At 60.8% G+C, this 55,548-nt stretch carries 61 protein-coding genes (2 of these 61 cut by a window edge); 7 read left to right on the plus strand and 54 right to left on the minus strand.

Translation table 11 applies throughout. The features are described 5' to 3' along the window. The 9 genes from dgoD to AC1UK9_RS20190 form a co-directional block, all read right to left on the minus strand. Positions 1-214 carry the 5' portion of a galactonate dehydratase gene (gene dgoD, locus AC1UK9_RS20150; protein WP_007903915.1) on the minus strand. The gene continues 935 nt to the left of window position 1, outside the view, so only the first 214 of its 1,149 coding nucleotides appear in the window; it begins with the start codon at positions 212-214; the stop codon falls past the left edge of the window. A gap of 46 nt (positions 215-260) precedes the next feature. Next, positions 261-881: a 2-dehydro-3-deoxy-6-phosphogalactonate aldolase gene (locus tag AC1UK9_RS20155; RefSeq protein ID WP_473013232.1), complete on the minus strand. Its 621-nt coding sequence runs from the start codon at positions 879-881 to the stop codon at positions 261-263. Between the two features lie 19 nt (positions 882-900). Further along, on the minus strand, positions 901-1,890 hold the full coding sequence (locus AC1UK9_RS20160; protein WP_473013233.1) for a 2-dehydro-3-deoxygalactonokinase: 990 nt from the start codon (positions 1,888-1,890) through the stop codon (positions 901-903). Between the two features lie 77 nt (positions 1,891-1,967). After that, positions 1,968-2,894, minus strand: a complete 927-nt coding sequence (locus AC1UK9_RS20165) for a hypothetical protein (RefSeq protein ID WP_025113044.1) — start codon at positions 2,892-2,894, stop codon at positions 1,968-1,970. 30 nt (positions 2,895-2,924) lie between these two features. Further along, positions 2,925-3,458 (minus strand): hypothetical protein, encoded by a 534-nt coding sequence (locus AC1UK9_RS20170; protein ID WP_482578356.1) that lies wholly within the window; start codon positions 3,456-3,458, stop codon positions 2,925-2,927. Continuing rightward, entirely contained in the window at positions 3,455-4,183 is a 729-nt protein-coding gene (locus AC1UK9_RS20175) for an alpha/beta fold hydrolase (RefSeq protein WP_473013235.1), read from the minus strand. The genes AC1UK9_RS20170 and AC1UK9_RS20175 overlap by 4 nt, the downstream gene beginning before the upstream one ends. 5 nt (positions 4,184-4,188) lie before the next feature. Next, positions 4,189-4,683 (minus strand): PAAR domain-containing protein, encoded by a 495-nt coding sequence (locus tag AC1UK9_RS20180; RefSeq protein ID WP_473013236.1) that lies wholly within the window; start codon positions 4,681-4,683, stop codon positions 4,189-4,191. After that, positions 4,680-5,342, minus strand: coding sequence for a hypothetical protein (locus AC1UK9_RS20185; protein ID WP_482578357.1), 663 nt, complete (start codon positions 5,340-5,342; stop codon positions 4,680-4,682). Before AC1UK9_RS20185 ends, AC1UK9_RS20180 begins: the two co-directional genes overlap by 4 nt. Positions 5,343-5,501: 159 nt before the next feature. Continuing rightward, positions 5,502-5,981 carry a GNAT family N-acetyltransferase gene (locus tag AC1UK9_RS20190; protein ID WP_025113039.1) on the minus strand — a complete coding sequence of 160 codons (480 nt, stop codon included), beginning with the start codon at positions 5,979-5,981 and terminating at the stop codon, positions 5,502-5,504. 207 nt (positions 5,982-6,188) lie between these two features. Here AC1UK9_RS20190 and AC1UK9_RS20195 point away from each other — a divergent pair, with 207 nt between their 5' ends. The 4 genes from AC1UK9_RS20195 to AC1UK9_RS20210 all read left to right on the plus strand — a co-directional run bounded on the left by AC1UK9_RS20195 (position 6,189) and on the right by AC1UK9_RS20210 (position 8,864). Then, positions 6,189-6,842 carry an HD domain-containing protein gene (locus AC1UK9_RS20195; protein ID WP_482578358.1) on the plus strand — a complete coding sequence of 218 codons (654 nt, stop codon included), beginning with the start codon at positions 6,189-6,191 and terminating at the stop codon, positions 6,840-6,842. A gap of 111 nt (positions 6,843-6,953) precedes the next feature. Further along, the gene (locus AC1UK9_RS20200) at positions 6,954-8,150 is read left to right on the plus strand and encodes an MFS transporter (RefSeq protein WP_025113037.1); all 1,197 of its coding nucleotides are present in this window, start codon (positions 6,954-6,956) and stop codon (positions 8,148-8,150) included. An 82-nt stretch (positions 8,151-8,232) separates the two neighbouring features. Continuing rightward, positions 8,233-8,562 (plus strand): hypothetical protein, encoded by a 330-nt coding sequence (locus tag AC1UK9_RS20205; RefSeq protein WP_025113036.1) that lies wholly within the window; start codon positions 8,233-8,235, stop codon positions 8,560-8,562. A gap of 44 nt (positions 8,563-8,606) precedes the next feature. Further along, positions 8,607-8,864: a hypothetical protein gene (locus tag AC1UK9_RS20210; RefSeq protein ID WP_016986009.1), complete on the plus strand. Its 258-nt coding sequence runs from the start codon at positions 8,607-8,609 to the stop codon at positions 8,862-8,864. Positions 8,865-9,003: 139 nt separating this feature from the next. Here AC1UK9_RS20210 and AC1UK9_RS20215 read toward each other — a convergent pair whose 3' ends face one another. The 27 genes from AC1UK9_RS20215 to AC1UK9_RS20345 form a co-directional block, all read right to left on the minus strand. Further along, the gene (locus AC1UK9_RS20215; protein ID WP_482578359.1) at positions 9,004-9,933 is read right to left on the minus strand and encodes a PfkB family carbohydrate kinase; all 930 of its coding nucleotides are present in this window, start codon (positions 9,931-9,933) and stop codon (positions 9,004-9,006) included. After that, on the minus strand, positions 9,926-11,392 hold the full coding sequence (locus tag AC1UK9_RS20220; protein WP_025113033.1) for a purine-cytosine permease family protein: 1,467 nt from the start codon (positions 11,390-11,392) through the stop codon (positions 9,926-9,928). The genes AC1UK9_RS20215 and AC1UK9_RS20220 overlap by 8 nt, the downstream gene beginning before the upstream one ends. A 189-nt stretch (positions 11,393-11,581) precedes the next feature. Beyond that, the gene (locus tag AC1UK9_RS20225) at positions 11,582-12,580 is read right to left on the minus strand and encodes an ADP-ribosylglycohydrolase family protein (RefSeq protein ID WP_482578360.1); all 999 of its coding nucleotides are present in this window, start codon (positions 12,578-12,580) and stop codon (positions 11,582-11,584) included. Continuing rightward, the gene (locus AC1UK9_RS20230; protein ID WP_482578361.1) at positions 12,577-13,290 is read right to left on the minus strand and encodes a GntR family transcriptional regulator; all 714 of its coding nucleotides are present in this window, start codon (positions 13,288-13,290) and stop codon (positions 12,577-12,579) included. Before AC1UK9_RS20230 ends, AC1UK9_RS20225 begins: the two co-directional genes overlap by 4 nt. Positions 13,291-13,476: 186 nt before the next feature. Then, complete coding sequence (gene araH / locus AC1UK9_RS20235) at positions 13,477-14,445, minus strand: L-arabinose ABC transporter permease AraH (RefSeq protein WP_045122821.1); 969 nt, start codon at positions 14,443-14,445, stop codon at positions 13,477-13,479. A 12-nt stretch (positions 14,446-14,457) separates the two neighbouring features. Then, positions 14,458-16,002, minus strand: coding sequence for an L-arabinose ABC transporter ATP-binding protein AraG (gene araG / locus AC1UK9_RS20240; protein ID WP_025113029.1), 1,545 nt, complete (start codon positions 16,000-16,002; stop codon positions 14,458-14,460). A 33-nt stretch (positions 16,003-16,035) separates the two neighbouring features. Beyond that, positions 16,036-17,040 (minus strand): substrate-binding domain-containing protein, encoded by a 1,005-nt coding sequence (locus AC1UK9_RS20245; RefSeq protein ID WP_025113028.1) that lies wholly within the window; start codon positions 17,038-17,040, stop codon positions 16,036-16,038. A gap of 146 nt (positions 17,041-17,186) precedes the next feature. After that, positions 17,187-18,005 carry an SDR family oxidoreductase gene (locus AC1UK9_RS20250; protein WP_473013245.1) on the minus strand — a complete coding sequence of 273 codons (819 nt, stop codon included), beginning with the start codon at positions 18,003-18,005 and terminating at the stop codon, positions 17,187-17,189. Positions 18,006-18,275: 270 nt separating this feature from the next. Further along, positions 18,276-19,151 (minus strand): SMP-30/gluconolactonase/LRE family protein, encoded by an 876-nt coding sequence (locus tag AC1UK9_RS20255; protein ID WP_482578362.1) that lies wholly within the window; start codon positions 19,149-19,151, stop codon positions 18,276-18,278. Positions 19,152-19,279: 128 nt separating this feature from the next. Further along, entirely contained in the window at positions 19,280-19,996 is a 717-nt protein-coding gene (locus tag AC1UK9_RS20260; RefSeq protein ID WP_482578363.1) for a FadR/GntR family transcriptional regulator, read from the minus strand. 190 nt (positions 19,997-20,186) lie between these two features. Continuing rightward, positions 20,187-20,747 carry a DUF1285 domain-containing protein gene (locus AC1UK9_RS20265; RefSeq protein WP_482578364.1) on the minus strand — a complete coding sequence of 187 codons (561 nt, stop codon included), beginning with the start codon at positions 20,745-20,747 and terminating at the stop codon, positions 20,187-20,189. A gap of 15 nt (positions 20,748-20,762) precedes the next feature. Next, complete coding sequence (locus AC1UK9_RS20270) at positions 20,763-21,368, minus strand: DUF4823 domain-containing protein (RefSeq protein ID WP_025113023.1); 606 nt, start codon at positions 21,366-21,368, stop codon at positions 20,763-20,765. Positions 21,369-21,537: 169 nt separating this feature from the next. Beyond that, the gene (locus AC1UK9_RS20275) at positions 21,538-22,506 is read right to left on the minus strand and encodes a GTP 3',8-cyclase MoaA (RefSeq protein ID WP_025113022.1); all 969 of its coding nucleotides are present in this window, start codon (positions 22,504-22,506) and stop codon (positions 21,538-21,540) included. 137 nt (positions 22,507-22,643) lie between these two features. Next, the gene (locus AC1UK9_RS20280; protein WP_007950805.1) at positions 22,644-23,282 is read right to left on the minus strand and encodes a TetR/AcrR family transcriptional regulator; all 639 of its coding nucleotides are present in this window, start codon (positions 23,280-23,282) and stop codon (positions 22,644-22,646) included. 387 nt (positions 23,283-23,669) lie between these two features. Beyond that, positions 23,670-24,458, minus strand: coding sequence for a TatD family hydrolase (locus AC1UK9_RS20285; RefSeq protein ID WP_473013248.1), 789 nt, complete (start codon positions 24,456-24,458; stop codon positions 23,670-23,672). A 14-nt stretch (positions 24,459-24,472) separates the two neighbouring features. Beyond that, entirely contained in the window at positions 24,473-24,829 is a 357-nt protein-coding gene (locus AC1UK9_RS20290) for a PilZ domain-containing protein (RefSeq protein WP_025113020.1), read from the minus strand. A 57-nt stretch (positions 24,830-24,886) separates the two neighbouring features. Next, positions 24,887-25,870 (minus strand): DNA polymerase III subunit delta', encoded by a 984-nt coding sequence (locus AC1UK9_RS20295; RefSeq protein WP_482578365.1) that lies wholly within the window; start codon positions 25,868-25,870, stop codon positions 24,887-24,889. Then, complete coding sequence (gene tmk / locus AC1UK9_RS20300) at positions 25,863-26,495, minus strand: dTMP kinase (RefSeq protein WP_473013250.1); 633 nt, start codon at positions 26,493-26,495, stop codon at positions 25,863-25,865. The genes AC1UK9_RS20295 and tmk overlap by 8 nt, the downstream gene beginning before the upstream one ends. A 19-nt stretch (positions 26,496-26,514) precedes the next feature. After that, positions 26,515-27,711 (minus strand): endolytic transglycosylase MltG, encoded by a 1,197-nt coding sequence (gene mltG / locus AC1UK9_RS20305; protein WP_482578366.1) that lies wholly within the window; start codon positions 27,709-27,711, stop codon positions 26,515-26,517. A 3-nt stretch (positions 27,712-27,714) separates the two neighbouring features. Continuing rightward, the gene (gene pabC, locus AC1UK9_RS20310) at positions 27,715-28,530 is read right to left on the minus strand and encodes an aminodeoxychorismate lyase (protein WP_482578367.1); all 816 of its coding nucleotides are present in this window, start codon (positions 28,528-28,530) and stop codon (positions 27,715-27,717) included. After that, complete coding sequence (gene fabF, locus AC1UK9_RS20315) at positions 28,530-29,774, minus strand: beta-ketoacyl-ACP synthase II (protein ID WP_025113015.1); 1,245 nt, start codon at positions 29,772-29,774, stop codon at positions 28,530-28,532. Before fabF ends, pabC begins: the two co-directional genes overlap by 1 nt. Before the next feature lie 108 nt (positions 29,775-29,882). After that, positions 29,883-30,119 carry an acyl carrier protein gene (gene acpP, locus AC1UK9_RS20320; RefSeq protein WP_003175607.1) on the minus strand — a complete coding sequence of 79 codons (237 nt, stop codon included), beginning with the start codon at positions 30,117-30,119 and terminating at the stop codon, positions 29,883-29,885. A 196-nt stretch (positions 30,120-30,315) separates the two neighbouring features. Then, positions 30,316-31,056, minus strand: a complete 741-nt coding sequence (gene fabG / locus AC1UK9_RS20325) for a 3-oxoacyl-ACP reductase FabG (RefSeq protein WP_025113014.1) — start codon at positions 31,054-31,056, stop codon at positions 30,316-30,318. Positions 31,057-31,072: 16 nt separating this feature from the next. Next, a complete protein-coding gene (fabD, locus tag AC1UK9_RS20330) occupies positions 31,073-32,011 on the minus strand; it encodes an ACP S-malonyltransferase (RefSeq protein WP_025113013.1) in 939 nt (312 codons plus the stop codon). Positions 32,012-32,134: 123 nt separating this feature from the next. After that, a complete protein-coding gene (gene plsX, locus AC1UK9_RS20335) occupies positions 32,135-33,145 on the minus strand; it encodes a phosphate acyltransferase PlsX (RefSeq protein ID WP_482578368.1) in 1,011 nt (336 codons plus the stop codon). A gap of 4 nt (positions 33,146-33,149) precedes the next feature. Continuing rightward, the gene (gene rpmF, locus AC1UK9_RS20340; RefSeq protein ID WP_003179396.1) at positions 33,150-33,332 is read right to left on the minus strand and encodes a 50S ribosomal protein L32; all 183 of its coding nucleotides are present in this window, start codon (positions 33,330-33,332) and stop codon (positions 33,150-33,152) included. 13 nt (positions 33,333-33,345) lie between these two features. After that, positions 33,346-33,873, minus strand: coding sequence for a YceD family protein (locus tag AC1UK9_RS20345; protein ID WP_003204262.1), 528 nt, complete (start codon positions 33,871-33,873; stop codon positions 33,346-33,348). A gap of 105 nt (positions 33,874-33,978) precedes the next feature. Here AC1UK9_RS20345 and AC1UK9_RS20350 point away from each other — a divergent pair, with 105 nt between their 5' ends. Next, entirely contained in the window at positions 33,979-34,557 is a 579-nt protein-coding gene (locus AC1UK9_RS20350) for a Maf family protein (protein ID WP_482578369.1), read from the plus strand. 50 nt (positions 34,558-34,607) lie between these two features. Here AC1UK9_RS20350 and sppA read toward each other — a convergent pair whose 3' ends face one another. The 3 genes from sppA to rluC are packed head-to-tail and all read right to left on the minus strand — an operon-like array spanning position 34,608 to position 37,233. After that, entirely contained in the window at positions 34,608-35,597 is a 990-nt protein-coding gene (gene sppA, locus AC1UK9_RS20355; protein ID WP_482578370.1) for a signal peptide peptidase SppA, read from the minus strand. 21 nt (positions 35,598-35,618) lie between these two features. Beyond that, positions 35,619-36,284, minus strand: a complete 666-nt coding sequence (locus tag AC1UK9_RS20360; RefSeq protein WP_482578371.1) for an HAD-IA family hydrolase — start codon at positions 36,282-36,284, stop codon at positions 35,619-35,621. Next, on the minus strand, positions 36,271-37,233 hold the full coding sequence (rluC, locus tag AC1UK9_RS20365; RefSeq protein ID WP_025113008.1) for a 23S rRNA pseudouridine(955/2504/2580) synthase RluC: 963 nt from the start codon (positions 37,231-37,233) through the stop codon (positions 36,271-36,273). Before rluC ends, AC1UK9_RS20360 begins: the two co-directional genes overlap by 14 nt. A gap of 699 nt (positions 37,234-37,932) precedes the next feature. On the opposite strand from rluC, the gene rne reads away from it, so the two are divergent. Further along, positions 37,933-41,166 carry a ribonuclease E gene (rne, locus tag AC1UK9_RS20370; protein WP_482578372.1) on the plus strand — a complete coding sequence of 1,078 codons (3,234 nt, stop codon included), beginning with the start codon at positions 37,933-37,935 and terminating at the stop codon, positions 41,164-41,166. A gap of 175 nt (positions 41,167-41,341) precedes the next feature. Here rne and AC1UK9_RS20375 read toward each other — a convergent pair whose 3' ends face one another. The 12 genes from AC1UK9_RS20375 to AC1UK9_RS20430 all read right to left on the minus strand — a co-directional run bounded on the left by AC1UK9_RS20375 (position 41,342) and on the right by AC1UK9_RS20430 (position 52,772). Then, positions 41,342-41,938, minus strand: coding sequence for a nucleotidyltransferase family protein (locus AC1UK9_RS20375; RefSeq protein ID WP_482578373.1), 597 nt, complete (start codon positions 41,936-41,938; stop codon positions 41,342-41,344). After that, complete coding sequence (locus AC1UK9_RS20380) at positions 41,935-42,915, minus strand: XdhC family protein (protein ID WP_025113005.1); 981 nt, start codon at positions 42,913-42,915, stop codon at positions 41,935-41,937. Before AC1UK9_RS20380 ends, AC1UK9_RS20375 begins: the two co-directional genes overlap by 4 nt. Then, positions 42,915-45,236, minus strand: a complete 2,322-nt coding sequence (locus AC1UK9_RS20385; protein ID WP_482578374.1) for a xanthine dehydrogenase family protein molybdopterin-binding subunit — start codon at positions 45,234-45,236, stop codon at positions 42,915-42,917. The genes AC1UK9_RS20380 and AC1UK9_RS20385 overlap by 1 nt, the downstream gene beginning before the upstream one ends. Continuing rightward, entirely contained in the window at positions 45,233-45,703 is a 471-nt protein-coding gene (locus AC1UK9_RS20390) for a (2Fe-2S)-binding protein (protein ID WP_482578375.1), read from the minus strand. The genes AC1UK9_RS20385 and AC1UK9_RS20390 overlap by 4 nt, the downstream gene beginning before the upstream one ends. 214 nt (positions 45,704-45,917) lie before the next feature. Continuing rightward, positions 45,918-46,937: a UDP-N-acetylmuramate dehydrogenase gene (gene murB, locus AC1UK9_RS20395; RefSeq protein WP_025113002.1), complete on the minus strand. Its 1,020-nt coding sequence runs from the start codon at positions 46,935-46,937 to the stop codon at positions 45,918-45,920. Then, positions 46,934-47,398: a low molecular weight protein-tyrosine-phosphatase gene (locus AC1UK9_RS20400; protein WP_473013260.1), complete on the minus strand. Its 465-nt coding sequence runs from the start codon at positions 47,396-47,398 to the stop codon at positions 46,934-46,936. The genes murB and AC1UK9_RS20400 overlap by 4 nt, the downstream gene beginning before the upstream one ends. Beyond that, positions 47,398-48,162: a 3-deoxy-manno-octulosonate cytidylyltransferase gene (kdsB, locus tag AC1UK9_RS20405; protein ID WP_025113000.1), complete on the minus strand. Its 765-nt coding sequence runs from the start codon at positions 48,160-48,162 to the stop codon at positions 47,398-47,400. The genes AC1UK9_RS20400 and kdsB overlap by 1 nt, the downstream gene beginning before the upstream one ends. Continuing rightward, positions 48,159-48,344 carry a Trm112 family protein gene (locus tag AC1UK9_RS20410; protein ID WP_003174668.1) on the minus strand — a complete coding sequence of 62 codons (186 nt, stop codon included), beginning with the start codon at positions 48,342-48,344 and terminating at the stop codon, positions 48,159-48,161. Before AC1UK9_RS20410 ends, kdsB begins: the two co-directional genes overlap by 4 nt. A gap of 21 nt (positions 48,345-48,365) precedes the next feature. Continuing rightward, the gene (gene lpxK / locus AC1UK9_RS20415; RefSeq protein ID WP_482578376.1) at positions 48,366-49,376 is read right to left on the minus strand and encodes a tetraacyldisaccharide 4'-kinase; all 1,011 of its coding nucleotides are present in this window, start codon (positions 49,374-49,376) and stop codon (positions 48,366-48,368) included. Continuing rightward, complete coding sequence (locus tag AC1UK9_RS20420; protein ID WP_025112998.1) at positions 49,376-49,804, minus strand: ExbD/TolR family protein; 429 nt, start codon at positions 49,802-49,804, stop codon at positions 49,376-49,378. Before AC1UK9_RS20420 ends, lpxK begins: the two co-directional genes overlap by 1 nt. Next, entirely contained in the window at positions 49,801-50,436 is a 636-nt protein-coding gene (locus tag AC1UK9_RS20425) for a MotA/TolQ/ExbB proton channel family protein (RefSeq protein ID WP_025112997.1), read from the minus strand. Before AC1UK9_RS20425 ends, AC1UK9_RS20420 begins: the two co-directional genes overlap by 4 nt. 101 nt (positions 50,437-50,537) lie before the next feature. Beyond that, positions 50,538-52,772: a DNA internalization-related competence protein ComEC/Rec2 gene (locus tag AC1UK9_RS20430; protein WP_482578377.1), complete on the minus strand. Its 2,235-nt coding sequence runs from the start codon at positions 52,770-52,772 to the stop codon at positions 50,538-50,540. A 135-nt stretch (positions 52,773-52,907) separates the two neighbouring features. Between AC1UK9_RS20430 and AC1UK9_RS20435 the strand changes: the two genes are divergently transcribed. Continuing rightward, complete coding sequence (locus AC1UK9_RS20435; RefSeq protein ID WP_025112995.1) at positions 52,908-53,426, plus strand: DUF2062 domain-containing protein; 519 nt, start codon at positions 52,908-52,910, stop codon at positions 53,424-53,426. A 140-nt stretch (positions 53,427-53,566) separates the two neighbouring features. On the opposite strand, the gene AC1UK9_RS20440 is transcribed toward AC1UK9_RS20435, so the two are convergent. The 3 genes from AC1UK9_RS20440 to AC1UK9_RS20450 form a co-directional block, all read right to left on the minus strand. Further along, positions 53,567-54,346, minus strand: a complete 780-nt coding sequence (locus tag AC1UK9_RS20440) for an ABC transporter permease (protein ID WP_482578378.1) — start codon at positions 54,344-54,346, stop codon at positions 53,567-53,569. Further along, entirely contained in the window at positions 54,343-55,275 is a 933-nt protein-coding gene (locus AC1UK9_RS20445) for an ABC transporter ATP-binding protein (RefSeq protein ID WP_025112993.1), read from the minus strand. Before AC1UK9_RS20445 ends, AC1UK9_RS20440 begins: the two co-directional genes overlap by 4 nt. Before the next feature lie 133 nt (positions 55,276-55,408). Continuing rightward, positions 55,409-55,548 carry the end of a glutathione S-transferase family protein gene (locus AC1UK9_RS20450; RefSeq protein WP_482578379.1) on the minus strand. Its footprint extends 484 nt past the window's final position, so the window shows 140 of its 624 coding nt (coding positions 485-624); its start codon lies beyond the right edge, outside the window — the gene reads right to left on this strand; it ends in the stop codon at positions 55,409-55,411.

A 55,548-nucleotide genomic window follows, 5' to 3' on the forward strand; every position in this document is an offset into this window, starting at 1 on the left:
AGCCGCCGCGGTACAGGACGGTCCAGATGTCTTCGATGTTGCGTGGGTCTTTGCCGATCAGGTAGTCGGACAATTCCTCGACGGCAGCAGCGACGGTGTGGGCGCGACCTTCGACCACGGGTTCGCCCCAACCGGTCACGCCCTCGTCGGTTTCAACTTTGAGGAAGCACCAGCGCGGCGGCACGATGAAGGTGGTGAGTTTGGTGATTTTCATCTTTTTGTCTCTCTTATAGATGCAGCGCACGCGGCGCCAAAAAGTCTTAGCGAAGCGCTTTCCAGGCGGCCACGTAGGCCTTGGCATTTTCCGCCACTTGCTGCGGCGTCATGCCCGGTTTGAACAGGCCGGAACCCAGCCCGAAACCTTTGACCCCGGCATCGATGAATGCCTGCATGTTGTCCGGCGTGATCCCGCCAACCGGTGCCAGCACCGTCCCCGAGGGCAACACCGCGAGCCAGGCCTTGACCACCGCCGGCCCCATCTGCTCGGCCGGGAACAGCTTGAGAATGTCCGCGCCCTCCTCCAGCGCCGCGAAGGCTTCGGTCGGCGTAGCGACACCCGGCGACAGGTACAGCCCAGCCGCTTTCGCTGCGCGCAGTACCTTGGCGTCGCTGTGCGGCATGACGATCACCTGGCCGCCAGCGGCTTTCACCTGCTCGACCTGTTCTGCGGTCAGCACCGTGCCGGCACCGATCAGGCAATCGGCGGGCAAGGTCTGACGCAAGATGCGGATACTTTCATACGGCGAAGGGGAATTGAGCGGTACTTCGATGACGCGAAATCCAGCCGCATACAGGACTTCTCCGACAGCGGCAGCTTCCTGCGGATGCAGGCCACGCAGAATCGCGATCAGACCGTTTTGTGCCAGTGTTTGCTTGAGCATGTCAGGCCTCCAGTCAGGGTTAACGGGATGAGGAATCGAGCAGTCCGGCGGCGAGCGCCAATTGCCACAGGCCACGCTCGGTGGCTTGTTCGGCGAGGGTCACGCGGTCGAAACCGCAGGCGTCGAGCGCACGGCTGTAGCGGGCGCAGAGTTGCGCGTTGCCAATGAGGATGATCGAGGGAAGATCGGGATTGTTACGGCGACGGCGTTGCGCGTCAGCCAGTGCCGCCAGTTCATGGCCGATCATCAGCCCGGACAGGTAATCCGCTTGCACCGTCGGGGCCAGTTCGCCGGTCAGGCCCAGGGTGCGCGCACTGAACAGCGTGGAAAGCACACCCAGTTCGCCGTCCGCCGACAGCGCCACCTGCACGCCACGGTCAAACGCCAGACCATCGAACGTCGCCCCCTGTTGCTGGGTACGCCCGAGAATGCTGTGCTCACTGAGCACAGCGAACACTTCGCCGGTCATGAAGGTATCGAAATGCGTGATGCAACCATCGACCACCTCCACCCACTTGGAATGGCTGCCCGGCAGGCCGATCAACAGATCACCGCCCGCCTCGGCCGGCAGGTTCTGCAACACGCCGAGGACCTGGGTTTCTTCACCGCGCATCACGTTCGGCAGACGCGAACGCTGGATCACGCCCGGCACGATATGCACCCGCGTGCCACGCAGACTGACCAGTGTCTGTAGGGAATTTCCGAGATTGGCGACATTCGCCGGTGTTTCGCAGTAAGCCGCTTCGCGCCAGCCTTGGGCGCTGCCGACCATGCCGCAGGCGATTACCGGGAGCTCCGGTTGCGCCTCGAGCCAGTCGCCACACGCGTCTTCGAAGGCCAGTTCAAAACCGTCGGCGCATTCACGACCGTTGATGACTCGCGGCGTCTTGGGCAACTGCATGATCCCGGACGACAGCGCACGCTGCTCCAGCACCACACCGCCCGCCGCGAGTTTGTAAGCACGTAATGAGGTCGTCCCCCAATCGAGCGCGATCAATTGCGCCTGCATCGCTTCACCTGTTTTGTTTTTGGCAGTGAGTGCGACGGACTATAGACCTCTCAGACTTAAAATCTCAATATGTAATTTTACATCCCATATTGTGGGACTGTATCAGCCCATTTTGTCCAGCGCTGAACGACATCCAGATTGTTGTTGATCAGGATCCTCACTGTTTCGTACTCGCTGAATCCCACCTCATGTGTACGGCCCTTGTCGTCAGTTACTCCGGGCTCCCGGCGTCCGTCAGCGCGAATAATGGTGTACGCCGCGAAGGGCGCCGGGTTTTCCTCTGAACCTGAAACAACCTTCAGTTTCGTGTTGTTCGGCGCAAACGAGGCCAGCATGCCGGCATAGGGCACGTCACTACAGAGTCCAAGGCTGTCGATCTGGTCATATCCCAGCGCCAGGTCATAACGCCAGCGCACGATGCACACTGAGGCAAAAGGCAGCAACGACTTTGGTTGGTCGGGCTGTTTGAGCGAAATACGCGCAGGTGCCACGCGCGGATGTTCTATTGCGGCAATGAACCGCAATGTGGGCATGTACATGACTTTCGAGTAATACGCCACGAACGGGAACGCGGTTATGACCACCTTGCACGGAATGTATTCCTGCGGTTTGAGGATCTGCACCAACTCAACCGGTCGGATGTGGTTACGTCCGTCATTGACGGCGTGATTCTCGACACTGATGTTCGCGAACATCTCATAGCGACGATCGCCCTCGATCAAGCGCATGCCGCTGACGATTCCCGAGGCTTCCAGGACGATTTTATGTTCGATGGAAAAATCCGGATCGCCATTCAACGAACAATGGATCCAAGTACCAATCTGCCCTCGTCGCCCATGATCCTCATACAGGTCAATGAGGTTTCGGTCTGAGGTGAAACGCAGGTCGTAAGAGGAAGATATCTCGTGATTGATCGAGACAAATTCAAGCCTCGCAGGGGGCACATCCAAGTGCATGCAGGAGGAACACAACGCAAACAAACAAATCAAAAGCAACCTTGCCATTACCACTCCAAAAGCCAACTGCTGGGCGCGTCATCGAAAACTTTCGTAGTCCGACAAGGCAGAAAAAACATCTGCAACGGGGATGAACAGTGATTTGGTGTAATACGCTTCATAACCCGTTGCCGTAACCACCACTTTGCACGGAATCATTTGTTTATCTTTCAACAAGCCTTTTATGGCGTCACGACTCAAGTAATGTGAGGTCCTTTTCTTTTCACCAACGTCCTTGAAAGCAATGCTCGCGGTGTATCCGAATCCGGCTGTATGCAAACGCTGCTTATTTTCCCTGACCAAACCCATTGCTGCTTTCGATATCGTATGTTCAATGGAAAAGTCAGTGTCATCACCCAGGGCGCAAATGAATACCTGGTCAAAGCTGTTCGCTTTCTTTTCCCGCCAGAAAATCTCCAGCAGTTCCACATCCGAATTGAAATTGACCTCAAAAAAAACGCTTTTCGAGCGCGGTGTGATCGATTCATAGCCCAAAGTCGCGGGCGTGATGTCATGAGACTTTGCGCAGGCAGCGCAAAATAAAGAAACAGCGATCAGCAGTACCCATCTCATGCACCTTCCCTCAAATAACCAGCAATTGAATTCGCCGACAAATCCAATGCCGACTGCCCGCACTCCAGGCGGGACTCATACAATCTCAACGCCGAGTAGTGGTTAAATTTGACGATCCCCATGACATCGGGGCCCGATTCAATATCCCACTTGCCCCCTACCCAAGCGACAACGTCAGTTCGATCCATCTCGTCAGGCTCGGCTCGAACGTTGATCCAGGTCTGCGCCTTGGGGGTTGGCTCCGACCAGTAAATATCGGAAATCAACGCCACCATCACACCTTCTCCCACAGGATCCAGAGTGACTAGCATTTTCACGATATAACCTTTATCGGTCAGAATCTGCGACAAATGTGCGCCGTTCCACCCGCCCAGACTATGACCAACGATGTAGACATGCGCAGACTTGTGAGGCAGCTTCGAGAATACAAACTCCTCCAGATCGGCATCCCCTTTTACATCGTTGTATCCCATGTAATAGGGTTGGAATTTTCCGCCATAGCTCGTACCCAAACGACTCTGCAAAGCTTCCATGGCCCGCAACGTGTAGTTGCTCGGCCCGTCTCCGTAGTAACTTTCCGAATCGCCAGCACCGCCAATGAAAAAGGCTACAACCTCTCTGGCAAGCGTCACGGGTTTGACCGTCTTATCCTCTTTTGTCGTCAACTCATGACTGGCGACCAGTCTCCCGATGCATCCTTGAACGGCTCCGGATTGAGCACCCATCGGTATTACTCCACGTACAGTTTGATAGTTTCTTTGAGGTGCGAACTGACGGTGTGGGTATGCCCCCCGGCATCAGTGACGCCTCGTTCCAGCGATCCATCCGCCCGCTCGATGACGTAGGCAATATAGGAGAGTGGTTCACCGCTGTTTTCATCAACAATCTGCATTCGATCATTGAAATGCACAGGCATCGGCAACAACCCGCTAAACGCCGCCCCACCGCCGCTCTGCCCAATAATCACCGTCCCCGAGCCACCGACCACGACATTGCCGTGCCCTCCGGTGCTATCGAGCGTGGCCGCGTTCAGGCCGTTGATGAATACGGTGCCGGAAACGGCGCCGGTGATCGGGCTACCACATGCCGATTTATCGGTCATGCGCGCGGCGGCGAGGCCGTCGAAGAAGACGTCGGAGGAGCCGGAAACAATCGGGTTGGTGCCATGGCCTGGCAGTGGGCAGGCGGTCGGGTCGGTGACGCGTGCAGCGGGTTTACCACTCAATTCAAAGCTCCTTGCTTCAGGGGTTCCGGGGACGGTTGGTGGAGATCGACGTCGGTCGCGGCGAAGCGCCAGCGGTTGTCGACGGGGTCGAACAGGGCGTGGCAATGCTCACGGCTGTCGGGGGATGCGGCGGTTTGCAAGTGTCGCCAGGCTTCGTCGGTGTGCCAGGCCAGTTCGGCCGGCGAGGCGTCGTCGAGTTCGTTGAGCCAGGCGTTGTAGTGGCGCAGGTGATTGCGCTCGTAGGTCGATTGCAGCAGATCGGCCATTTGCACGCCGAGGTCCAGATGATGCTCGGCAGTCCACTGGCCGATCTTGGAATAGACGTACCAGCCCATCGGCACCAGCGCGTCGTCCTTGAGCAACGAGTCGCCGGCCGGGGCGACGAAACCGCAGCTGATGTGCAACGTCAGCCAGCCTTGCTGCGCGTCGATAAACGCATGCGGCTCAAACTGGCGCAACGGGATCACGCGGTAGTCATCAAGGCCGGCGCTGCGCGTCATGAGTTCGGCATCGAGCCGCGACACAAACGCGCGAATGGCTTTGCCACCCGTGCGGTTGACGATGCACAGGATGTCTACCGGTTGACGCTGAGGGTTGTCAGAGCAGCCTGAGTTTTTCACCAGGCCGTACAGACGCATTGACGCTCGCAGTCCGCTCATCGCCGGTCACTCATTGACGCAGCGAAGGCTCCACGGGCGTGGAGAAATTGTGCCAGAGGCATTGCAGATGTCGTCCGTGAGCGCGCAAAAATGGCGCGTAGAATGCCGGACTAGAGCGGTGACGGCAATCGATTCAACATTGGATTGCCATCATTTACCTCAGCCCTCGGCAAACTCGCGCAACACCTTGCCATCCATGCGATAGCGCACCCACTCTTCCTGCGGTTGCGCGCCCAGGGATTTGTAGAATTCGATGGCCGGGGTGTTCCAGTCCAGCACGCTCCATTCGAAGCGCCCGCAATCATTGTCGCAGGCGATTTTCGCCAGATGCCGAAGCAGGGTTTTGCCGGCACCGCCGCCGCGTTGTTCGGGGGTGATGTAGAGGTCTTCGAGGTACAGGCAGTTGCTGCCGAGCCACGTCGAATAGCTGAAGAAGAACACCGCAAAACCGATCGGCACAGCGTCGCGCAGGCAGATCAGGCCATGCGCCGTGGCGCCTTCGCTGAACAGGCTGCGTTCGATGTCGGTGACGCTGGCGATGACTTCGTGGCGGGCCTTTTCGAAATCTGCCAGTTCGGTGATGAAGGCGAGGATTTGCGGAGCGTCGCTGGGGGTCGCCGGGCGGATTTCGATCGTCATGGACGGGCCTTGTCGGAAAAGGGAAAGCGCCATACTAAGGCCGGACGCGGCGCTCGTCACATGCCAATACACAACCTGTCTAGTACAGTGGCGAGGGGATTTATCCCCGATGGGGCGCGAAGCGGCCCTGACCAAGGGACTGCTGCGCAGTACATCGGGGATAAATCGCCTCGCCACAGAAGCGCAACTCAACTTGAAAGGACACTTATGTCTGCCAGCGTTTTTGCCCCTCTGATCACCCTCGCCAGCGAACTGCTGCCCCACGCCCTCGAACCCTCCGACGACGGCGCCCACGACCTCGCTCACCTGCAACGGGTCTGGCACAACGTGCGCACCTTGCAGGCCGAGGAAGGTGGTGACGTTGAAGTGCTGCTCGCCGCGGTGTTGCTGCACGATTGCGTGGCTGTCGAGAAGAACTCGCCGCTGCGCTCGCAGGCTTCGCGTCTCGCCGCCGAGAAAGCCGCAAAGGTGCTGGCTGAACTGGATTGGCCCAAAAGCAAAATCGCCGCCGTCGTCCACGCCATCGAAGCCCACAGTTTCTCCGCCGATATCACCCCGCTCACCCTTGAAGCGAAGCTTGTCCAGGACGCTGACCGGCTCGATTCATTAGGCATGCTCGGCGTCGCCCGTACCTTCTACGTCGCCGGGCGCATGGGCAGTGCGCTGTACGACCCGCTCGACCCCGAAGCCAAAGCACGCGACTACGACGACAAACGTTTTTGTCTCGATCATTTCCAGACCAAACTGCTGCACCTCGCCAAGGGTTTCCAGACCAGAGCCGGCCAGCGGCTGGCACAGATCCGTCATCAGCGTCTGCAGTGTTTCATGGAGCAGCTCAAGGAAGAAATCGGCATCGCCTGAGGCGGTTACTCCGGTGCGCAGCGATCCTGACATCAGCAAGCTCGAACCTAACCCGCGCGCCTGCTGTGATAGATAGAGGAGGCTCAATTCTCCCGGTCAAGGAACCGCGTCATGCCTCAAGCGACACCCCAGGTCTCGGGCCGACTGTTCGGCCTGTTCTGCCTCGCCAGTTATCTGTTGTCACTGTCTTACGGCTCGACGTTTCTGCTGTCGTTGCTGATCGGCTCGCGCGGTGGCAACGAGCACGATGCCGGCAGCGTGATCAGTGCAGCGATGCTCAGTACATTCGTCGCGGTGCTGGTGTCCGGGCACTTGTCCGATCTGCTCGGAGCGGCGCGTTCGATTGCCTTGTTCGGCCTGTTGCTGGTAGCGGCGAGTCTGGGTTTTGCGCTGACGCCGGGGTTCGGTGATCTGCTGCTGTTTTTCGGTTTGCTGCTGGGGTTGGGCTGGGGTGTTTTCTATACGCTGGGGCCGATCATCGTCGCCAGTCTGGTGAGTCCGGCGCAGCGGGCGAAATACTTTGCCTTGCTGTCCGGCAGCATGATGACCGGCATCGGCAGCGGCCCGTTGCTCGGGCGAGCAGCCAGTGCGTTGGGTCTGCCGCTGACCTCGGCGTTTTATCTGGCCGCGCTGGCGAGCCTGATCGGCGTGCTGTTGTTCTGGCAACTCGGCGCAAAGCTGAAAAGCGCGCAGACCACAACGGCTGCAAAAATCACTTGGCAAGCGACCATTCAAGTGCTCGGATCGCGCGCCCTGTTTCCGATCATCATGGTCGGTTTGGGCGGCTGCGTGTTCGGCGGGCTGTCGAGCTTCCAGACCAGCTACGCCGCCGCCCACTCACTGGATTACTCGTTGTTCTTTGTTGGCTTCATGAGCGCGGCGATCGGCAGCCGAATGTTGATCGCAGGCTTTGTGGTCAAACGTGATCCGCTGTGGGCCTCGTGCCTGCTGTCGGGGCTGATGCCGGGTTCGATCATGCTGTTCGCATTCGGCGTGCACAGCGGCTTCAGCTACCTGCTGGCGGCGGTGCTGCTGGGTGTCGGTTATGGACTGACGTATTCGGTGATCAATGGCCTCGCCGCCAACGAGGCACCCCACGGCACCACGTCCCAGGCCCTGCTGCTGTTCAGTCTGTCGTACTTCATTGGGGTGTTCGGTTTCCCGTTATTGGCCGGGAAAATCATCGTCGACCAAGGCATGTCGACGCTGTTGCTCACCGTGCTTGGCGTGGCGCTGACGAACTGGCTGATCACGGTTGGCCGTTTGCTCTGGCGGCGCCCCCCTTTCAACTCTGTACGGGCAAGCTAGACCGTTCGTCGTTCATCAGGCACCAATCCAGTTCAAGGGCAGACCAACGACAGGTAAGGATTCCAATCACTGGAGATGCCCTATGATCCCGTCAAGGTTGACTGCCCTCGTTTTCACCGTCCTGCTCTGCCCCGCGGCCTTCGCCGCCACCGCAGCAGGCACCGGCCCGACCGATCCGGTCGAACGGCCCAAAGCCCCCGCCATTCAAAGTGCCCCCGGTATGAATACCGACGGTTCGGGTGTCGAGAACGCCCTGCCACCGGCTACCGGCACCGACCCACGTACCCAGGGCAACGACCCGGGACGTCAGGGCGGCACCTCCGGCAACCCTGTTCCACCTGACAATTCAGGTGCCGGCATGGGCTCGAAAACCACCACCGGTGGTTCGGGCTCCGAAGGCACCGGTCAGTAGTTCGCCGACGCGAGCGTCCTATTCACATCCATGAAGAGGTAACCATGAACGTCGATAAAAACCTGGAAAAAGAAGTCCTCACCCGCCTGCTGCACGCCCATCCGAGCGGACTCGGCAAAGAGGTGCTGGACAACTATCGCGGTGAGAAAGTCGTGGCCAGCGCCCTCGCCGCCCTGCAGGATCGCGGGCTGATTCACCATGGTCATGTGACCTGCAACGAGGCTGGCGAACACTCGTTGAACCTGCCGATCAAGCTCAGTGCGGCCGGTGTTGAAGCGGCGCGCAAACTGGATCTGCAGTAACGTTCCGGCCGTTCGCTGCCTGCGCGGTGAACGGCCATATCTGCCAGCAGCAATTCCATGCAGCATAGAATCTCCCACAGGCGATTTGCGTCGTTCACACACCCCATGTGGGAGCGAGCCTGCTCGCGAAAGCGCTGGATCAATCGCCGCAGGACTCGCGGATAAACGCATCCACTTCGCCAGCCCCTGGCGCAGTCGCCGGCCCCCAGCGCGTCACTGCCAAAGCCGCCGCCGCATTCGCCCTTCGCGCCGCCTCAGGCGCCGTCAATCCCTGCGCCAATCCGGCGACGAACACCCCGGCATGCGCGTCACCCGCGCCGTTGCTGTCCAGTGCTTTCACCGCAAACCCCGGTACATGTTGACGCTCGCCACGCTGATGGATCCAGCAACCCTGCGGCCCGTCGCGCACCACCATCAGCACGTCGTCGGGCAGGTGTTCGGCAAGGCGATCCAGGGCATCACTGATGTCCGCAGCGCCGGTAAATCGCAGCGCCTCGACGCTGTTGCTGGTCCACACATCAATGCGCGGCAACAACGCCTGCATCAGCGGCGAATTCGGCGATTCCACCAACGGCCCCGGATCGAACACCACATGGATTGTCGCCGGCAGCGCCAGCGTCCAGTCCAGCAGCGGCTGCGCCTTGCCCTCATGCAGCAAGCTGTAACCGCTGAGATAAACATAATCGCCCGCCTCGGCCGCGACGCTGTTCAAGTCCTCTTGCGTGACCTCGCCTTCGGCGCCGATGTAGGAAATGAAACTGCGCTCGGCCGATGCATCGGTCAGCGCCACGCACAGACCAGTGTCGCGCTGCGCCGGCTGTTCGATGCCGATGTGAATGCCTTCAGCGTTCATCGCCTGGCGCGCCAGATCGCCGAAGCGCCCGCTGCCGTGGCGACCGAGATAGACCACTGGCAAGCCATTGCGCACGGCAGCGGCCATGACGTTGAAACCGCCGCCGGCTTCGAAAGCGGCCGATTGCGCGAGCACATCACCGCCGACTTGCGGCAGCTGATCCACGGCCATGACCAGGTCGATGATGACCTGGCCGGTGTGCAACATCTTAGGCATGAGCATTCTCGACTTGCGCAGCGCGACGGTCCTTCGCACCGCCGAGGACCCAGTAAATGCCACCGGCAACCACGAAGGTCACGATCCAGCCCAGACCGTTGTGGCCCAGCCACGAGTCGGACAAAAAGCCCTTGAACCAGACGTTCTCGGCGGTGGTGCCGATGGTGGTGAAACTGAAGCCAAGTACGATGGCAATCGCCCACGCACCGAATGCGCGCCACTCGATGCCGCCGTGATACCAGTAGGCGCTGCTCGGGCTGACGTCGAGCAGGTCTTTGGGGCTGTAGTAGTGGCGGTGAATCAAGTCGACCACAAAGATCCCGACCCACGCAGTAATCGGCACCGCCAGCAGGGATATGAAGGTGATGAACGGGCCGTAGAAGCTGTCGGCGATGAGCATGAAGTAGATCGAACCGGCGAAGATCGCGACGATATCCACCACCACCGCGTAAACGCGTTTGACCTTCAGGCCGAGGGTCAGCGTGGTCAGGCCAGCGGAGTACACCGAGAGATTGTTCGACAGCAGCAGCCCGCCGAATGCGGTGATCAGGTACGGCACCGCCATCCACGTCGGCAGCATGTCGCGGATCGCCACGATCGGGTCAGTCGCCGACGCCAGGTCATTGTTACCCACCGACAGCAGGCCGCCGAGGGTGATCAGCAGCACCAGCGGAATCCCCGCACCGAACGCGGCGGACGCCACCAGGCGCACGGCCTTGACGCTGCGGTGCTGATAGCGCGACATGTCGGCACCGGCGTTGGCCCAGCCGATCCCGGTGCCGGCGGCCATGGTGCCGATGCCGATGATCATGGCGCTCATCGGCGCTGGCGTGGCGTTGAACACCGCGCTCCAATCGATGGTGGCGCAGAGGAAGCCGCCGACCAGAAGGTTCAGCGCGCCGAACACGTACGTCGCCCACTTCTGGATCACCAGCAAAGTTGCGTGGCCGAGGCCGGAAACCGACAGGGTCAGCAGGACGAAAATCGCAATGAAGATCAGCGTCAGCACCGGCGCACTCTTCGCCTCAACCGGTGAGCCGAACAGGATCGAGCACAGCGACAGCAACACGAACGCTGCCGTGGTGGTATTGACGGTTTCCCAGCCCAGACGCGACATCAGCGAGACCAGCGTCGGGCCGATATTGCCGCGTACGCCGAAGATCGCGCGCGACAACGTCAGGCTCGGCGCACGGCCACGACGGCCGGCAATCGAGATGATCCCCACCACCGCGAATGAACCGGCAGCACCGATGATCGCGACGATGATTGCCTGCCAGATCGCCAGCCCGCGAAACGCGACCAGCGTTGCGCCCAGCGGCAGACCGAGAATGGAAATATTGGCGGCGAACCAGACCCAGAACAGTTGCAGCGGATGACCGTTGCACTCGGCTTCCGGCACCGGTTCGATACCCCGGGTTTCCAGCTGCCCGGCGCTTTGCCCGGCGTTTGATGAACTCATGAACAGTGCTCCTGTTTGCCTTTATTGTGGTTGTGGCAATGACGCAAAACGACAAGACATCCCGGCCGTCCTGGGCCTGTCTGTGCGATCCATTGCGGGTGAGTATTCAAGATGTACAGTGCGGCCTTCGCGAGCAAGCCCGCTCCCACACCTGTGGGAGCGGGCTTGCTCGCGAAGGCGTCAGCCCGATCAACGCAGGGTCAAAAGCCCCTGCACCAACGGCTCAAGCTCCAGATGATTGACCGCCTTGACCGTGGCGATCATCGGCGCCGGCCAGCTCTCAAGGCCGAGGCAGGCCCCGAGCATGGCGCCGAGAATCGCCGCGATGGTGTCGGTGTCACCGCCCAGGCTTGCCGCCATGCACAGCGCATCGAACGCGCTCATCTCGCCCACCGCCACTTGCTGTGCCAGGGCGAACGAGACCACCACCGATTCCTGCGATGCCACCGACGTGCCGATCACGTCGTACAGCAAATCCGCCAGCAGCGCCTTGTCGCTGTCGACGCTGATGCTGCGCGCCCAACTGATGCGCGAAGCGATGCGCCCACCGGCGACCCAGTGCCCGTGCGCTTCTGCCTGTTGCGCAATCTGCTGGCCGAGGTTCAGCGCCTCGCCCAGGTCCATGCCGTTGATCCCGGCCGAGACCACTGCCGCGACAGCCGCCGCGCTGGAAATCCCCAGCGTGGTGTTGTGGGTGACCTGACAGGCCTGCACCACGGCCACGATGAAACGCTGTGGATCGGCCACGTCCGCGGCGATGCCCACCGGGGTGATGCGCATCGCCGCGCCGTTGGTGGTGCCGTAACGCCCGGCCTCCTCCGGCGAGTGGCCGGCGAGGATCATTTCAATGGCGCGTTTGGTCGATGGGCCAAGCAGGTCCTGCGAACCCTTGGCCTGCATCTCGGCCTCCCACTCGATCAGCCGTTGGGCGAGCACTGCCGGCTCGATCCGACCTTTGCCTTCAATCAGCAACTGGCCGACCAGAATCGCCTGTTCGGTGTCGTCAGTGATCGAGCCTTTGGGCATGTTGGCGGCGATCGGTTGCAGGGGACCGGCGTCCTGCAGATCGGTGATGCGGCCGAAGCGGGTCTTGATCGTTTCGCGGTTCAGCGATTGCGTCGGCATGCCCAGCGCGTCACCGAGGGCCAGGCCATAGAACGCACCGAGGGCACGGTTGAGCGCGGTCATTTCGATTCTCCAAATTGCAGGTGCAGGCGAAAATGCACCGGGTCGAGCAGGCTTTCGACCTGCTCCATGAACCGGTTCTGCCGGTCGTAAGTGGTGCGCAGGGCCTTGAGGAACACCGTGCCTTGCGGGCGTCCGAGCAGTTCGGCGTCTTCGGCATTCAGCGGTTCGGCGCCGATCCACTGATCGCCGCGCTCGCCGATGTAGCCGTAGGCGGCCAGGGTGATGGTCAGCGAGTTGTCGATCAGACCGACGCGCGGCAGGCTCTCCAGGCCGCCGCTGGCCGGCATCAACGAGCGTTCGAGAGAGACCAGCGTGCCGTCGTTGGAGCGCCGGCGGCGGTCGAGGGTGATGAATCGCTCGGTACCCAAGCGCGAGAGCAGGTCGGGCCGGGTTACGGCTTCCAGACGCAGCACTTCAGTGTTGATCAACACCCCGCTGTCGGCCAGCGCCTGCGCCCAGCCGCTGCGCTGGTCGAGCACCACACCGTCGAACGTGACAATCGAGCCGACACCGCTTTGCGTAGCGATGTAGTTGCGCCGCTTCAGTTCGGCCAGCGCTTCGCGCAACGTGCCACGGCTGACGTTGAATTCCTGAGCCAACTGATGCTCGCCGGGCAACAGAAAGCCGTCCTCCATGAGGCCGCTTTCGATGCGCCGGACGAGTTCGTCGACCACCCGTTGTTTCTTGTCAAATCGTACCTGTCTAATCATGTACAAAGTGATAACCGAAACGGACGCGGTCGAGCAAGGAATATTTGGGGAAGGTGACCAGAGGCGGGAGACTGCGCGATCTCCTGTGGGAGCGGGCTTGCTCGCGAATGCGGTGTGTCAGTCGGCGAAGATGTTGTCTGACACAGCGCTTTCGCGAGCAAGCCCGCTTCCACAGGGGAGTAGTGATTACCGTTGTTTGAGACGGTCGATGACCACAGCCAACAGCAGAATCGAACCGCGAATCACATACTGGTAAAACGTGTCGATGTTCTTCAGGTTCATCGCATTCTCGATAATCGCCAGTATCAGCACCCCGGCAATCACGTGCCGGATCATGCCGATCCCGCCACTGAGCGACACCCCGCCCAGCACACACGCCGAGATCACGGTCAGCTCGAAACCCTGGCCGATCATCGGCTGCCCGGAGGTCATGCGCGATGCCAGGATCACCCCGGCCAGCGCACCGATCACGCCGTGCACGGCGAAGATGATGATCTTGGTGCGGTCAACGTTCACGCCGGCAAGCAACGCCGCTTCCTGGTTGCCGCCGATGGCCATGGTGTTGCGTCCGTAGGTGGTGTAGTTCAGCAACCAGCCAAAAAACAGGAAGCAAACGATGGTGATGAGGATCGGCACCGGCACGCCGAACAATTGGCCGTTGCCAAAGACGAAGAACGATTCCTGCGACACGCCTACCGCTTTGCCGTTGGCAAAGATGTAGGCCAGACCACGGACAATCTGCATCGTCGCCAGCGTGGTGATCAGCGCATTGACCCGCAGCTTGGCAATCACGATGCCGTTGATCAGCCCGACAATCAGGCCCATCACCAGCGCCGCGCTGACGCCGAGGAATACGCTGTTGGTGTCGCGCATCACCACCGCCGCGACCACCCCGGCGCAGGCGATCACCGAGCCCACCGACAAGTCGAAATGCCCCGACGCCAGGCAGTACAACATGGTGCACGCGGCGATGCCGGTGGTGGAAATCGCCAGGCCCAGCCCGCGCATGTTCAGTGGCGAAAGGAAGTTGTCGATCAGCAGAGTGCAGGCGAGGAAGATGCCGATGGCCGCCAGCAGCATCACCCAGTCGTCGAGGAAGCGCCGCAGGTCCAGCGGTTTGCGGGGAGTCGGCAGCGCCTTGTTTTGGATGGTCATCATGTTCACCTCTCAGTTCGCCACGCCGTCAGCGCGATGGCGCGGCAAAGCCAGTTGCAGCAGGTTGGATTCATTGGCCTGGTCGCGGCTGACTTCGCCGCGCAACGCGCCTTCACAGAGCACCAGAATGCGATCGGAAATGCCCATCACTTCCATGAGGTCGCTGGACACCACAATCACCGAAATACCGTCGGCGGCAAGGTTATGGATGATCTGGTAGATCTCGGCCTTGGCGCCGATGTCGATGCCGCGTGTGGGTTCGTCGAGCAGCAGGACTTTCATCGGCATCGACAGCCAGCGGCCAAGAATGGCTTTCTGCTGATTGCCGCCGGACAGGAATTTGATCTGCTGGCCGGCATGCGGTGTTTTGACTTTCAGCGCCTTGATCTGTTTGTCGGCGTTGCCCTTCTCCCACAGCCCGCGCAGCAGACAGCCGAGGCTGGCATTGGCACCGCGAGCACTGATGTTGATGTTCTCGGCGACGCTGGCCAGCGGGATGATCCCCTCTTTTTTGCGGTCCTCGGGGCACAGCAGGATCCCGGCGGCGATTGCATCACGCGGTGACCGCAACTTCAGTTCATGGCCGCGCAATTGGAGGCGTCCAGCCGTGTTGCGCTCAAGCCCGCTGAGCAGCCGGAACAGTTCGGTGCGCCCCGCTCCGACCAGGCCGAACAAGCCGAGAATCTCGCCCTTGTGCGCCTCGAAACTCACCGGCTCGCGCAGCCCCGGGCCGAGCAGACCGTCGACCTTCAGCGCCACCGCGCCACGCGGGCGGCTGCGGTAATCGTAGATGTCCTGAATGTCGCGCCCGACCATGCAGGTGACCAGTTGATCGTGGGTCAGCAGGCCCATGTCGTCGAAGGTGCGCACATAACGGCCGTCCTTGAACACCGTCACCGCGTCGCAGATGCGAAACACCTCTTCCATGCGATGCGAGACATAGAGCACCACTTTGCCCTCGTCGCGCAAACGGCTGATGATCGCCATCAAGCGATCGATCTCGCGGGCCGAGAGGCTGCTGGTCGGTTCGTCGAAAGCGATCACATGCGCGCCACGGGACAACGCCTTGGCAATTTCCACCAGTTGCCGCTGGCCGAGCGACAGGCGCCCGACCTTGGTCTGCGGGTCGATTTCATCGGCCAGGCCCTTGAGGCAGGCCAGGGCGTTCTGGCGCAGGGCGCCACGATTGATCAGGCCGAAACTGGCCGGCAGATGGCCGAGAAACAGGTTCTCGGCCACGGTCATTTCCGGCACCAGATGCAGCTCCTGGTGAATCACCGCGACGCCGCTGCCGATGCTGTCGGCCGTCGACTTGAAGGCCATCGTCTGCTCGCCGATCTGCAACTCGCCGCTGCTGGGGATGTAGGCTCCGCCGAGGATTTTCAGCAGGGTCGATTTGCCGGCGCCGTTCTCGCCCATCAAGGCGTGGACCTGCCCCGGATGGGCGACGAAGCTGATGGCGTCCAGCGCCTTCACCCCGGGAAAGGTCTTGCCGATCCCGTTGAAGCGCAGGCTGCCGCCGGCGCTGCTTGCATGTGTCTGTACTTGCGCGTGCATCTGAGTCACCTCTTCACACCGATCGAGCAGCCATCAATTCCACAGGCCGATTTTTTCCAGCTCTTGCTTGAAGTTCTCGCGGGTGATCAGGGTGACGTCGTCCATTGCCGTGTATTTCGGCGGCTCTTTGCCGGTGGTGACCCACTCGTACATCATCTCGGCAGTCTTGTAGCCTTCGATATGCGGACTCGGCAGCATCGAACCAAAGAAGCCGCTGTTGGGCTTTTTCAGTTCGCCGATAGCGTCGGTGCCGTTGATGCCGATCCCGATCACGTTGGCCGCAGCGAACCCGGCAGCTTCGGTGGCGCGCACCCCGCCGAGCACAGTGTTGTCGTTCATACCGCCGATGATCAGGTTCTTCGCCGCACTCGGCAGCTTGACCAGCGCCGAGTTGGTGGCGTCCATGCTGCCCGGCACATCAAGGGTCTTGAGCGCCGCGAACAGGATGTGATCCTTCGGCAGGCCGGCGTCTTCGAGGGATTTGACCGAGCCGTCGGTGCGCTTCTTGCCAGTGTCGAGTTCGTTGTAGGTGTTGACCACCGCGTAGGTGTCTTTCCAGTCCCAGTTGCGTTTCTTCGCTTCGGCAACCATCGCGTTACCCTGCTTCTGGCCGACCTCGAACGCGGCCATGCCGAGGTATGGCACGTCTTCCATGAACTTGCCGTTGGCGTCGACAAAACGGTCGTCCACGGCAATCACTTTGAGGTCATTGAGCTTGGCCTTGGCCATGATCGCCGGGCCGAGCGACACATCCGGCGGGCAGATCACAAAGCCCTTGGCACCGTTGGCGGCGAGGCTGTCGATGGCCGAGAGGGTTTTCTCCCCGTCCGGCACGGCGATCTTGATCAGCTCGAAGCCTTTATCCTTAGCAGCCTTTTCCGCGAAAGCCCATTCGGTCTGGAACCACGGCTCTTCAGCCTGTTTGACCAGGAAACCGATTTTCACGGTGTCGGCAGCCAGCAGCGAACTGCTCAGGCTGAACGCGGTGACCGCCAGCGCGGCACTGCACAGGGTACGAATCCCGAAACGACGTTTCATAAGCTGACTCCTTGTTATTTTTCTTGAGCGTTATTTGAAAAGCGTGGTGTGGCGTTATCGCGTTTCCCTGCAAAGCATTTCGAAAATAGTCATATCGTATGATGATTGGATTTCAAGCGGATTCATCCGCCACTCACCCGATCAGGTCAGTCGTGGTACATCACCGAGCGCCCACCATCGATGGTGATACACGAGGCGTTGATGAACGGTGCTTCATCACTGGCCAGAAACACCGCCGTCATCGCCACTTCGATGGGCTGGCCGATGCGTTTTGGTGGGTGCAGGTCAAATGCGCGCTGACGCTCGGCGTGGGGGTCGGCAAAGCCGTTCCAGTAATCGACGTTCAGTTGCGTCTCGATGTAGCCCGGAGCGATGGCGTTGACCCGAATGCCCTTCGGCGCGTACTCGATGCCCAGCGCCCGGGTCAGCCCGAGCAGGCCGTGCTTGGCCACCGGATACGGGAAGCAGCCGGGAATGATGTGGGTGGAATGGGTCGAAGCGATGTTGATGATGCTGCCGACACCTTGCTCGATCATCTGCGGCAGCACGGCTTTGCAGCCATACCAGGCGCCGTCCAGGTCAATGGCGAAGCAACGACGCCAGTCTTCTTCGGTCATTTTCAGCGGATCGCGGAACACGTTGACCCCGGCGCAGTTGACCAGCACGTCGATGCGCCCGTGCAACTCGATCGCCAGTTTGGCCATGGCGTGCAGGTCTTGCTGGCGCGAGACGTCGGCTTTGATCGCCTGCACGTCGGCACCCTGCTCGCGCCAGTGGGCGGCGACCTTCTCGACTTTCTCCGCCTGAATATCGCTGATCACCAATTTGGCCTGCTGCGAAGCGAAGGTGGCGACGATCGCTTCGCCGATGCCCTGGGCCGCGCCGGTCAGCAGCACCACTTTGTTTTTCAGACGCTCGCCCTTCGGCGGTGCGGGCACTGGCGGCAAGGAAAGAGGTTCAGCCATGGATCAGGACTCCTGTTCGTAAGCACAAAAAAACCGGGCATCTGACGATGTCCGGTCTGAAAGACTGTGAAAACAAAACAGGCAGGCGCGGCGGGCGACGCCGGGCCGTTGCGAGACGCTGACTCCGCTGGGGAGTGCGATAGAGATTCGCTGCATCACTTCACCTGTTTTGTTCTTTTTAAGTGTGAGTGCGTGTTACTGCTGGAGCCGACTATAAACCCGACCGCCGAATAATCTCAATATATAATTTTGCATCCCATATTTTGGGATTTATCCCGTAAACCGCGTACAGGGTTGGCCCGGCACATCGACCCGCATCGACAACACCGCGCCATCCAGTGAATGGTTTTGCGGACTCTGGGCGCTGGTGATGTACAGGGTTTTCAGGTCTTCGCCACCGAACACACAACTGGTCGGGCGGCTGACCGGCAGTTCGATCTTGCGCTCGACCTCGCCTTGCGGCGTCAGGCGCAGCAGGCATCTGCCATCCCAACGGGCGTTCCACACGTAGCCTTCGGCATCCATCGCCGAACCGTCGGGGCCGCCCTGCCCGTCTGGGCCGTACCAGACATCAGGGCTGCCGAGATTGCCGTCGGTGTGTATGAAATAGCGGTTGAGCGTCCCGTCGAAGCTGTCGCCGAACAGCAGCGTGGTGCCGTCGTCGCTCCACAACAGCGTGTTGGGAATCCCCAGACCGCGCAGCAGTGGCGTGACACGCTGGTCTGGATCAATGCGGAACAAGCCACCGGAGCGGCGCACGATCGGCAGATCTTCGCCCTGTTCGCCGATGTTGTTCTGCATGGTGCCAAGCCACAGCCGACCCTGAGCGTCGCAGCGCGCTTCGTTGGGCCGATTGCCCGGTTGCGGGTCGGCAATGCAGAACAGTGTCAAACGTGGCTCAAGGCCCGGAGAGTCGAGGTCCAGTCGATACACGCCACTGCTCAGGGTCACCAGCGCATCGCCACTGGCGCACGGAATGAACGCGGAAACGTGTTCGGGCATCTGCCAGATCTGCACGTTGTTGCCGATCAGCCGCAGCGCCTGCCGGCCGGCGATATCGACCCAGTACAGCGCCTGGGTGGGGGCGTCCCAGAATGGGCCTTCACCGAGTTTGGCGCGGTGTTGGGTTACGGCGGTCCACGTCATGGCAACTCCTTGAGTCTTGTTTTTACTGTAGGAGTAAGCCTGCTCGCGATGGCGGTGGCTCAGTGAGGTTGATTGCGACTGATACACCGCTTCGCGAGCAGGCTCACTCCTACAGGGGATTTGTGTTTTCAACTGGCTTTCTTGTCGGCCATCACCTTTGGGTAAAAGCGTTTGATCGCCAGGTCGGCGTTATCGATCAGGGTCATGCAGGCCCACACCCCGCGTGCAGAATCGCGCGCGGCGATGGCGTCGGCCATGTCTTTGTGGATCGGCAAGGTGCGGCGCAATTCGTCGGGGTCGGCGGCGGAGACTTCAAACGACACAGCGAGCAAGGCGCCAAGGGCCGGGACCATTTGCTCGATGAACTGATTGTGACTGGCCGCCAGAATGCATTCGTGGAAGACCTGATCGGCACGGTTGTAATCGACGCCGCTGTCGACAGCGCGCTCCAGCGCGTTGTACGCCAGTTGCACGGCCTGAATCTGCTCCAGACTGGCACGCTCGCAGGCCCAGCGCACGGCCATCGGTTCGATGGTGCGCCGCAGGTCGAGCAGGTCGTCGACGAAATTTTCAGGCAGGCCATTGCGCGACAGCCAACCGACGACTTGCGGATCGAACAGGTTCCAGCGCCGCACCGGCAGTACCCGGGTGCCAACTTTCGGCCCGACTTCGAGCATGCCTTTGGCGACGAGGGTCTTGATCGCTTCGCGGATCACCGTGCGGCTGACACCCAGTTGCAGACCCAGATCCGCCTCGACCTTGATCGCCTGCCCCGGTTTGACCTGGCCGGCGGCGATCCAGCTGCCCAGCCAATCAACCGTTGATGCATGAAAGCTGCTGGACATGGAAACCTCAAAGCGGTTCGCGATGAGTGTTCACGCTAATGATCATATGATTGAGAGTCAACCTGGATTTTCTGCTCAAACACAAACCCCTGTAGGAGTGAGCCTGCTCGCGATAGCGGAGTGTCAGTCGACATTAATGCCACTGAACCAACGCTATCGCGAGCAGGCTCACTCCTACAGGGGGTTGTGTTTAAGGTTCGAGGCCGATGCGGAAGAACTCGCCGCCACTCCACACACCCAGCCAGCGCTGCCCGTCGATTTCGCGGCTGACCGCCAGTTCCACCAGTTGGTAGAACACGTTGCGGTGAATCAGCGCTTCAAGGTTAGTGCGCACATGCACGTAGGGCGCGGGTTCCTGGGTCGCCGGGTCGATCTCGACGCGGATCGGGTGCTCAGGCCCGGCCTCGGTCGTTTCCTCGACATTGGTGGTGAAACGCAGCAACTGCGCTTCGCCCTCGCCTTCGACTTCCACGGCAATCGCCACGAACGGCGCGTCGTCGACCTTGATCCCGACCTTTTCGACCGGGGTAATCAGGAAATAATCATCGCCGTCGCGGCGGATGATGGTGGAGAACAGCTTGACCATCGGCTTGCGCCCGATCGGCGTGCCCAGGTAATACCAGGTGCCGTCGCGGGCGATGCGCATGTCGATGTCGCCGCAGAAGTCCGGGTTCCACAAGTGCACCGGCGGCAGGCCTTTGGTTTTGGGGATCTGTCCCAACAGGTCATTGGCTTTTTGCGGGCCACTCATGGCGTACTCCTTGGTTTATTGGTCGCCGATCCCCAGCAGGCTGCGCGCGTATTGCGCCAGTGGCGGGCCGATCAGGTCTTCAGGCTTGTTGTCGTGGAACGTCAGTAAACCGCCACGACTCTTGATCCGTGCAGTATCAATCAAATACTGGGTGCTGGTCTCGATCAACATGATCTGAATCACCCCGCCGTCGATGCCCAGACGATCCACGGCTTCCTGATCGAGCCACTCATCGGAGTTGCCGATGCGGTCATCAGCCTTGGCAAAACGGGTGTACAGCAGATAGTGGGCGCCCGCGTCACGAGCTTCGCCCATCGCCTGATCGAGGCCTTCAGGAGCCCGGGCGCGACGAACCATCGGGAAATACTCGACGAAACCTTTGAAGGCTTCTTCGGCGACCACGTTCGGGCGCGGGTAGGAACCACCCGGCGGCGCGAACGCACCCTGGGCGATGTAGATGAACGAGTCCGGCTGAATGCGGAAGTTGTTCACGCGACGGCTGTCGCTGTGATCCAGCAGCCCCGCGTCGCTCATCTGATAGCGAGTGCCTTCGGCCATATCGCTGACAGTCATACAGCCGCCAAGCGCCAAAACGGCCAGCAGCAAAACCAGGCTACGCATCCTCATCCTCCAGAAGCCGGTGACGGAAAACCGGCGAATGGCCGTTGGATGCAGCTTTTGCGCCAGCTCTGATTCTTCGTTGATTTATACAATGCATTCGCGAGCAGGCTCGCTCCCACAGGAGAACGCATTCCAAGGTGGGAGCGAGCCTGCTCACGAAAGTGGCTGATCAGCCGCCGATGATTTTCATGATGGTTGCGCCGCCGGAGAACGCCACTTCCTGCTTGTCGCCCAACGCCTTGACCAGCAAACGCTGCAACGCCGGCAATGCCTGATGGCGCGGTTTGTCGAGCAGGTCGCCGACATAGTGGCGGTTGCTCGACGACAGGCAGCCATGCAGCCAGCCGGTCGACGACAGGCGCAAACGCGAGCAGGTTCTGCAGAACGGCACGCTTTCGTTGGCGATCACGCCGAAATGACCAACGCCCGGGATCGCATAACGCACGGCCGTGGCGTCCACCGGCGCATCTGCCTGCGCGTATTCGTAGCGCTCACCAATCAGGCTCAGCAATTGCTGCAGGCTGACGAACTGTTGCAGGAAGGCATTGGAGTCGGTCGCCAGATGGCCCATCCGCATCAACTCGATGAAGCGCAACTCGTAGCCACGCTCAAGGCAGTAATCGAGCAGCGGCATTACCTGATCCAGGTTCTGCCCGCGCAATGGCACCATGTTGACCTTGATCTTCAGCCCCGCCGCCTTCGCCTGATCCATGCCATCGAGCACGGTCGCCAGATCGCCGCCACGGGCGATGCTGCGAAACGCACCGGCGTCGAGGGTATCGAGGGACACATTGATCCGGCGCAGACCGGCGTCCACCAGCAGCGGTAGCTTCTTCGCCAGGAGTTGACCGTTGGTGGTCAGGCTGATGTCTTCCAGGCCCATCTTGCCGACGGCGCTCATGAAAGATTCGAGTTTGGGGCTGACCAGCGGCTCACCGCCGGTGATGCGCAAGCGCTCGATACCGGCAGCTTCGATCAGATAGGCTACGCCGCGTGCCATGGCCTCGGCCGACAGTTCGTCCTGCGCAGCCACCAGCCGCTTGCCGTTGGGCACGCAGTAGGTACAGGCGTAATTGCAGGCTGAAGTCAGGCTGATGCGCAAATTGCGAAAACGCCTGCCTTGACGGTCAACGATCATGATCACTCCGGCGATAGAATTTCGAGCCGCTAAAACTTGACTCACAAATCAAGTTTTAGCAAGCCCTATGCCTGAGTATATTCCTGCGGTACTGCGTCATGTAGCGAAATCATGGCGCAATAAGGCAGCTGAATGGTTCAGCTGCTTGGGGTTTCCGGATCACGCTTGCGCTTGTTGCCCATGCGCACGCCGATGTCCATCAGGAACTGGAAGAAACCTTCCTGATCTTCCAGCACATTGCTCCAGAACGGCGAGTGATACAGCGCCACCGCGCCGTGCACCAGCGCCCAGGACGCGCAGTAGTGGAAGTACGGCGGCACGTCTTCGAGCTTGCCTTCGCTGATCCGGCCCTTGATGAGCAAGGTCAGGCGTTCGAAGTTCGAAGCACGGATCTTGTGCAGCTCCTCGACCATTTCCGGCACCTGATTGCCTTTTACGACCTTCTCTTCGAGGCGGTCGAACAGGCGATAGCGCTGTGGGTCGCGCATGCGGAATTCGAAGTAGGCACGGGACAGCGCTTCCTTGTCCTTGTCGACATCGGCCGAATGCAGCAGCTCGTTCAAATCGCGCTCGTAATCGAGCATCAGGCGCAGATAGATCTCGGCCTTGGATTTGAAGTGCTTGTAGATCGTGCCTTTGCCGATACCCACGGCATCAGCAATCATCTCGACGGTGACACTGTCTTCACCTTGTTCGAGGAACAGCTTGAGCGCGGTATCGAGAATTTCTTGCTCGCGGCGACGAAACTCACGGACCTTACGAGGTTCTTTGTGCATAAGAAAAGGTCTGAAGGGTCAAAATTCGAAGCCGCGTATTATGCCTAACTTGCGCAAAAATGCACGGATCATCCGACCATATCTGTGTTTCTTGTTCATTTTGCGAACGCCGGGGGTGCAATGAGAACTCAACTGAAGCGCACGTATTCCAAATTTGTTTAAAAACCCCGACCGCTCAACTGGACTCAACGCCAGACTGATCAATACTTGAACTGTCGGTCGGCATCTCCCCCAAGTGCCGTGCCGATAAAGGTACCAAGGGACCGCGTGCCTTTGTTTTACTCCTAATGGTCTTAACCCGGATTCACCCCCCAGAACCCGGGTTTTTTTTGCCTGCGATTTGGTTTTCCTGCGGCAATGAGCCTGCCCGCAATGGCCATTTCGCACTCAAGCAGATTTAACACTCGCCAGCGGGAACAACCGCTTGAAGTTCTCGGTGGTCTGCTCGGCAAATCGCTCGTAGTTTTCCCCGCGCAACATCGCCAGAAACTCCGCCACTTCACGTACATACTGCGGCAGGTTCGGCTTGCCGCGATAAGGGATCGGCGCCAGGTATGGCGAATCGGTCTCCACCAGCAACCGGTCGGCCGGGACTTTGCTTGCCACATCGCGCAAGGCATCGGCATTGCGGAAAGTCACGATACCCGACAGGGAAATGTAATAGCCCATGTCCAGCGCGGCCTTGGCCATGTCCCAGTCTTCGGTAAAGCAATGCAGCACACCGGCCTGAGGCAACGCAGCATCGCGCAGTAATTCAAGGGTGTCGGCGCGAGCGCCACGGGTATGGATGATCACCGGTTTGCCGGTATGCTGCGCCGCTTGCAGGTGCAGACGGAAGGACTCCTGCTGCAATTCGGCGGCTTCCGGCTCGTAATGGTAATCCAGACCGGTTTCGCCGATCGCCACCACTTTCGGGTGATTGAGTTCGTGCAGCAGCCAGTCCAGCGCAGGCGCGGCGCCCGGTTGCACATCGAGCGGATGCACGCCGACCGAGCAATCGACGTCGGCATAGCGTTCGGCAAGGGCTTTGACGTCGGCGGCGTTGTCGGCACTGACGCCGATGCACAGGAAGTGCCCTACCCCACGCTGGCGGGCCGCATCGAGTGCGGCATCCAGCGAGCCGTCATGGGCGGCAAGGTCGAGGCGATCAAGGTGACAATGGGAATCTACGAGCATAAAAGGACTGCAACTTACATCGTATGAGTGGGACGGTCGGACTTCAGGGCTCCGGCCAGATGGGTTTCGATGCGACTGCGGGCGGTGTTGTCGCCTTCATTGAATTGCACGCCGACACCGGCGGCACGATTGCCCTGGGCGCCTTTGGGGGTAATCCAGGCGACCTTGCCGGCCACCGGAATCTTCTCCGCCTCGTCCATCAGGTTGAGCAGCATGAACACCTCATCGCCCAACTTGTAGCTCTTGTTGGTCGGGATGAACAGGCCACCGTTCTTGATGAACGGCATGTAGGCGGCGTACAGCACCGACTTGTCCTTGATGGTCAGGGACAGGATGCCGTTGCGCGGCCCCGGGCTCATGGGTTCATTCATGTTGACCTCCACTGCTGATGTTCAGAGTCTAGGCGCACAAAGTCGTTTTGGGGGCGATTACCGGTGACCCGGCAAACTCACCCACTGCACCAACAAGGCTTCCAGCAGCAACGCTGGATTGAGGTTGGCTTTGCTCAGGACTTTCTGCCGCTGGGCGAGAATCCAGTCCTGAATGTCGAGGACTTTGCCCTGCGCGCTTTTCTGCGCCAGATACTGCACCACTTTGCGCATGTCGGTCAGACCGAGGCCGTTTTCATCCTGGGTCAATTGATAACGCAGGATCAGGCTCGACCAGTCGCAGAACCAGTCGAACAGACGCAGCATCGGAATGTTTTTCCATTCTTCGGCCAGTTGTGTCGGCGACTGCTGTTGCTTGAGCAACTTCTTCACGCCTTCGACCACCTGCGCGCGCTGTTCGCGCACGCCCTGGGCCTGCAGGCTGACCGCCGCCAGTGGCGAACCGGCCGCCAGCGTTAGCAATTCGACGCGCTCCTCGGTAGAACACTCCGGCAGCGCCTGCGACAGCCACTGCAGGCTTGCGGCCTCACTCGGCAATGGACACGCCTGCTGCACGCAACGACTCTTGATCGTCGGCAGCAACCGGCTCGGCTGGTGGCTGACCAGTAACAGCACCGTATTGCCGGATGGCTCTTCAAGGCTTTTGAGCAAGGCGTTGGCGGCGTTGATATTCATCGACTCCACCGGTTCAATCAGCACCACCTTGCGCCCGCCCAATTGCGCGGTCTGCACCACGAAACTGACCAGATCACGGACTTGATCGACCTTGATCGCCTTGTCGGCTTCTTCCGGCTCAAGGATGTAGTTGTCCGGGTGACTGCCGGCCTTGAGCAGCAGGCAGGACTTGCACTCGCCGCAAGCCTCGGGCGTCGGACGCTGACACAGCAGGCTGGCCATCAGCCGCTCGGCCAGCGCGCGCTTGCCGATCCCGGCCGGGCCGTGCAGCAGATACGCGTGAGCATGCTGACTACGCCCGGCCAACTGCTGCCAGAGGCTGTCTTGCCATGGATAGGCGTCAGCCACGGGTCAGCTCCAGCAGACGCGGCAACAGCGTGTCCAGCGAGCGCTGAACGTCTGCCAGCGGCTGACCGGCATCGATCCGCACATAACGCGCAGGTTCGGCTTCGGCACGCTTGAGAAACGCACCGCGCACCGCCTCGAAGAACGCCCGGCCTTCCAGTTCGAAACGATCCAGGCGCCCGCGAGCGCTGGCGCGGGCCAGGCCGATTTCCACCGGCAGATCGAAAATCAGCGTCAGGTCCGGGCGCAGGTCACCCTGAACGAACGTCTCCAGTGCCGCAATACGCTCCAGCGACAAACCGCGACCACCGCCCTGATAGGCGTACGTCGAGTCAGTGAACCGATCGCACAGCACCACGGCGCCACGGGCCAGTGCCGGACGAATGACCTCGGCCAGATGCTGGGCACGGGCGGCGAACACCAGCAACAGCTCGGTGTCGGGGTTCATGACTTCATCGGCCGGGGCCAGCAGCACATCGCGAATGCGTTCTGCCAGCGGCGTGCCGCCGGGTTCGCGGGTCAGCACCACTTCAATACCTTGCGTGCGCAGACGCTCGGCGAGGTACTCGCGGTTGGTGCTCTTGCCGGCGCCTTCCGGGCCTTCCAGGGTAATAAACAAGCCAGTCACAGGCAGTCCTTAATCAAAGTCATTGCGCGTTTTGCGGTGCTGCCGCGCCGGGCTCGGCAGCAGGCGCCGGGGCTGGCGCAGGTTCCTGAGGCGGAACCTGCGGCAGCGATTCCGGCGCGGTATCGGGGGACGCCGCGGGGATCGCTTCTTCGGTGGCCGTGGCCGGAGCGGCCGGCGCATTCGCCGGGGCCGGGCTGGAGCGGTAATCGGCACGGCGCTTGAGCTGGAACTCACGCACCGCACTGTTGTGCGCATCCAGGTCATCGGAGAACACATGGCTACCGTCGCCACGGGCGACGAAATACAGGCTGTTGCCTTCCACCGGATTGAGCGCGGCATGAATCGCCTCACGGCCGACCATGGCGATCGGCGTCGGCGGTAATCCGGGAATCACATACGTGTTGTACGGCGTTGGCTCCTTGAGATGAGCGCGGGTCAACTTGCCGGTGTAGCGCTCGCCCAGGCCGTAGATCACGGTCGGGTCAGTCTGCAGCTGCATGCCCAGCGCCATACGGCGAACGAACACGCCGGCAATCTGCCCGCGCTCCTGTGGCACGCCGGTTTCCTTCTCCACCAGCGAAGCCATGATCAGCGCCTGATAAGGCTCGCTGTACGGCGCGTCGGCCGAGCGGTTTTCCCACTCCTTGGCCAACACTTCGTCCAGGCGATCAAAGGCTTTCTTCAGCAATTCGACGTCGGAGACTCCGCGCACGAAGCGGTAGGTGTCAGGAAAGAAACGACCTTCCGGGAACAGTCCGCGATGGCCAATTTTCTCCATCACTTCGCTGTCGCTCAGGCCCTTGAGGGTCTGTTCGATTTTTTCATCTTTTGCCAGTGCCGCCCGGACCTGGTGGAAATTCCAGCCCTCGACCAGCGTCAGGTTGTACTGCACCACTTCGCCACGCTTCCACAGGTCGATCAGACCGTTGACGGTCATGCCCGGCTGCATGCGGTATTCGCCGCTATGGATCGGCGTACCGGTCAGATTGAAACGCCAATAGATGCGCAACCAGAAGGCGTCCTTGATGACGCCATCGGTTTCGAGTCCAAGAAAGGTACGGGTAGGCGTCGAGCCTTTTGGCACATCCAGCAGTTCTTCCTGCGTGATGTTCAGGGGCTGTTCCAGCGCCGAATGAATTTTCCAGGCGCTGGCGCCCAACAGCAGCCCTGCCAGAACCAGTCCGGTTTCCAGCAGCAGCAAGAGTTTACGTCTCACGAATCAGGCATCCAGTAGCGCGCGGGCAATGGCTTGCAGTTTACGGGTGAGCGGGCCAACCGGCCAGCTCAGTGCAGCGTAGGCACGTACCGGCCAGACGCCATATACGCTGTTGCAAATGAAGACTTCATCAGCCCATTGCAGTTGTTCGAGGTTGATGTCGGTGATTTGGGTGGGGATAGCCAATGATTCGGCCTGAAACAAGATTTCTGCACGCATCACACCGGCCACGCCGCAGCGCTTCAGATCCGGGGTGATCAATACGCCGTCGCGCACCAGAAACAGGTTGCTGAAGACGCCCTCAACGACCCGTCCGGCCTGATCGAGCATCAAGCCCTCGGCATGTTCGCTGTCGAGCCATTCGGCACGGGCGAGCACTTGCTCCAGGCGGTTCAGATGTTTGAGCCCAGCCAGCAATGGCTGGTTCGACAGCCGAGTGACACAGGGAAACAAGCGTACACCTTGCTCACCATGAACGGCAGGATAAGCAGCAGGAGGATTGCCTTGCAGAATACGTCGGCCCGGCGCCGCAGGATCAGGCGCGTAGCCACGCAAGCCGTCGCCCCGGGTGAGAATGAGCTTGAGCACCCCCTCGCCCATCGCTGCCGCATAGCTCAGCAGCTCCTGGCGCACCCGCTCGATATCAGTCGCGATGGCCAGACGCGCGCAGCCATCGGCCAAACGCGCCAGGTGTCGGTCCAGCAGCACAGGCTGGCCGCCTTGCACGGCGATGGTCTCGAACAGACCATCGCCGTAAGCCAGGCCGCGATCTTTCAGCGACAGAGCGTCAGCCGGCTGACCGTCGACCCAGCTGTCCATCAGCCGGCGAACCGACGGAACGCCAACGTGCCGTTGGTGCCGCCAAAACCGAAGGAGTTGGACAATACGACGTCGATGTCCATGTTGCGCGCAGTGTGCGGCACGAAATCGAGATCGCAGCCTTCATCCGGTTCGTCGAGGTTGATGGTTGGCGGTGCCACCTGGCTGTTGATCGCCAGCACACTGAAGATCGCCTCGACCGCACCCGCCGCACCCAGCAGGTGACCGGTCATGGACTTGGTCGAGCTGACCGCCAGCTTGTAGGCGTGATCGCCGAACACGCTCTTGAGCGCGTTGGCTTCGGCGAGGTCGCCGGCCGGCGTCGAGGTGCCGTGGGCGTTGATGTATTGCACCTGGTCGATGTTGATTTTCGCATCGCGCAGGGCATTGGTGATGCAGCGGGCTGCACCGGCGCCATCAGCAGGTGGCGAGGTCATGTGGAACGCATCGCCACTGGTGCCGAAGCCGATCAGCTCGGCATAGATGGTCGCACCGCGAGCCTTGGCGTGCTCGAGTTCTTCGAGTACCAGCGCACCGGCACCGTCGGACAGCACGAAGCCGTCACGGCCCTTGTCCCATGGACGGCTGGCGCGGGTCGGCTCGTCGTTGCGGGTCGACAGTGCACGGGACGCGCCGAAGCCACCCATGCCCAGGCCGCACGCGGCCATTTCGGCGCCGCCGGCAATCATCACGTCGGCTTCGTCGTACATGATGTTGCGCGCCGCCATGCCAATGCAGTGCGTACCGGTCGTACAGGCTGTGGCAATGGCGTAGTTAGGCCCCTGTGCACCCAGGTGGATGGACAGAAAACCGGAAATCATATTGATGATCGAGCCTGGCACGAAGAATGGCGAGATTCGACGCGGGCCCGTCTCATGCAGAGTACGGCTGGTTTCTTCGATGTTGGTCAGGCCGCCGATCCCCGAACCCATGGCCACGCCAATGCGCTCACGGTTGGCGTCGGTGACTTCCAGACCTGCGTTGCGAACAGCCTGAAAACCCGCGGCCAGACCGTACTGAATGAACAGGTCGAGCTTGCGTGCTTCCTTGACCGACAGGTATTCCTCGACATTGAAGCCCTTTACCGAGCCGCCAAAACGGGTGGAATAGGCAGAAAGGTCGGTGTGTTCGATCAGACCAATGCCACTGCGGCCAGCCAGAATGCCCTGCCAACTGCTCGGCACATCCGTGCCCAGTGGCGACAACATACCCATACCGGTGACTACGACGCGTCTACGCGACACAGCACTCTCCTTTTTCAAATGACGACTTTGCATCAGGCCTAAAGAAAAAACCGCACGCCATGATGGCAGTGCGGTTTTTCCATGACAGCAAACAACGATTACAAACTATTACGCCTGGTGGCTAGTAACGTAGTCGATTGCAGCTTGTACAGTAGTGATCTTCTCAGCTTCTTCGTCAGGGATTTCGGTCTCGAATTCCTCTTCCAGAGCCATCACCAGCTCAACGGTGTCAAGGGAGTCGGCACCCAGGTCTTCTACGAAGGAAGCGGTGTTTACCACTTCTTCTTCTTTAACACCCAGTTGCTCGGCAACGATTTTCTTGACGCGCTCTTCGATGGTGCTCATACCTTGTTTTCACTCCTAATGGACAAATTCAGGCAGCTGGCCAGTGGGTAAGTGTATAGAAAGACTTTTCAGCTTTTCAACTGAAAGCTTCACTCCTCAAACCCTGCGGCCCTCTGCCTATAAATAGATTGCAGCTTTATAACGGATTTTAGACAGCTCGTATGACATTTTTTTGAAGCAATCCGTCACATTTTACTTACATGTACATCCCACCGTTCACCGGGATTGTAGCCCCAGTGACGTATGCCGCACCGTCGGATGCAAGAAAAGCGACCACGGATGCGATCTCTTGAGCTTGTCCCAGACGACCCAGCGGAATCTGCGTCTGCAAGGCTTCACGCTGTGCTTCAGGCAGCTCGCGGGTCATATCGGTGTCGATAAACCCTGGGGTTACCGAGTTGACCGTAATCGAACGCGAACCGACTTCACGCGCCATCGCACGGCTGAAACCTTCCAGACCGGCCTTGGCGGCTGCATAGTTTACTTGGCCTGCGTTGCCCATGGCACCCACCACCGAGCCAATACTGATAATTCGGCCCCAGCGCGCCTTGGTCATACCGCGCAAAACGCCCTTGGACAGGCGATACAGACTGTTCAGATTGGTATCGATCACGTCGTACCATTCATCGTCTTTCATGCGCATCATCAGGTTATCGCGGGTGATACCGGCATTATTGACCAGAATCGCCGGCGCACCGAACTGCTCCTGAATGCTCGCAATCACTTTGCTGACCGACTCGTCGCTGGTGACGTTCAGTTCCAGACCAGTGCCCTGAATACCGTGTTCTTTCAGAGTGGCGGCAATCGCTTCGGCGCCCTTGGCGGAGGTCGCGGTGCCAACAACGATGGCGCCCTGACGACCCAGTTCCAGGGCGATGGCCTGGCCGATACCGCGGCTTGCACCGGTAACCAGTGCAACTTTACCTTGCAGACTCATGCAAGCTTCTCCTGATTCAGGCTTGCGCTGCACGGGCGGCAGCGAAAGCGTCTGGGGTATTGAGGTTGGAAGTCGAAACGCCTTCGGCGCAACGTTTGTTCAGACCCGCCAGCACCTTGCCCGGGCCGCACTCGACCAGATTGGTCGCGCCTTTGGCGGCCAGGGTCTGGACCGACTCAACCCAGCGAACTGGCTTGTACAGTTGTTCGAGCAGATCACGCTTGAGGGTTTCCAGATCGGCCGGCACTTGCGCGCTGACGTTCTGTACCACCGGGATCTGCGGCGCCTGCCAGTCGATGGCGGCAATGGATTCGGCAAAACGCTCGGCGGCCGGACGCATCAGTTCGCAGTGCGACGGCACGCTCACCGGCAGCGGCATGGCACGCTTGGCACCACGGGCCTTGCAACCTTCGATGGCGCGCTCAACAGCAGCCTTGGCACCAGCGATGACCACCTGGCCTGGCGAGTTGAAATTTACCGCGCTGACCACCTCGCCCTGCGCCGCTTCTGCACAGGCAGCCAGTACGTCAGCGTCTTCCAGACCGAGGATGGCAGCCATACCGCCCTGCCCGGCCGGAACGGCTTCCTGCATCAGCTGACCACGGCGCTCAACGAGCTTTACCGCATCCGCCAGTGTCAGGCTGCCAGCAGCGACGAGTGCGCTGTATTCACCCAGGCTGTGACCGGCAACGAATGCCGGACGCGCACCGCCTTCAGCCAGCCACAGACGCCACAGGGCGATCGAGGCGGTCAGAATGGCCGGTTGGGTTTTGTCGGTTTGATTGAGCAGCTCTTCCGGACCCTGCTGGGTCAGCGCCCACAGGTCATAGCCCAGAGCAGCGGAGGCTTCTTTGAATGTTTCGAGGATCAGCGGATATTCCGCGCCCAGCTCGGCCAGCATGCCGAGGGACTGCGAACCCTGTCCTGGAAAGACGAATGCGAGGGAAGCAGACATGTAACAAGCCCCTAATGATCTTGTCGTCGAAAAATGACACCCCACCGGGGGACGCCAGAAACTGACAGTTGGATGGCCCTTTGAACCGGGCGGTCACATTTAAGCATTGTCCGACGAAAACGCCTAAGACAACAAATCCTCCAGACGACCATGAAGACGCTCGGGCAGATTCTCCTGAATCTCGATCAGCGCACGCTGAATCGCACTCTGAAAGCCCTGAACCCCGGCCGAACCGTGACTTTTCACCACAATGCCCTGCAAACCGAGGAAGCTTGCGCCGTTATGTCGTGCCGGTGCCAGATCGGCCTGCAAACGCTTCATTAACGGCAGCGCCAAGGCACCGACAGCACGGCTCGCCATGTTCTTTTTGAACAAGGCCTCGATGCGCGCTGCAATCATCGTCGCCAGGCCTTCGCTGGACTTGAGCAGGATATTGCCGACAAACCCGTCACAGACCACCACGTCAGCCTCGCCGCGATACAGGCCATCACCCTCGACGAAACCGATGTAGTTGATGCCTCGGGCCGCCTGCAACAAGGTCGCCGCCAGCTTAACCTGCTGATTGCCCTTGATGTCTTCGGTGCCGATGTTGAGCAGCGCCACCCGTGGCCGGGCAATACCCAGCGTCTGCGCCGCCACCGAGCCCATTACCGCGAACTGCAACAGATGCTCGGCACTGCAGTCGACGTTGGCGCCCAGGTCGAGCAACTGGCAATAACCTGTCTGTGTCGGAATCGCGGCAACCATTGCCGGACGGTCGATGCCCGGCAACGTCTTCAAGACAAATCGCGACAGCGCCATCAACGCTCCGGTATTGCCGGCGCTGACACAGGCCTGAGCCTTGCCGTCACGCACCAATTCAAGGGCGACACGCATCGACGAATCCGGCTTGCCACGCAAGGCCTGGGTCGGCTTTTCATCCATGGTGATGACTTCAGACGCCGGGACAATCGTCAGGCGCGAGCGATCCGCAGCCGATTGGCCATTGATCAATTCTTCAAGAAGGGAGGGTTGACCGACGAGGGTCAGGTGCAGCGAGGGTGTAGCAGAAAGGCAAGCAAGGCTGGCCTGAACAATGCTGCGGGGACCGAAGTCCCCGCCCATTGCGTCAATCGCGATGACTTGAGCGGACAAGTGATTACTCGTCAGCGCCCTTGTCGATCACTTTACGGCCACGGTATACGCCTTCTGGCGATACGTGGTGACGCAGGTGAACTTCACCGGTGGTTTTTTCTACAGACAGGGTGCTAGCCTCGAGAGCGTCGTGCGAACGGCGCATGTCACGGGCAGAGCGGGATTTTTTGTTCTGCTGAACAGCCATAATTGATTAACTCCTAAACGTTTGGGTCACGCTTTAACTGCGCCAATACACTGAACGGGTTGGACCGCGTTACCTCGTCCTCGCTCGGTTCGGGTTCATCTGCTCCCGCCGGCTGCTGGCATTCTTCCGGATGATGAGCAGGCACAATGGGCAAGGCGAGCAGAAGCTCCTCCTCGATCAGTGACTGCAGATCCAATGGATCTTCGCCCAGTTCCAGCACGTCATAACCTTTCGGTAACGACTGGGTATTCGCACCCTCCTTCACCACAGCGTAACTGCATTCGCTATGGATCGGCAGGGTGACCAGCTCAAGACAACGCTGGCAAACCATTTTGACCTCGGTGTCGATAAAGCTGTGGATCACCACAGATTTACGTTCATCTCGTTCAAAAACGAATTTGGCCTGCACCGTACCGACATCGTCGGAAAGCGGGTCGCAGAGTCTCTTCAAATCGGCCAGCAGCAGTTCACCTTGAAGGGTGGTGCCACGATCAGCCAATTTGCGCGGGTCAACGTGAGGTGGAATCGGGTCATTCAACATAGGCGCAGCATTATAGGGATGCCCCCACCCATGTCAAAGGAAATTGTGCCCTGTCCGTCACTTGCGTGCCTCCGCTAGAATTCGCGCCTGCCTCAGGAGACGCCAATGTTGCCTTTATTACTCGCTTCAAGCTCGACTTATCGTCGGGAATTGCTCGCCCGCCTGCACCTGCCGTTCGTCTGCAACTCGCCGGATATCGATGAAAGCCACCAGCCGGGCGAATCAGCCATCGAACTGGTCAAGCGCCTCGCCGAACAGAAAGCCCGGGCACTGGCTGCCAGCCACCCCGCTCATCTGATTATCGGCTCGGACCAGGTAGCCGTGCTGGGCGAACGCATCATTGGCAAGCCGCACACCTTCGACAAGGCCCGAGAGCAACTGCTGGCCGCCAGCGGCGCCAGCGTGACCTTCCTCACCGGCCTGGCCCTGCTCAACAGCCAGACCGGCCACTGTCAGGTCGACTGTGTGCCGTTCACCGTGCACATGCGCCAACTCGACGAAGCACGCATCGAGCGCTACCTGCGCCTGGAGCAGCCCTACGACTGTGCCGGCAGCTTCAAGGCCGAAGGACTAGGCGTGAGCCTCTTCAAATCCACCGAAGGCCCGGACGCCACCAGCCTGATCGGCCTGCCACTCATCCGTCTGATCGACATGCTGCTGGCAGAGGGCGTACAAATCCCCTGAAGCACAAAAAAACCGGCCATCAAGGCCGGTTTTTTTTACACACTGATTGCTCAGCGCAACGAAGGCCCGTGGAAACCCATCCACATCGCCAACTGCTCGGCGACACTGGCGCCGAGCCTTTTCGAGAAGCGATCGAACGGCGACTCCTGAACAGTGAAATCCACGAGTTCTTTCTCGCCAATCACATCACGCGCCACCGAACTGGCATTGCCCAGACCGTCGATCAGCCCCAGCGGCAGCGCCTGCTCGCCAGACCAGACCAGCCCGGAGAACAATTCCGGATGCTCTTTGTCTTTCAGACGATCACCACGCCCCTGCTTGACGCTGTTGATGAACTGCTTGTGCGTGGTGTCCAGCACGGTCTGCCAGAACGCGGTTTCGTCAGGCTTCTGTGGCTGGAACGGATCCAGAAACGACTTGTGTTCACCCGAGGTATAGGTGCGACGCTCGACACCCAGCTTGTCCATGGTGCCAACAAAACCGTAACCCGCCGCCGTCACACCAATGGAACCGACCAGACTCGCCTTGTCGGCATAGATCTGATCCGCTGCACTGGCGATGTAATAGGCACCGGACGCGCCGAGATCGGAAATCACCGCGTACACCTTGGTATCCGGATGCAGACCACGCAGGCGCTTGATCTCGTCATACACGTAACCCGACTGCACCGGACTGCCGCCCGGGCTGTTGATCCGCAGGATCACGCCCTTGACCTTCTTGTCCTCGAAGGCCGCACGCAGACTGCCGACAATATTGTCGGCACTGGCCGGTTCCTTGTCGGCAATCATGCCGGTGACATCGATCAGCGCGGTGTAGTTCGGACCACGGGTGGCGCTCTTTTCCATATCCATCAGTGGAGTGAACAGGATCAGCGCAACAAACAGATAAACAAACGTCAGCAGCTTGAAGAAAATCCCCCACCGCCGCGAGCGACGCTGCTCCTGCACACTGGCCAGCAGGGTCGTTTCCAACAGCTTCCAGCTCTTTGCGTCACCGTCGTCGGCACTTGCCTTGGCCGGTGCTTTCCATTCGTCGGTCATCCAGTCCACCCCAGAAAAAACTTATTTGGCCTGCTGCCCCAGCCAGACGTGCAACTCACTAAAATGGTCGATCGACAGGCGCGGCTCGAACTGCTGCAGCGATTCGATCGATTGCGCGCCATAACTGACCGCCACCGAATCCATCCCCGCGTTACGCGCCATCAGCAGATCGAAGGAAGAGTCCCCGACCATCAGCGCCTGCTCCGCACGCACACCGCAATGGGCCAATATCTGCTCCAGCATCAGCGGATGCGGCTTGCTCGCTGTTTCATCGGCAGCGCGAGTGATGTCGAAATAATCTTCCCAGCCATTGGCCTTGAGCACCCGATCCAACCCGCGACGATTCTTGCCAGTCGCGACTGCCAGGTGATAACCCTGCTCGCGAAAAGACGCCATCGACTCGACTACGCCTTCGAACAACGGCGAAGGCACGGCTTCCGCGGCGATGTAGTGATCCGCGTAATACTCGCGAAACAAGGTCATTTCGGCATCGCTGATGTCCGGATACAAGGTGCGGATCGCCTCTGGCAAGCCCAGACCGATGATGCCTTTTACGGCAAAATCATCACGCAACTCGAAACCTGAACGCCCGGATGCCGAGTGCATTGCCTCGACAATCCGATGAATGGAATCGGCCAGCGTGCCGTCCCAATCAAAAATCAGCAGCTTGTAATCAGATGGGCGCACTCAATCGCTCCACAGTCTTGGCCCACATTTCATCGACCGGTGCCTGCAACTTGAGTTCACCGCCATCGGGCAGCGGCACGGTCAGCATGTAGGCATGCAGGAACAGACGCTTGCCGCCCAGATCACGGATTTCCTTGCTGAAACTGTCATCGCCGTACTTGGTGTCGCCAGCGATGCAGTGCCCGGCGTGCAACGTGTGGACGCGGATCTGGTGCGTGCGACCCGTGATCGGCTTGGCTTCGATCAGAGTGGCAAAATCACCAAAGCGACGCAGGACCTTGAACACGGTCACAGACTCCTTGCCCTCCTCCTCGTCGACCTCGACCATGCGCTCGCCGGAGCGCAGATTGCTCTTGCCGAGCGCCGCACGGACTTGCTTTATCGAGGTCGCCCAGTTGCCGCGAACCAGTGCCATGTAGCGCTTATCGACACCGTCACCGCGCAATGCGGCATGCAAGTGACGCAACATGCTGCGCTTCTTGGCGATCATCAGCAGGCCCGAGGTATCACGATCGAGACGGTGAACCAGCTCGAGCTCCTTGGCATCGGGGCGCAACTGACGAAAGGCTTCGATGACGCCGTAATTCAAGCCGCTGCCACCGTGAACCGCAATGCCGGCGGGCTTGTTGATCACGATCAGGGCTTTGTCTTCATAGACAATCGAGGCTTCCAGGCGCTGCAACAGGCCTTGGGCCAAAGGCACCGGCTCGTCACGCTCAGGCACGCGAACCGGCGGTACACGCACGATATCGCCGGCCTGCAGCTTGTATTCAGGCTTGATCCGCCCCTTGTTCACGCGCACTTCGCCTTTACGCAAAATGCGGTAAATCAAGGTCTTGGGCACGCCTTTGAGCCGGGCAAGGAGGAAATTGTCGATTCGTTGGCCGGCATACTCCGGCGAGACTTCAAGCAGTTGAACGCCTGGAGTCGAAGGGGCAGTAGTTGTCATGCCGCGGATGATAACAATTTTTATGGAATTGAAGCACTTAATCATTGCTGCTATAGTCGCGAACGCCGCCAAAAGCGGCCTGGACAGCGGAACCACGGTCAAAAACCGGCCCTGACCAACGCAATTCACCAGGACGCGAGGCCGTCCTACGGGGCTTTCGCTACGTAACGGTGGAGTTTGCAGTTGTAACAAGCGCAGGTGACATGAGGCCTGAATTACACCGTCGAGCAGAGTTTTCACTCGCCTGACAGGCAAATATTCGAGGCCAGTTCACAAAGTGCAGTCAGCTGCTGATGACCCCGAGCGAGCGCTTCGGAAACACCGCCTGAATTAGCCATGATGCGTGACCTCCCCTTTCGGAGCTCACGGTAAATGCCAACCCGCTGCGGATTCTGCGCGCGGCAGCACCCGAATTATCAGGGATACGTGTAGGGTGGAGATGCACAACCGCTGGACTGTGTAGCAATAGGCTTTATCAAGACGCTTCATCTCGTCCACAGCCGCTGGTTGATTCCTCCTCCTGACTGAGTGCTTAAGTAGCCACAGCAAGCAGGACGCGTACGTCGCGATATCGGCCCAATTGGCCTGACATCGCTGGACACGGGAATGGCCAACCACTCCCGACGCACCTGACACCGACCGTGAGAAGTCGTGTGTGCCGAACGCCGTTTCCGGCAGCCCGGAAACCGACGGTACTACATGAAAAGAATGCTGATTAACGCAACTCAACCCGAAGAGTTGCGTGTTGCACTGGTAGATGGCCAACGCCTCTACGACCTGGACATCGAATCCGGTGCACGCGAGCAGAAGAAGGCCAACATCTACAAAGGCCGTATCACTCGCATCGAACCAAGCCTTGAGGCTGCCTTTGTCGATTTCGGCTCCGAGCGCCACGGCTTCCTGCCCCTCAAAGAAATCTCCCGCGAATACTTCAAGAAAGCTCCTGAAGGCCGCGTCAACATCAAGGACGTCCTGAGCGAAGGCCAGGAAGTCATCGTTCAGGTCGAAAAAGAAGAACGTGGCAACAAGGGCGCTGCCCTGACCACCTTCATCAGCCTGGCCGGTCGTTACCTTGTGCTGATGCCGAACAACCCGCGTGCCGGCGGCATTTCCCGTCGCATCGAAGGCGAAGAGCGCAATGAACTGCGTGAAGCGCTGAACGGCCTGGTTGCACCGGCCGACATGGGTCTGATCGTGCGCACTGCAGGCCTGGGCCGCAGCAGCGAAGAAATGCAGTGGGACCTCGACTACCTGCTGCAACTGTGGACCGCCATCAAAGAAGCCTCGCTGGATCGTTCCGCGCCATTCCTGATCTACCAGGAAAGCAACGTGATCATCCGCGCCATCCGCGACTACCTGCGCCAGGACATCGGCGAAGTGCTGATCGACAGCGTTGAAGCCCAGGACGAAGCCCTGACCTTCATTCGCCAGGTGATGCCGCAGTACGCCAGCAAGATCAAGCTGTACGAAGACAGCGTTCCGCTGTTCAACCGTTTCCAGATCGAAAGCCAGATCGAGACCGCTTTCCAGCGCGTCGTTGAACTGCCTTCCGGTGGCTCCATCGTCATCGATCCGACCGAAGCCCTGGTGTCCATCGACATCAACTCGGCGCGCGCCACCAAAGGCAGCGACATCGAAGAAACCGCCCTGCAGACCAACCTTGAAGCCGCTGAAGAAATCGCCCGTCAGTTGCGCCTGCGCGACATCGGCGGCCTGATCGTCATCGACTTCATCGACATGACGCCTGCCAAGAACCAGCGCGCCGTGGAAGAGAAAGTCCGCGAATGCCTGGAAGCCGACCGCGCCCGCGTGCAGATCGGCCGCATCTCGCGCTTCGGCCTGCTGGAAATGTCCCGTCAGCGCCTGCGTCCATCGCTGGGCGAAAGCAGCGGCATCGTCTGCCCGCGTTGCAACGGTACCGGCATCATCCGCGACGTTGAATCGCTGTCGCTGGCGATCCTGCGCCTGATCGAAGAAGAAGCCCTGAAAGACCGCACTGCCGAAGTGCGCGCCCAGGTGCCGATCCCGGTCGCTGCGTTCCTGCTCAACGAAAAACGCAACTCGATCACCAAGATCGAACTGCGCACCCGTGCCCGTATCGTCATTCTGCCGAACGATCACCTCGAAACTCCGCACTTCGAAGTCCAGCGCCTGCGTGACGACAGCCCGGAAGCCGCGACCAACCAGTCCAGCTACGAAATCGCTGCGGCCGCTGCCGAAGTCGAAGAAGTCCAGCCAGCCGCTGCGACCCGCACCCTGGTTCGCCAGGAAGCTGCGGTCAAGACTGCTCCTGCTCGCGCCAACGCTCCGGTTCCGACCGAAGCGGCCGCGCCTGCTGCTCCGGCACCGGCTCCAGCGGCCGCGCCAGAGCCAAGCCTGTTCAAAGGTCTGGTGAAATCGCTGGTCAGCCTGTTCGCTACCAAAGAAGAGCCAGCCGCTCCGGTCGTGGTTGAAAAACCAGCCACCGAACGTCCGGCCCGTAATGAAGAGCGCCGCAACGGTCGTCAGCAGAGCCGCAACCGTAACGGTCGCCGCGATGAAGAACGCAAACCGCGCGAAGAGCGTGCACCGCGTGAAGAACGCGCCCCACGCGAGCCGCGTGAAGAGCGTCAGCCACGTGAGGCCCGTGAAGTCCGCGAGCCACGCGAAGCCCGCACCGAAGCGCCAGTCGCCCGCGAAGAGCGCGCACCACGCGCCCCGCGTGAAGAACGCGCACCTCGTGCGCCACGCGAAGACCGCAAGCCACGTGGCGAGCGCGAAGAGCGTGTACGTGAACTGCGCGAACCACTGGATGCTGCCCCGGCCGCTCCAGCCGCTGCCGTTGCCGCGGTAGTTGCCGAAGAGCGTCCGGCTCGTCAGCCACGCGAAGAGCGCGCACCGCGTCCGCCGCGTGAAGAGCGTCAACCGCGCGCCGAACAAGCCGCCGCTGCCGTCGCTGAAGAAGAAGTGATCAGCAACGAAGAGCAACTGCCGGAAGACGGTCAGGACAACGCCGAAGGCGATCGTCCACGTCGTCGCTCCCGTGGTCAGCGTCGTCGCAGCAACCGTCGCGAGCGTCAGCGTGATGCCAACGGCAACGTGATCGAAGGTTCGGAAGAATCCGAGTCCGGCGAAAACGCTGAAGGCCCAAGCACTGCCGAACTGGCTGCCGGCCTGGCCGTGACCGCCGCTGTTGCCAGCAGCGTGATCAGCGCTCCTGCCGAAGCACAAGCGCACGAACAAGCTGAACGCGCCACTGCTGCCGTTCAGGAAACCGCTCCAGTGGAAGCGCCGGTTGTTGAAGCCAGCACTCCGGTAGAAGTGGTTGCTGCTCCGGAAGTCGAAGTGGCCCCGGTTCAAGAAACCCTGCCTCAGGTAGAACCAGCGCCAGTCGTGGTTGCCGAGCCGGTTGTTGAAACCGTCGCTGAAACCGTGACCGAAACCGTCCGTGAAGTTCGCGAAGAGCAGACCGCTTTCAACTGGGTTGCCGAACCGGCAGTGACCGAAGCACCAGCTCCTGTGGCTGAAGCTGAAGTTGTGCAGGCAATGGTCTCCGAGCCAGTGGTTGCTGCTGCCGAACCAGCTCCAGCGCCAGTGGTTGAGACGCCTGCGGTTGAAGCACCGGCTGTCGAAGCACCCGTCGTTGCCGAAGTGCCAGCGCCGGTAGTTGAGGCACCGGCTCCGGTCAGCGCTCTGACGCCAAGCGGCCGCGCGCCAAACGATCCACGTGAAGTGCGTCGTCGCAAGCGTGAAGAAGAGCGTCTGCAGAAGGAAGCCGAACTGGCTGCCGCTGCTGCTCCGGCAGTTGAAGCGGTCGAAGTTGCTGCTGCTTCCGTTACTGAAGAAGCCGTGGTTGAGTCGGTGATCGCCGAAGCACCGCGCTCCGTTCAGGACGCGGTCGAGCATCGCCAAGAGGCCGAGGAAAAAGAACACGAGCCTAAACCGCTCGTCTGATTCCGAAAGCCAATAAAAAGCCCCGCCTGAGCAATCAGGCGGGGCTTTTTTATACCTCCACTATCCCCTGTAGGAGCGAGCCTGCTCGCGATAGCGGTGGTTCGGATAAATGTGTATCCACTGACACACCGCTATCGCGAGCAGGCTCACTCCTACAGGGAAATCTGAGCAGGGCTCAGGCTTGGGTGAAGGCCAACGCTTCGGGTACATCGATATCCCACAACACCCCGGGATCATCCACCGTCACTTCCACCACTCGCCCCTGCTTGAATAACGGCCTGGCACCGCGATCACCGCTCAACGCCTGCAACCCCGGCCCGAACGAACGTCCAAACCCCACCGGATGCCCAAACTCACCCTCCTGCACTGGCACGCTCACGGTGTCCTCGGCAATCGCCGCCGCTACCCGCTCAATACTCGATGGCAAGATAAACGGCATGTCCCCCAGCACAATCAACCAGCCATCCGCCTCGGGGCAGGCAGCGACGCCCGCAGCAATGCTGTCACCCATCCCGGTCGATTCAATCGAGACCACGTCACAGCCATAAGCCTGCGCCATGCGCATCGCCTGCGGTCGCGCCTCGGTGGTCACCAACACCCGCTTGCCGAGACCGGCTGGCAGATTCACCAATACCTGCTCGATCACCGAACGCACCGCGCCATCGCGCCCGGTGCAATCGGCCAGCAGCTTGTCTTTATCGGCACCGGCAACCTGGCGAAAGCGACTGCCCTCGCCCGCCGCCAGCACAATTACTGCGATGGATCGACTCATGCACCCTCCGCGGCTTTCTTCTGTTTCAACTCGACGCCGTTTTTGATCGCGACGATTTCCGCCAACAATGACAGGGCAATCTCCGCCGGTGAATGACTGCCGATGTGCAAGCCAATCGGCCCGTGCAAGCGGTTGATCGCCTCTGGTGACAAGCCTAGCTGAGCCAGATTGTCCCGGCGCTTCTGGCTGTTGACCCGCGAACCGAGCGCCCCGACATAGAAGGCCGGCGAATCGAGCGCGGTGAGCAACGCCATGTCGTCCAGACGGGGATCGTGGGTCAGCGCGACGATGGCCGTGCGCTCATCTGTCTGAATACTCAACACCGCCTCATCCGGCATGCCCGGGACAAAACGACCGTGGTGCTCTTCCCAACCGTAGACGAATTCGGTGCGCGGATCGCAGATCAGCACTTCGAAATCCAGCAGCCGCGCCATGTCGGCCACGTAACGCGACAACTGCCCTGCGCCGATCAACAGCAGACGCCAGCGCGGGCCATAAATGGCGCGCAAGGTCTTGCCGTCGAATGCCAGGACATCGGATTTGCTCGCCGCCGACAGCAGCACCTCACCGGTCTCGATGTTCAGCTCGCGAGCAACAATCTCATGCGCTTCACAACGCGCGAGCAACTCGGCCACCCACGCCGGATCAGCGACCCGCTCTTCAGTCAGGCGCAACGTGCCGCCACAGGGCAAGCCGAACCGCGCGGCCTCCTCCCGGGTGACACCGTAGGTGATCAATTGCACCGGTGGCCCGTCGCTCGCGATGCGCCCGTCGTGCAGGCGGGCGATCAAGTCATCCTCGACACAGCCGCCCGACACCGAACCGATCACCACGCCATCCTCGCGCAACGCCAGCATCGCCCCCGGCGCCCGGGGCGCGGTGCCCCAGGTCTGCACCACGCTGAACAGCACCACCCGCTGCCCGGCGCGGCGCCATTCGAGCACGCTGCGCAGAACGTTGAGATCAGCGCTGTCCATTACGCTTGCGCCTTCTGCCAGCCCTGCAACTGATAACGCACCGGCAAGTTGCGGATACGCTGGCCGGTGGCGGCGAAGATCGCGTTGCACAGTGCCGGGGCAATCGGCGGCACGCCCGGTTCACCGACGCCGCCCAACGGCACGTCGCCCGGCGGCGTCACCAGATGCACGGCGACGTCCTTGGGCGCCAACGACATGCGCGCCACTTCGTACATATGGAAGTTGTCCTGCTGGACCTTGCCATCCTTGAAGCTGATTTCACCCAGCACCGCGTTACCCAGGCCCATCACGCAGGCGCCTTCGAACTGCGAGCGAATGCGCTCGGGGTTGATCTGCGGCCCGCAATCGACAGCGATGTCAGCCTTGTGCACGATCAGCGTGCCGTCGTCCTTGACCTCGACTTCGATCACCGCCGCGACGTAGGTGACGAAGCTGTAGTGCACCGCCAGCCCCAGTCCTCGGCCCTTAGGCAGTTTGCGGCCCCAACCGGCAGCCTTGGCCGCAGTTTCCAGCACCGTGCGCATACGCCCGGTGTCGATCGGATAACGCTCGGGGGACTCGCCGTAGTTCCACTCCTCGCTCAGCGTGCGCGGGTCGATCTGCCGATCGGGGCCGAGCAACCTGATCTGATACTTCAGCGAATCCACACCGGCCTTGTGCGCCAGTTCATCGACGAAGCTCTGGATCGCGAAGCCATGGGGGATGTTCGACACCGAGCGATACCAGCCGACCCGGGTGTGCACCGTGGCTTCGGGGTTTTCCAGGCGCACGTTGGGTATCGCGTAGGCCATGTTGGTGAAGCCCATGCCCAGCTCGAATGCCGCCTCATGGTTCATGCCCGGGGCGAACAGCGCGGTAATGCTCGGTGCCACCGTGCGGTGCAGCCAGCCGGACGGCATGCCGTCCTTGCCGACAGCGGCCTTCAGGTACTCGGCGGACACGGTGTGGAAATACGAGTTGTGGATGTCGTCTTCGCGCGTCCATTGCACCCGCACCGCTTTGCCCGGGAACTCCATGGCGAGGATTGCCGCTTCGACGACGAAATCCGGTTTCGATTTGCGGCCGAAACCGCCACCCAGCAGCGTGACGTTGAAGGTGACGTTATCGAACGGCAGTCCCAGGCGCTCGGCGATGCGCTCGCGAGTCACTTGCGGCGCCTGACTCGGCGCCCACGCCTCACACACGCCATTGTTGTAGCGGGCGATGGCAACCATCGGCTCCATCGGCGCCTGGGCCAGATGCGGCAAATAGTAGGACGCTTCGAGGCTGCTGGCGGCGCCGCTCAGGGCCTTGTCGATATCGCCGGTGTTGCGCACCACTTTGCCGGGCTTGCGCGACGCAGCTTCCAGCTCCTGACGATAGGCAATCGAATCGTAGCTGGCATTGGGCCCGTCATCCCATTCGATTTTCAGCGCTGCGCGGCCCTTGATCGCTGCCCAGGTATTACTGGCCACCACCGCCACACCACCCAGCGGCTGAAACTCCGAAGGCAGCGGGCGGCTTTCGATCTGCAGCACTTTAAGCACGCCGGGGACTTTCAGCGCCGCGCTGTCATCCAGCGACTTGATCTTGCCGCCGTACACCGCCGGACGGGCGATGGTGGCGTACAGCATGCCGTCAAAATGCACGTCGGCACCGTACACCGCGCGACCGTTGACGATGTCGGCACCGTCGATGGCCTTGGTGCCTTCCTTGCCGATGTAGCGGAATTCCGACGGCTGCTTGAGGCGCAGGCTGTCACGTGCCGGCACCGCCAGCGCACTGGCGGCGGCGGCGAGTTCGCCATAACCCAGTTCGCGGCCGGACGGTTGGTGAATGACCTTGTGCAACTGCGCACGGCACTCGCCGGCCGGCACTTGCCACTGCGCGGCGGCGGCCTGTTCGAGCATGGTCCGGGCCGCTGCGCCGCAACGGCGCATCGGTTCATACCAGTGGCGCATGCTGCGCGAACCGTCGGTGTCCTGGTTGCCGAACCGTACTTCATCGCCCGGCGCCTGCTGCACTTTGACTTTGGCCCAATCGGCGTCCAGTTCATCGGCGACCACCATGGTCAAACTGGTGCGCACACCCTGACCCATTTCCGAACGGTTGCAGACCACGGTGACCGTGCCATCCGCTGCAATGCTGACGTAGACCTTCGGATCGTCGATCCAGCCGTTGGGCATGCCGTCGGCGCCGAACTTCTTCGGTGCGTCTTCGGCCAATGCATCCTGCCAGCCCCAACTCGCGGCCAGTACCAACGCACCGGTGGCACCGACGCCTTTGAGAAAGCCGCGACGGCTGAGATTGCTCAGGGCGAAATCACTCGGCAAGCGGCTCATGCCTTGGCCTCCTTCAAGTGAGTTGAGGCCTGGCGGATCGCGGTCTTGATCCGGTTGTAGGTGCCGCAACGGCAAATGTTGCCGACCATCGCCTCTTCAATCTGCTCGTCGCTCGGATTGGGGTTGGTCTTGAGCAACGCGGTGGCAGACATGATCTGCCCGCCCTGACAGAACCCGCACTGCGCCACGGCGCTGTCGAGCCAGGCCTGCTGTACCACCTGACCAACCGGGTCTGCGTGCAGGTTGTCGATGGTGCTGACGCTCTGCCCGATCACCGAGCCGATCGGGGTAATGCAACTGCGGGCGGGCAAGCCGTCGATATGAATGGTGCAGGCGCCGCACAGGCCCATGCCGCAGCCGAATTTGGTGCCGTTGTAACCGACGACATCACGAATAGCCCACAACAGCGGCATGTCTTCGGTGACGTCCAGTTGATGGTCCTGGCCGTTGAGTTTCAGGGTAATCATGGGCACGCCCGCATATTCTTGGTGGTTATGGGGTCGAGCAATCTGCCGCCAGAGACTGGCGAGGGTTCACACAGATCGACTCAGGCAAAAAAGCCCTGCTGAGACAGGGCTTTTCAGTTGCAAGCTTCTAGCTACAAGCTTCAAGTAAAAGCAGTCGCTCACTCACGATCTGGAATTGTAGCCTGCAGCTCGAAGCTCAAAGCCCGAAACTGCTTCAATAGCGGTTGGGCTCCATTTCCAGTTCGACATTGAAACGTTCGGCAATATCTTTCTGGATGCGTTGCGCCAGTTCCAGCAACTGCAGGCCGGTGGCCGCGCCGTAGTTGACCAGCACCAGCGCCTGCAACTTATGCACGCCGGCATCGGCCTCGCGGAAACCCTTCCACCCCGCCCGCTCGATCAACCAGCCGGCGGCCAGTTTCATCTGCCCGTCCGGTTGCGCGTAAGCCACCAGATCCGGGTGCTGCGTCTTGATCTGCGCCACCAGCGCCGCCGGTACCAGCGGGTTCTTGAAGAAGCTGCCGGCGTTGCCGAGCACTGCCGGGTCCGGCAGTTTTTCGCTGCGAATGCTGCAGATCGCACGGCTGACATCGCTTGGCGTTGGTTGCTCGATGCCCTGTTCAGTCAGGCGCTGACGCACCGGGCCGTACTCCAGATGCAGATGCGCGACGCGATCGAGCCTGAAGCGCACACGCAGGATCAACCAACGCCCCGGCTGCTGCTTGAACAGGCTGTCACGGTAGGCGAAGTTGCATTCATCCAGGCTGAAGTCGCGCAACTCGCCCGTCTGGCGATCCAGCGCGGTGAGGCCGGCGAACACATCCTTGATCTCGACGCCGTACGCACCGATGTTCTGCATTGGCGCAGCGCCCACAGTACCGGGAATCAGGCTGAGGTTTTCCAGACCCGACAGGCCCTGCGCCAGCGTGTGCTGCACAAACGGATGCCATGGCTCGCCGGCTTCGGCCTCGATTACCACGCGATTACCGTCATCGCTGATCAGCCGAATGCCGCGGGTGGCCATGCGCAGCACCAGCGCCGGGATATCAGCGGTCAGCAGCAGGTTGCTGCCACCACCGATCACCAACAGCGGCACGTCATGGGCAGTCGCATAGGCCAGCGCTTCACGTACATCGGCGTCGCTGTGGGCCTCGGCAAACAACTGCGCGCGAACGTCCACGCCAAAACTGTTGAACGGTTTCAGCGAAACCTGGGGTTGCAACTGCAAACTCATAACCGGCCCTTCACTTCGATCAACAGTTGGTCGCAGGCTGCCTCAATCAGATCCAGCACCTGCTCGAAGCCCTGATCGCCGTCGTAATACGGATCCGGCACTTCATCGACCACACCGGCATAACGACGCAGGAACAGGTCCAGTTCGGCCTTGCCGGTAGACGGTTGCAACGCCTTGAGGTTGCGCAGGTTGCTGTTGTCCATCGCCAGAATCAGGTCATAACTGGCGAAATCGGCGCGGCTGACCTGCTGCGCGCGTTGCGCCGACAGGTCATAACCGCGCACTTTGGCCGCCGCCTGGCTGCGCTTGTCCGGCGGGTTGCCGACGTGCCAGTCACCGGTACCGGCCGAGCCCACTTCAACCTGATCCGCCAGCCCGGCTTCGCGCAGCTTGTGACGCAACACGCCCTCAGCGGTGGGCGAGCGGCAGATGTTGCCCAGGCACACGAACAGAACGCGCATCAGGCCCCCAGCAGGCGACGAACGCGCTCGAGGTCTTCAACGGTATCGACGCCGGTCGGCGGCGCGATCAACGCGTCAGCCACATGAATCCGCACCCCGTGCCACAGGGCACGCAGTTGTTCGAGGGATTCGGTGTTTTCCAGCCAGCACGGGCCCCAGCTCACGAAGTCCTGGAGGAACCCGGCGCGATAGGCATAAATGCCGATGTGACGACGGTACGGCACGCCTTCAGGCAATTGCTCGCGGCTCTTGGCGAAGGCATCGCGCGCCCATGGCAAGGTCGCACGGCTGAAAGTCAGTGCCAGACCGTTGAGGTCGCTGACGACCTTGACCACGTTCGGGTTGAACAGGGTCTCCACGTCTTCGATCGGCTCGGCCAGTGTGGCCATGCGCGCTTCGGTGTGGGCCGCAAGGTTGGCAGCGACCTGATCGATCACGCTCGGCGGGATCAACGGCTCATCGCCTTGCACGTTGACTACGATCGCGTCAGGCGCAAGACCCAGTTTCGCCGCAACTTCGGCCAGACGATCAGTCCCGGAATTATGGTCTTCACGGGTCAGCACCACTTCAGCGCCGAAACCCTTGCACGCCTCGACAATGCGCGCATCGTCAGTCGCCACCACCACACGGCTGGCGCTGCTTTTGCGCGCCTGCTCCCAGACGTGCTGGATCATCGGCTTGCCGGCGATGTCCAGCAGCGGTTTGCCCGGCAGGCGGGTCGAGGCGTAGCGCGACGGGATGACAACGGTGAAGGCAGTGGTCATTTATCCAGACGCTCGTCGGTGGTCAGGGTGCGCGCTTCGCTTTCGAGCATCACCGGGATGCCGTCGCGGATCGGATAGGCCAGACCTGCGCCCTTGCTGATCAGTTCGGTCTTGTCGGCGCTGAGCTTGAGCGGGCCTTTGCAGATCGGGCACGCGAGGATGTCGAGCAATTTGGTGTCCATGAACATTCCCTGGATAAAGAGTTAAGGCAAAAGACGATCAGGCAACAGGCGCATCAACTGGGTGTCGAACCAGGCCACGAAGGCCGGTGACGGCACGGCGTCGACCGCCAGATACCACCAGTCGTCAGCAGCAAAGGCACGGCACTTCACCGCGTCCTTTTCGGTCATCACCAATGGCAATGACGGTGTGAAATTCAACGCCTGCACGCTGTATTCGGCGTGGTCGGCAAACGCATGGGGGATTGCCCGCCAGTCTAGCGCTTCGAGGGTCTTGAAGAAACGTTGCGGATTGCCGATCCCGGCGACCGCGTGCACAGCTTGACCAGGCGCAAAATGATCGAGCGACTTGCGCTCGCCGCTGCGCAGGTTGACCAGCGCGGTCGGTTGCAAGCGAAATGCGAAGCCGTCATCGCGGTCTGCCGTGGCGCCGTTGAACAGCACACCGTCGACGCTTTGCAGGCGCTCGATGGGCTCGCGCAATGGCCCGGCAGGCAGGCAGCGTTTGTTACCGAGGCCACGGGCGGCATCGATCAGCACCAGTTCCAGATCTCGGGCCAGACGGTAATGCTGCATACCATCGTCGGAGAGGATCAGGTCCAGCGGTTCACTGGCAAGCAGGGCTCTGACGGCGGCGCTGCGATCAGGATCGATCACCAACGGCACGCCGGTGCGCTGCACGATCAGCAGCGGCTCGTCGCCAGCGATGTCGGCGCCTTGATCGGCCTCGACCCGCCACGGCCATTGCGGCGGTTTGGCACCGTAGCCACGGCTGACCACACCAACGCGCAAGCCGCTGCGCCGGCAGTGCTCGATCAGCCACAGAATCATCGGCGTCTTGCCGGTGCCGCCGACGGTGATGTTGCCGACCACGATCAGCGGCACCGGCGGCTGATAGATCTGGCCTTCGCCGTCGAGAAAGCGCTGGCGCTTGTTGACCACCACACGGCGGTAGAGCATTTCCAGCGGCCGCAGCAGCGTCAGGGCCGGGTGCCCCTGATACCACGCGGCGAGCAAACGATCGGACAGGCTCATCAGGATTTGGGCGCCGCCTCGACCGTGGTCATGCGCAGATGGCTGAAACCGAGCTTGCCGGCCGCGTCCATGGCGGTGATCACCGATTGGTGCTGAGTCTTGCCATCGGCGCTGATCGACAACGGCATGTTGGTGTCACCGTTGGCTTCTTTCTGCATGGCTTCCATCAGCGTCGCCAGATCGTTCTTCGGCAGAATCCTGTTGTTCACCGAAAACACACCTTCGGCGCTGATCGCGACATCCAGCTGCTTGAGCTGCTGGTCTTCGGCGGGCGAACCGCTGACCGATTCCGGCAGATCGACGCGCAACTGGGTCTCGCGAGTGAAGGTGGTGGTCACCACGAAAAACAGCAGCAGGATGAACACCACGTCAATCAACGACGCGAGGTTGATGTCTATCGTTTCCCGAGGTTTGCGACGGAATTTCACGCTTTTTCCCCGGCCAGATCGACGTCACGGTCGCCCTGCACCACTTCGACCAGTTTGATCGCTTCCTGCTCCATGCCCACCACCAGTTCATCGATGCGGCGTTGCAGGAAACGGTGGAAGAACACCGACGGAATACCGACCATCAGGCCCGCTGCGGTGGTGATCAATGCCTTGGAAATACCGCCGGCCAATACCGACGCGTTGGTGGTCATGCCGGAACCGGTGAAAGCGCTGAAAATATCGATCATGCCCAGTACCGTACCCAACAGCCCCAGCAACGGCGACATGGCGGCGATGGTGCCCAGCGCGTTGACGTAGCGTTCGAGCTCGTGGATCACCCGCGCGGCGGCTTCTTCGATGCATTCCTTCATGATCTCGCGACCATGCTTGGAGTTGGCCAGGCCCGCCGCGAGGATTTCACCCAGCGGCGAATTGGCGCGCAATTCCTTGAGTTTCTCTTTGTTGAGCTGCTTGTCCTTGATCCAGACCCAGACCTGGCCCAGCAGATGCTCGGGGGTGACGCGACTGGCGCGCAGGGTCCACAGGCGCTCGGCGACAATCGCCATGGCCGCGATGGAACTCAGAATGATCGGCAACATCATCCAGCCGCCGGATTTGACCAATTCCCACACAGTGACAGTCCCCTCGAAAAAGTGCGCCACTTTACCATACCGGTTCGCGATTAAGACCCGCTGCCCCGACGACCGTGATGCCGCAAGCGTGCCTGCGCCGATCAACGGGGCAACGCGGGCGGGTCGCGCCAGAAACGCCGCTGCTGACGCATCGTCCGTGGCGCGCTGAAGCTCCCCAGTTGCAGATGAATGGCGCCATGTTCGGCGCTGTCATAAACGCGCAGTTGCTGCTTGCGATAACGCGCGAGCACGGTGGGATGCGGGTGGCCGAACGAATTGCCCTGCCCCCGGGAGATCAGCACCGCTTCAGGTTGCAGGGTTTTGAGCAACGCCATGGACGACGAACTGCGGCTGCCATGATGCGGTGCCTGCAGCCATTGCGTGGGGACGGCTAACGGGCTGTCGAGCAGGACGCGTTCGGCGTGGGCATCAATATCGCCGGTGAGCAGCAGACGCTCGCCATTGGCCTCGATCTGCAACACACAGGAACGCTGGTTGCTGTCGTGGGCGGCCGACCATTGCCAAAGCTGAAAGCGCACGCCGTCCCATTGCCATTGCCGGCCACTGTCGCACGCAGCGGCGTTCAGCTCGACAGGCAAGCCCGGCGGATCGCCACTGATCACCTGAATGACCGGCAACCGGCGCGCCACCGCCAAAGCGCCGCCGGCATGATCGGCATCGGCATGGCTGAGCAACATCATGTCCAGATGTTCGACGCCAAGCTTGCGCAGTGCCGGCAACACCACTCGTTCACCGATATCGAAATCGCCGAAACGCGGCCCGGCGTCGTAGAGCACGGCGTGATGACGGGTGCGGATCAGAATCGCCAGGCCTTGACCGACATCAAGCTGCCAGACATCGGCCACGCCCTCGGGTAAACGCTCACGCGGCGGCACCACCAGCATCAAGAGCAACGGCCAGCCCAGCGGCCGCATCGGCACCCCGCGCGGCAACAGCAACAACAGCGCGCCGAGGCTGCCCAGCGCCCAGACCCACCACGGTACAGCGGCTGGAACCCACGCTGACCATTGCCCGGCAATCAGCGCCAGGCCGCGAAACAGCGCATCAATCAGACCGCCCGCCAGCCACAACAGGCCTTCGCCGACATAGGGCACCGGCAGCAGCGCAGTACCGAGCAGTGCTGGCGGCAACACGACGAAACTGACCCACGGCACCGCCAGCAAGTTTGCCAACGGCCCGCTGAGGCTGATCGGCAGGTTCAGCGCCAGCAACACCGGGCACAGGCCGATCGCAATCAGCCATTGTGCGCGGGTCCAGGTCTGCCACCAGCGCCACGCGCCGAGGCGGCTGCCGAAAGTGAAGATCAGCACCGCCACCGCCGCAAAAGACAACCAGAAACCCGGGCGCAGGCTGGCCAACGGATCAAGCAACAGCACCGCATTGAATGCCAGCAACAGCGGCCACCACGTGCCGAGATGGCGAAAACGCAGACGCCACAGCAATACCAGGCCGACCATCACACAGGCCCGTTGCACCGGCACCTCAAACCCGGCCAGCAGTCCGTAACCCAATGCCGCCGCAAACGCCAGACCACAGGCCCAGGGCAGCCATGGCCAGCGCAGCGGCCACACCCCATAACGCGCGAGCCCCGCGACCAGCAGATACATCACCGCCGCCAGCAATCCGATGTGCTGGCCGGAAATCACCAGCAAATGCACGGTGCCGGTGTCCTGCAGGATCTGCCAATCCTCGCGGCTGAGCCCGGAACCGTCGCCGAGCACCAGCGCCGCCAATGCACCGGCCCGCCCCTGAGCGTCTACCTCAAGCAAGCGTCGACGAATGCTGTCGCGCCACGCCCCACTGGCCTCGGCAAGGCGCTCACCATCCTTGATCGTACCGGTTGCGCCGATGCGTTGCGCCAGCAGCCAGGCCTCGTAATCGAAGGCGTCAGGATTGAGCAAACCGCCGGGGCGCTTGAGCTTCACCGCCAGACGCCAGCGCTCGCCGCTGTTGACCGGCGGCCCGGCGTACCACGCCAGACGCATCAACGACGGCAGCGTCTCGCGCCGCGAGCGGGCCTCGGCCAACTCGAAACGCACCACACCGTCGCCGGACTGTGGCAACCCCACCACCCGCCCTTCGATCCAGCGTGTTTCGCCATCGAGCGGTTGCGGCAACCGATCATTCAGCGCCCACTGCGCGCTGACACAGGCCCAAGTGAAACCGCACAGAAAAAATGCCAACGGATAGCTGCGAAACGGCAGCAACATCAGCCCCACCACGGGCAACAACATCAGCAACCCGACCGGCGGTAAAACCGGTAAAAAAACCACCACCAGCAGACCGGCTGCCAGCGCCATCATCCCTGTGCGCATACGCCCGTCCTTGAGAGTTACTCCTTAGGCGTAGCCGGTGCGAAGCCTGCTCGCCGTCAACAATTGTCACAAAGTCTGAATGGGCGCTTCGTAGAATCCAGACATACTTGACGCCTTAACCGACCGAGAAGCCTTATGCCCCGGCGCTTATTCAAACGTTACATGCCCGATCCGACGAGCATCAGGGAACACAAATCCTTACGCTTTCTCGGCAAGTTGCTGCATGACCCGAACCTCTGGCACCTCAATCGTCACTCGGTGGCCCGGGCGATGGCCGTTGGCTTGTTCGCCGCGTTCCTGCCGATTCCGGCGCAAATGCTGGTGGCGGCCGCACTGGCGATTACCGTGCGCGGCAACATGCCGATTGCCGTGAGCCTGGTGTGGCTGACCAACCCGATCACCATGCCGGCGGTGTTTTTCTGCACGTATCAGGCCGGGGCCTGGTTGATGGACGTGCCCGCCCGCACCCTACCCGACTCGTTGACCTGGGAATGGATCAGCGGCGAACTGTCGACGTTGTGGCAACCGTTTTTGCTGGGGTCGGTGGTGTGTGGCCTGGTCCTTGGCGCCCTCGCCTACTTTGCGGTGATGCTGTACTGGCGCTGGTGGGTGGCCCGGCAATGGGCGCGGCGCAAGAAAAACCGCAAGGCATGAATGCAAAACGGCCTCCGCAAGGGAGGCCGTTTTATTGGGGTGTCTGGATGAGCCCCATCGCGAGCAGGCTCGCTCCAGCAGAGGAACGCATTCCAATGCAGGAGCGAGCCTGCTCGCGATGGCAGCGACGCGGTCTGGAATCAGGTCCGCATCCCACGCCCGCTCACCAGCAACCGCGCACAACCGAGATACAGCACGACAGTCGCCACCAGCATGAAGGTGATCGCGATGCCGATCTTGATATCCGACACGCCAAGAATGCCGTAACGGAATGCGTTGACCATGTGCAGCACCGGGTTGGCCAGCGACACGGTCTGCCAGAACGGCGGCAGCAAGGTAATCGAGTAGAACACCCCACCGAGGTAGGTCAGCGGCGTCAGCACAAACGTCGGGATGATCGAAATATCATCGAAGTTGCGCGCAAACACCGCGTTGATGAAGCCCAGCAGCGAGAAGATCGTCGCAGTCAGAATCACCACCAGCAAGGTCACGCCGAGATGGTGTACCTGCAGGTGCGTGAAGAACAGCGACAAAATGGTCACGATGACCCCGACCATCAAGCCGCGCAGCACGCCGCCGATGGTGTAACCGATCAGGATCGTGTGCGGTGACACCGGCGAAACCATCAGCTCTTCGATGGAGCGCTGGAACTTGCTGCCGAAGAAGCTCGACACCACGTTGCCGTAGGAGTTGGTGATCACCGACATCATGATCAGCCCCGGCACGATGTACTCCATATAGGTGAAGCCACCCATGTCGCCGATCTGTCGGCCGATCAGGTTACCGAAGATCACGAAATACAGAACCATGGTGATCGCCGGCGGCAGCAGGGTCTGCGGCCAGATCCGGGTAAAGCGCCGGACTTCGCGGTAAACGATGGTATTGAGGGCGACCATGTTGGGCCGGAACTCGGAACTCATACCGCCACCTTCGACAGATTTTTCTCCACCAGGGACACGAACAGCTCCTCGAGGCGATTGGTTTTGTTGCGCAGGCTCAGCACTTCGATGTGCTGCTGCGCCAACTGGGTGAACAACGCGGTGATGCCCATGGATTTGTCGACCTGGACTTCCAGGGTATGGCTGTCGAGCAAGCGAGCCGGATAGCCGAGCAATTGCGGCGCGGCGTTCAAGTCGTTTTTCAGGTCCAGCAGGAAGGTTTCGACGTGCAGTTGGCCCAGCAGTTGTTTCATGCTGGTGTTCTCGACGATGGTGCCATGGTCGATGATGCCGATGTTGCGGCACAACTGCTCAGCCTCTTCCAGATAGTGCGTGGTGAGGATGATGGTGATGCCTTTCTGGTTCAGCTCGGTGAGGAACGTCCACATCGAGCGACGCAGTTCGATGTCGACCCCGGCGGTCGGTTCATCGAGGATCAACAGGCGCGGCTCATGCACCAGCGCGCGGGCAATCATCAGGCGCCGCTTCATGCCGCCGGACAGCGACCGCGACGGCACGTCGCGCTTGTCCCACAAGCCGAGCTGGGTCAGGTACTGCTCGGCGCGCTCCTTGGCGATCTTCGCCGGGATGCCGTAGTAACCCGCCTGGGTCACGACGATGTCGAAGGTTTTTTCGAACTGGTTGAAGTTGAATTCCTGAGGCACGACGCCGATCGAGCGCTTGAGCGCCGCCGGGTTCTTGTCCAGGTCATGGCCGAAGATATTCACCGTGCCACTGGTCTTGTTGACCAGGGTCGAAAGAATGCCGATGGTCGTGGATTTGCCGGCACCGTTGGGGCCGAGCAAGGCGAAGAAGTCACCCTCGGCAACGTCCAGATCGATACCACTCAAGGCCTGGAACCCGTTGCCGTAGGTTTTGGTTAGCTGCCGGATGGACAGAGCGGAACTCATATCTGATTTTCGCACCAAGAAGGGAAGAAAAGGAAAGGTCAGGCCGGGCGGCGAACAAAACAACCACGGCGCATGAGCGCAATGGTGCTTGCCGCCGCCACACAAGTACAGTCAAGTGTGTCGATAGTTATTATCAAGTCAACGCGGTCATGACCGCTTTCTGATAGGCCGCACGCTGCTTCAAACGTGCGTACCAGGCCTCCAGGTGCGGCTGCGAGGCGCGCTCGATCGGCATCTCGAACCAGGCATAAATGAAACTGCCGAGGGGGATAT

Source organism: Pseudomonas sp. AK-TSAG1-1 (assembly GCF_056821665.1).

What these genes read in the sequence shown, in the direction of transcription:
- AC1UK9_RS20220 (WP_025113033.1), bottom strand. Translation starts at nt 11,392, where the DNA reads ATGAGTTCATCAAACGCCGGGCAAAGCGCCGGGCAGCTGGAAACCCGG.
- AC1UK9_RS20410 (WP_003174668.1), bottom strand. Translation starts at nt 48,344, where the DNA reads ATGGACACCAAATTGCTCGACATCCTCGCGTGCCCGATCTGCAAAGGC.
- AC1UK9_RS20345 (WP_003204262.1), bottom strand. Translation starts at nt 33,873, where the DNA reads ATGTTGAATGACCCGATTCCACCTCACGTTGACCCGCGCAAATTGGCT.
- AC1UK9_RS20380 (WP_025113005.1), bottom strand. Translation starts at nt 42,915, where the DNA reads ATGGACAGCGCTGATCTCAACGTTCTGCGCAGCGTGCTCGAATGGCGC.
- pabC (WP_482578367.1), bottom strand. Translation starts at nt 28,530, where the DNA reads ATGGACAGCTGGGTCGACGGTCAGCCGGCTGACGCTCTGTCGCTGAAA.
- AC1UK9_RS20350 (WP_482578369.1), top strand. Translation starts at nt 33,979, where the DNA reads ATGTTGCCTTTATTACTCGCTTCAAGCTCGACTTATCGTCGGGAATTG.
- AC1UK9_RS20400 (WP_473013260.1), bottom strand. Translation starts at nt 47,398, where the DNA reads ATGCGCGTTCTGTTCGTGTGCCTGGGCAACATCTGCCGCTCGCCCACC.
- rluC (WP_025113008.1), bottom strand. Translation starts at nt 37,233, where the DNA reads ATGACAACTACTGCCCCTTCGACTCCAGGCGTTCAACTGCTTGAAGTC.
- sppA (WP_482578370.1), bottom strand. Translation starts at nt 35,597, where the DNA reads ATGACCGACGAATGGAAAGCACCGGCCAAGGCAAGTGCCGACGACGGT.
- araG (WP_025113029.1), bottom strand. Translation starts at nt 16,002, where the DNA reads ATGCACGCGCAAGTACAGACACATGCAAGCAGCGCCGGCGGCAGCCTG.
- AC1UK9_RS20215 (WP_482578359.1), bottom strand. Translation starts at nt 9,933, where the DNA reads ATGCCTAAGATGTTGCACACCGGCCAGGTCATCATCGACCTGGTCATG.
- AC1UK9_RS20195 (WP_482578358.1), top strand. Translation starts at nt 6,189, where the DNA reads ATGTCTGCCAGCGTTTTTGCCCCTCTGATCACCCTCGCCAGCGAACTG.
- AC1UK9_RS20445 (WP_025112993.1), bottom strand. Translation starts at nt 55,275, where the DNA reads ATGAGTTCCGCTCTGTCCATCCGGCAGCTAACCAAAACCTACGGCAAC.
- AC1UK9_RS20290 (WP_025113020.1), bottom strand. Translation starts at nt 24,829, where the DNA reads ATGAATGAACCCATGAGCCCGGGGCCGCGCAACGGCATCCTGTCCCTG.
- rne (WP_482578372.1), top strand. Translation starts at nt 37,933, where the DNA reads ATGAAAAGAATGCTGATTAACGCAACTCAACCCGAAGAGTTGCGTGTT.
- AC1UK9_RS20265 (WP_482578364.1), bottom strand. Translation starts at nt 20,747, where the DNA reads ATGAGTGGCCCGCAAAAAGCCAATGACCTGTTGGGACAGATCCCCAAA.
- kdsB (WP_025113000.1), bottom strand. Translation starts at nt 48,162, where the DNA reads ATGACCACTGCCTTCACCGTTGTCATCCCGTCGCGCTACGCCTCGACC.
- AC1UK9_RS20230 (WP_482578361.1), bottom strand. Translation starts at nt 13,290, where the DNA reads ATGATTAGACAGGTACGATTTGACAAGAAACAACGGGTGGTCGACGAA.
- AC1UK9_RS20160 (WP_473013233.1), bottom strand. Translation starts at nt 1,890, where the DNA reads ATGCAGGCGCAATTGATCGCGCTCGATTGGGGGACGACCTCATTACGT.
- AC1UK9_RS20375 (WP_482578373.1), bottom strand. Translation starts at nt 41,938, where the DNA reads ATGAGTCGATCCATCGCAGTAATTGTGCTGGCGGCGGGCGAGGGCAGT.
- AC1UK9_RS20430 (WP_482578377.1), bottom strand. Translation starts at nt 52,772, where the DNA reads ATGCGCACAGGGATGATGGCGCTGGCAGCCGGTCTGCTGGTGGTGGTT.
- AC1UK9_RS20185 (WP_482578357.1), bottom strand. Translation starts at nt 5,342, where the DNA reads ATGAGCGGACTGCGAGCGTCAATGCGTCTGTACGGCCTGGTGAAAAAC.
- AC1UK9_RS20190 (WP_025113039.1), bottom strand. Translation starts at nt 5,981, where the DNA reads ATGACGATCGAAATCCGCCCGGCGACCCCCAGCGACGCTCCGCAAATC.
- AC1UK9_RS20155 (WP_473013232.1), bottom strand. Translation starts at nt 881, where the DNA reads ATGCTCAAGCAAACACTGGCACAAAACGGTCTGATCGCGATTCTGCGT.
- AC1UK9_RS20170 (WP_482578356.1), bottom strand. Translation starts at nt 3,458, where the DNA reads ATGAGATGGGTACTGCTGATCGCTGTTTCTTTATTTTGCGCTGCCTGC.
- AC1UK9_RS20275 (WP_025113022.1), bottom strand. Translation starts at nt 22,506, where the DNA reads ATGATCGTTGACCGTCAAGGCAGGCGTTTTCGCAATTTGCGCATCAGC.
- AC1UK9_RS20165 (WP_025113044.1), bottom strand. Translation starts at nt 2,894, where the DNA reads ATGGCAAGGTTGCTTTTGATTTGTTTGTTTGCGTTGTGTTCCTCCTGC.
- AC1UK9_RS20210 (WP_016986009.1), top strand. Translation starts at nt 8,607, where the DNA reads ATGAACGTCGATAAAAACCTGGAAAAAGAAGTCCTCACCCGCCTGCTG.
- AC1UK9_RS20225 (WP_482578360.1), bottom strand. Translation starts at nt 12,580, where the DNA reads ATGACCGCGCTCAACCGTGCCCTCGGTGCGTTCTATGGCCTGGCCCTC.
- AC1UK9_RS20250 (WP_473013245.1), bottom strand. Translation starts at nt 18,005, where the DNA reads ATGGCTGAACCTCTTTCCTTGCCGCCAGTGCCCGCACCGCCGAAGGGC.
- araH (WP_045122821.1), bottom strand. Translation starts at nt 14,445, where the DNA reads ATGACCATCCAAAACAAGGCGCTGCCGACTCCCCGCAAACCGCTGGAC.
- rpmF (WP_003179396.1), bottom strand. Translation starts at nt 33,332, where the DNA reads ATGGCTGTTCAGCAGAACAAAAAATCCCGCTCTGCCCGTGACATGCGC.
- AC1UK9_RS20440 (WP_482578378.1), bottom strand. Translation starts at nt 54,346, where the DNA reads ATGAGTTCCGAGTTCCGGCCCAACATGGTCGCCCTCAATACCATCGTT.
- AC1UK9_RS20200 (WP_025113037.1), top strand. Translation starts at nt 6,954, where the DNA reads ATGCCTCAAGCGACACCCCAGGTCTCGGGCCGACTGTTCGGCCTGTTC.
- fabD (WP_025113013.1), bottom strand. Translation starts at nt 32,011, where the DNA reads ATGTCTGCTTCCCTCGCATTCGTCTTTCCAGGACAGGGTTCGCAGTCC.
- AC1UK9_RS20175 (WP_473013235.1), bottom strand. Translation starts at nt 4,183, where the DNA reads ATGGGTGCTCAATCCGGAGCCGTTCAAGGATGCATCGGGAGACTGGTC.
- AC1UK9_RS20390 (WP_482578375.1), bottom strand. Translation starts at nt 45,703, where the DNA reads ATGATTACCCTGAAACTCAACGGCCAGGACCATCAACTGGACGTCACC.
- AC1UK9_RS20245 (WP_025113028.1), bottom strand. Translation starts at nt 17,040, where the DNA reads ATGAAACGTCGTTTCGGGATTCGTACCCTGTGCAGTGCCGCGCTGGCG.
- murB (WP_025113002.1), bottom strand. Translation starts at nt 46,937, where the DNA reads ATGAGTTTGCAGTTGCAACCCCAGGTTTCGCTGAAACCGTTCAACAGT.
- AC1UK9_RS20385 (WP_482578374.1), bottom strand. Translation starts at nt 45,236, where the DNA reads ATGAGCCGCTTGCCGAGTGATTTCGCCCTGAGCAATCTCAGCCGTCGC.
- AC1UK9_RS20285 (WP_473013248.1), bottom strand. Translation starts at nt 24,458, where the DNA reads ATGCTCGTAGATTCCCATTGTCACCTTGATCGCCTCGACCTTGCCGCC.
- AC1UK9_RS20280 (WP_007950805.1), bottom strand. Translation starts at nt 23,282, where the DNA reads ATGCACAAAGAACCTCGTAAGGTCCGTGAGTTTCGTCGCCGCGAGCAA.
- AC1UK9_RS20260 (WP_482578363.1), bottom strand. Translation starts at nt 19,996, where the DNA reads ATGTCCAGCAGCTTTCATGCATCAACGGTTGATTGGCTGGGCAGCTGG.
- AC1UK9_RS20205 (WP_025113036.1), top strand. Translation starts at nt 8,233, where the DNA reads ATGATCCCGTCAAGGTTGACTGCCCTCGTTTTCACCGTCCTGCTCTGC.
- AC1UK9_RS20255 (WP_482578362.1), bottom strand. Translation starts at nt 19,151, where the DNA reads ATGACGTGGACCGCCGTAACCCAACACCGCGCCAAACTCGGTGAAGGC.
- fabG (WP_025113014.1), bottom strand. Translation starts at nt 31,056, where the DNA reads ATGAGTCTGCAAGGTAAAGTTGCACTGGTTACCGGTGCAAGCCGCGGT.
- acpP (WP_003175607.1), bottom strand. Translation starts at nt 30,119, where the DNA reads ATGAGCACCATCGAAGAGCGCGTCAAGAAAATCGTTGCCGAGCAACTG.
- AC1UK9_RS20435 (WP_025112995.1), top strand. Translation starts at nt 52,908, where the DNA reads ATGCCCCGGCGCTTATTCAAACGTTACATGCCCGATCCGACGAGCATC.
- AC1UK9_RS20270 (WP_025113023.1), bottom strand. Translation starts at nt 21,368, where the DNA reads ATGCGTAGCCTGGTTTTGCTGCTGGCCGTTTTGGCGCTTGGCGGCTGT.
- lpxK (WP_482578376.1), bottom strand. Translation starts at nt 49,376, where the DNA reads ATGAGCCTGTCCGATCGTTTGCTCGCCGCGTGGTATCAGGGGCACCCG.